Below are 57,671 nucleotides of genomic sequence, written 5' to 3' on the forward strand. Positions count from 1 at the left end.
TCGAATCGTCAAGGCTTATTTCCTCCAATGGATTATGGCTTTCTTATGAATGATTATAGCAAATAACATTTAATGAAAGTGTAAAAAAACTGATTTTTACGCAATTGATCTAAGACGTAAAAACCAGCTTCTAAATTATTTAGTCATTCTTTGAGCAGTGTTTCAATATCTTCTGTCATTTTCAGTGGGCTTGTTTGAGGTGCGTAGCGAGTAGCAGGCTCACCATTTTTATCAATCAGGAATTTCGTAAAGTTCCATTTGATCGAGCTGCCAAGAGTTCCGCGTGTTTCATCTTTTAAATACTTGAACAACGGTAATGTATCTGAGCCATTGACCTGACAAAGCTGATGCATAGGAAAAGAGACGCCATAGGTCAAACGACAAGACTCAGCGGCTTCTTCACTGCTTCCAACCTCTTGTTTGAATTGGTTGGAAGGAAAGCCCAAAATGACTAAGCCTTGATCTTTATACTTCTCATACAATTCTTCCAACTCTTTAAATTGTGGAGCCAGCCCACACTTTGTTGCTGTATTGACAATGATCATTACGTGCCCTTTGTATTTATCTAAAGAATAAGTTTCACCATTTTCTAGTGTTGCTTCAAAATCATAGACAGACATGTTGTTCACTCCATTCGTTTTTGTCCTTGCTATAAGTATAGTACGAACTGACCAACAATGCATGTCTACTTGCTCAACTACCGATTATTTTCTATGCTTGAGGATATTTTTTGAAAAAATCAAAGATGTAGAAAGGAATAGACTGTTTTTTCATAATAAGGTGATTCTTTTGTCAAAGCGACCAAAGGTAGATTGTTGGCCGGATATTGTGTTTCAAATGTAATACCTGCGTATTTGGGTGCAGGAGCGAACAATGGCTGTTCCTGATTGAAAGTAAAAATGACAACAGCTGGTAATGTGGTTGTGATGTGGATGGCTCGACCGTTATCCGGTTGCCAAAGTAATCCCTCTTTTTTGTCATTAAACTGGAAGGTAGTATCTAAGCCCCCGAATTCTGACAACTCATTCAGCAGTTTTCCATTTGAAAGGGAAAAATCCAATGTGCTGTTGGGAGCAATCTCAACAGGGGAGACGATCAGCTTCTCACTATTTTCTACATAATAGGTGTCAGAAGCAAGGTATAGCTTATGATTTTCTATTGTTTTCTGCCTATCTCCATTCAAATTGAAATAAAGGTGGTTGGTTGGGTTGAAGAAGATTTCTTGTTCGGTCTGAGCACTGATTTCCATAGATAACTGCTTCTGCTCATTTACGAGATAGCGAACGTGTATATGGGTTTTTGTCTGTTCATCGTAAAGTGAAAAGCAAATTTGTGCTTCTTTCTCAGCTATCGTCAGCTTGTAGGTCCAAATCCGTTTATCATAACCGTCTGTTCCACCGTGAAAATGAAGCGGTGGACGATTTTGTTCCAATAGCGTGTCGTGAACAGCATACCTACCAGCAAGAGGTGCCACGATTGCACCAGAATATGTTCGGTTTTCCAGCCATTTCATCATAGAATCAGGGGTCAATGTCACATTTTCAAGAAAATTGTATCTATCTGAAAATTTTATTCGGAATATTGAGGCGCCAATAGTACTGAAAGTGATTTCTAATTCAGATTCTATTGTGAAATGGATGAAATTCACGTCATTTGACACGTTTTCTTCAAGAATGTTAATCATAGGTTCATTCTCCTTTTTTATTTAGTATAACATGTTTTGGAATATTTTTTTCAAAGATGTTGACATTTTTGAAAATATTGTATGATGTTTGTAAGCGCTAACCCAAAGGAGGAATTTTAAGTGATCCATGTAAATGAGATGGAAAAATCGTATGATGTGATCGTTGCAGGTGGAGGTATGTCTGGTGCTTTTGCAGCGATTGCAGCTGCAAAAAATGGAGCAAAGGTATTGATTATTGACCAGAATGGCTATTTTGGTGGGACCTTGACTGCGAATGGTGTGGGGCCAATGATGACCTTTTTTGCCGGAGAAAAACAAGTGATCCGAGGCTTGGGTGAAGAAATGGTCAAACGACTAGTGGAACGAGGATATTCACCAGGGCATGTATTGGACTCCACAAATTATATTTCATATGTCACCCCATTTTCTGCAGAAGGCTTGAAAATCATTTTGGATGAGATGGTTACCGAGGCTGGTTGTGATGTGCTGTTCCATACGTATTTGATTGATGTAGAAATGGAAAACAATAGGCTTTCAAGTATTGTTGTCTCAAATAAGGATGGTGTTTCAAGGATAAAAGGGAAGGTATTTATCGATGCCTCAGGTGATGGTGATCTCGCTGTACAGGCAGGTGTTCCCTTTCAATTGGGACGTGAATCTGATAATGCAATGCAACCGATGACGATGAATATGAAGGTTTATGGTGTTGATACCGATGCTTTACGTCAATTTGTTTTGAATGACCCTAAGAAATTTCCGCGTCTGAATAGAGATCTTGATGTTATGAAGAATACGGAAATTCTTTCATTTGTTGGCTTTGATGAAGAATTTAAGGAGGCGAAGAAAAAGGGAGAAATCTCAATACCACGAGAGGATATTCTATTTTTTGAAACATCTGTTGCAGGTGAATTTATTATGAATACTTCTCGAATTATCAATGAGAGTGGTGTTTCGGCCCAAGGGTTGACTCGAGCAGAAATGATAGGAAGAGAACAGTGCGAGGAGCTGTATCGCTTTTTGGTTAAACATATTCCGGGATTTGAGAACGCACAAGTAGCATACACGGGTCCAAGCGTTGGGGTACGTGGAACAAGACAAATCAAAGGTGTTTATACGCTGACAAATGAAGATGTGTTAGAAAACAAAGCTTTTCAGACAGTTGTTGCTCATTCTGGCTATCCTATCGACATTCATAATCCTAAAGGGGAAGGGACCGTGTCTGTTCACAGCAACCAAAAAGAAGAAATCCAACACGCTGGTTTTGATCGAAGTGCCTTCGACAGCTATTATAAAATACCTTATGAAATCATGATCACGAATGAAATCAGCAATTTGATCGTTACCGGTAGATGCGTCTCCGCTTCATTTGAAGCACAAGCAGCTATTCGAACCACGCCGACAATGACAGCACTAGGTCAAGCAGCAGGAACTGCGGCAGCAATCGCTGCTACAGCTGGTCAATCAGTTCAGAAAATCGACATTTCACTATTGCAAGACAAGTTGATGCAGCAAGGAAGTTATATTGAAAGATAGAAAATTTTATAGAAATAGCACTCTCGAAGATTATTATCATTACAGCAAGCTAACTAATTAGTTTCCACAAGAGAAAGAGGGAGAACCTCTACTCTGGTGTAGGAACATCTAGTGGAGTAGGTGTCTCTACGGTTCTCAAACAGTTCAATTATACTGTGATCCTCGAGACAAAGCATTAAGCCTAGACCGCTTGGCTATCGGACAAAAAATGAAGAAATTGGGCAATTATTTGTACAGTTTCCTCAACAGAAAGAGGGAGAACCATTATTCTTGTGTAGGAGCATCTAGTGGAGTAGGTGTCTCTACGGTTCTCGAACAGTTCAATTATACTGCGATCCTCGAGACAAAGCATTAAGCCTAGACCGCTTGGCTATCGGACAAAAAAATGAAGAAATTGGGCAATTATTTGTACAGTTTCCTCAACAGAAAGAGGGAGAACAATGGCAACAGTTCAGTTAATTGGTATTTTAGTTGTATTTTTAGGAATGGTTGGTTTGATGATGACAAGGAAGGTACCGACGATTTTGGCACTTCCGATCATGGCAATCGCCATTTCACTTATTGCGGGAATTCCGTTCATGTCTAATGACCCTGAACAATTCACTTTAGTGAAGGATGTTTTAGAGGCTGGCTCAATGAGGATGTCGACGGCGATATCCGGATTGATTTTCGGATCGCTTTTTGGGCAGGTGCTCAGCAAGGTCGGCATTACTGAAACAATTATAAAAAAAGCGGCGGAGATGGCAGGAGATAAAGCACTTCCTATCTCATTATCATTTTTGGCAGTCTGTTCTGTGATTTTTGCTGCGAGCAATGGATTAGGTATGGTTATTTTAGTTGGAACGATCATTATTCCGATTATGATTTCTGCCGGTTTATCTCCAATGATCAGCGGGATTATTCTTTTGTTGGCAAACGGGATCGGCGTGACATTTTCAGTCTCTACATTGGCTGTATATATTGATGTGTTAGGGTTACCACTTGAAACAGTGACTTCGTATTCATGGTTGGTAGGAATTCCATTGATTATTATCTCGATAATTATGGTGCTGTACTATGTGAAATTTCAAGGGAAGCGCCGAAAAGCTTGGGCGATGCCATCGAATAAAAGAGGTAATGGTCAAGTTAGAAGTATCGCGTTAATTTCTCCGATTATTCCAGTTGTGTTGGTTTTTGCGTTCAAGGTACCATTGGTCGCGGCAATTATTATCGGAATCATCACAGTTCTGATTTTAAGTACACCAAAAAATCCAATTCATGTTGTCAGCAGTTCGTTTGTTGAAGGAATTCAAGATGTAGCTGGAGCTGCCGGGTTGATGATTGGTATTGGTATGCTTTTAAATGCAGTGATGTCTGCACAGGTTTCTGAAATTCTACAGCCGGCAATCTCGATGATGATTCCAAAAAATCAATTGATGTTTGTCTTAGTCTTTGGGCTGTTATCGCCATTGGCTATCTACCGTGGTCCACTAAATGTATGGGGACTGGGCAGTGGGATTATTTCATTGTTGGTCGCGGGAGGAATGAACCCAATTGCTGCGATGGTTGCGCTTCGTTTGGATAGTAACGTTCAAGCGGTTTGTGATCCAACCAACTCTCACAATGTTTGGGTCTCTGATTTTACTAAAACTGATGTAAACGAAGTGTTGAAGAAAACGATTGTCTGGATTACTGTATCAACGATTATTGGATTGATCGTATCGTCATTCTTCTTATATTAATAGATGTCTGGAAGGGATTCGTATGAGTAAAAAAGTAAGAATAGGTATTGATGTAGGCGGCACGTTCACTGACGCTGTAGCTATAGATAATGAAACATATGATGTGATTGCGAAATTAAAGATTCCTACCACTCATGAAGAAGGTGTGGCACAAGGAATTGTCAAAATTATTGAAAAACTGTTGCTGGAAAACAGCATTGCACCTGAAGATGTAATGTTTATTGCCCACGGAACGACACAAGCAACAAATGCTTTGTTGGAAGGGGATGTAGCCAAGGTCGGAATCATTGGGATGGGTACAGGAATGGACGCTCGGACAGCGAAAAAAGAAACAGCTATCGAGCATATTGAACTGGCACCAAGTAAGTATCTAACATCTGAACATACCTTCATGGATTCAGCGAAAATTACAAATGAAGCAATCGAACAGGCAATCCGCGAATTAGTCAGTGAAGACTGTCAGGTGATCGTAGCCAGCGAAGCTTATTCGGTGGATGATCCGGAAAATGAATTATCGGTCATCAATAAGGCTCAGGAGATGGAACTGTATGCTACTGGTGGTCATGAAATTTCACAGCTTTATGGCTTAAAAATGCGGACACGGACAGCAGTAGTCAATGCATCTTTGATTCCCAAAATGATGCAAACCGCTAACATGACAGAGGATGCTGTGTTGAATACTAACATCCAGTCTGGTTTGATGATCATGCGCTGTGATGGTGGTGTTATGAGTATCAATGAAGTACGTCAACGGCCTATTTTGACGATGCTTTCCGGTCTGGCGGCTGGTGTTGCCGGTGCATTGATGTATGAAAAAGTCAGTGATGGAATCTTTTTCGAAGTCGGAGGAACCAGTGTTGATATTTCTGTCATTAAAAATGGAAAAGTAATGATCAAGTATGCGCAGGTTGGTGGCCATAAAACCTATTTACGTTCTTTGGATGTTCGCACCTTGGCAGTAGCCGGCGGCAGTATGATTCGGGCGAAGGATGGAAAAATTACAGATGTAGGTCCTCGAAGCGCGCATATTGCCGGATTGGAATATGAATGTTTTACAGAAATTGAAAACCTATCTGCACCTCAGATTGATTTTGTTTCACCAAGAGAAGGCGATCCAAATGAATATGCTGTCATTAAGGGTAGCACAGGGACAGCTTACTCTTATACTTTAGCTGGGGCAGCTAATTTATTAGGCTATGTACCAGCTGATGATTATGCTCAAGGAAATGGAGAAGCGAATCAGCTTGCATGGAACACTTTGGGTGCGTATCTGGGTATCTCTGCAGAAGAAGCAGCAACAGAGGTTGTTAGATTGGCTGTTGAAAAGCTCGTTCCTGTGATTGACGAGCTAATTGATGAATACGAAATGGATCGCAATTTTATTACACTCGTTGGCGGTGGTGGTAGTGGTGCAATCGTAGTCCCGGCATTGGCTAAGCATTTTGATTACAAATGGAAGTTGGCGAAAAACGCGCCTTATATCTCAACAATCGGTGTTGCTTTAGCAATGGTACGAGAGCAGATTGAACGTTCCATCAATAATCCGACGGAACAAGATATCAAGAAAATTCGTGCAGATGTTATTGAAAAAATTATCCAATCCGGTGCCAATGAGGAAACGGTAGAAGTAAATATCGAAATCGATTCTCAACGCAATATCGTTCGAGCCGTAGCAACAGGAGCGACGGAGCTGAGACAAAAGAATCTGGGGGCAGAGGATGTAAATGAAGCAGACTTGAAAAAAATCACCTCTGAAGCACTTGGAATTGAAGAAAGTAGTGTAACGCATATCGCAAAGGTTGGACGTTGGCACTTGATGGATGGTTTAGTCATTAAGAAGAAATTTTTGTTCAAGAGTAAGCAGAATAATGTTTGTGTGATAGATCGAGAAGGTGTGGTTCGGTTTAAGAGAAGCAATGCATACTATCTGACTTTCAAAAAATCACAGACTGCATCGGACTTTCTTTCATTTGTGGACGATTATACGATATACTCTGATGCGAATGCGACGATTCCGAAGGTATTCCTGTTCTATAAAGAGAAAATGCTTGATTTAACTGGAATGCAGACAATCGAACAATTGACGTCTATAATGGATGTAGAAACAGAAAACCTTGAATCAAATGAGGAAATCATTGCGGTTGCCTACAAATAAGAGGTGAAAATAAGTGCATTTTTCAGATGAGTTTTTGGGTTATTTAGAATTAAAGCAGGACTTGCTGTTTCATAAGATTCCCGAGGAAAAAATTCCTTATTATGTCAATGAAGCGTTGGTGATAGGGCGAACTGCTGCGCAACCATTTAAAGGACGAACTGCGACGGAGCTTCTTGCTGAACAAAATATTTCGATCGAGGCAGTGGAGGGCGACGGAACTTTTTTTAAGGTGAAATTTCGAGCTCAATTTGAAGCAGATTCAAAGGGAAAGAATCAGATACTCCTTTATAAGCAATCTCTTGAAGAGTTGGCTGAGGCGAATCAGCTTACAAATGAAGCGGTAGAAGAAATTGTTTTGATTCATGAATTCTTCCACTTTCTTGAAGAACGGCAGGCACTTGCAGTTCCAGAACAACTAGATACGATTGAGTCGTTTCATTTCCTAGGTCTAGCAAGGAAAGCGCACATACAACGGACAAGCGAGATTGCGGCGAATTGTTTTGCGAAAGAGGTTTTAGGGTTGGAGTATCTGCCTAGTTACTACGACTACATTTTTCTGATGAAAACAGGAGAGTTAGATCAGATAGCCCTTGAAGAGGAAAAGAGCATATTTGAACGTATCTTTAGTAGAGAAACATCCTGTTAGAGAGGCTTCGAACCTTCACGCTTCCAGGCTCAGGTTAAAAGCAAAAGAACGTTTTTCCTAGAGTGAATTTTAAGCAAGATTCTATAGCTAAAAAAAATGAAAAAAAAGAGGACAATAACAGCTTTTTAAATTAGAATAGAAGACAGATCGTGTATATCGTTAAAACGACTTTATGCACGTATTTGTCTTTAAAAAAAAGAGCGGAGGACGGCAAAATGAGTAAGTTACTTGGCAGTATTGAAGCGGGTGGAACAAAGTTTGTCTGTGCGGTCGGTACTACAGATTTTATTGTACAGGATACAGCAGTATTTCCAACAAAAAATCCTGAGGAAACAATGGCTAAGGTGATTGAATTCTTCTCACAACATGAAATAGCAGCGATCGGTATAGGGTCTTTTGGACCTGTGGATGTAAATCCGAACTCAAAAACATACGGGCAGATTTTAGCTACACCAAAATTAGAATGGCGCGGCTTCAATATTTTAACTGCGTTGAAGCAGCATTTTGATCTCCCTATATTTTTAACAACGGATGTGAATTCAAGCGCTTTCGGTGAATATACCAAAGGGGCTGCAATCGAAGATAATTCCTGTGTTTATTATACAGTAGGGACAGGCATCGGTGGTGGAGCAATTCAAAATGGCGAATTTATTGGTGGGTATACGCATACTGAAATGGGGCATTCTTATGTGAAACGTCATCCGCTAGATCAAGATTTTGCAGGCGTCTGTCCATCACATGGCGCGGATTGCTTAGAGGGACTTGCATCAGGACCGAGTCTCCAAGCGAGAACAGGGCTTCGTGGCGAAGAGGTCAAGGAAGACCACGAGATTTGGGAAATTGAAGCTTATTACATTGCTCAGCTAGCTTACAATACACGAGTGAATTTTGCACCGGAAAGAATCATTTTTGGTGGCGGTGTGATGCAGCAAGAGCATTTGATGAACAGAGTACGTACAATTTTTAAAGAATTGAACAATGGCTATGTAGATGTTCCAGATTTGGAAGCATACATCGTAAATCCGGCTATTCCAGGAAACGGTAGTGCAACTGTTGGTAACTTTGCTTTGGCATTGAGGGAATTGAAAAAGTGACGATCTGATTGAAACTAGTGAAAGAAGAGCACAGGAGCTGTTTATAGGCTCGTGCTCTTCTTTAGGTTCAATGATTGGTAAAAGTTTCCAATCTGTTAGGCTTTCCTTATCACCATTCATATTTTGATGAATCAGCGGATTGAAAGGAGTTAATGATGGTATCACTGCTAAGCTTGCGTTGGCGTAAGCCACGGTTATCTCGCAGGATGGTTGCATAAATGATATCAAAAATCAGGGAAATCATTGGTGAATTGGTCAACACCAAGGGATTATTTGCCATTACATGATCTGGTGTAATGATTTTGATATCGATTAGATCGTTTATCTTAGGATTGTCATTTCCTGACAAGAGCATTGTCTTCACATTTTTCTTTTTGATATTAGACAGAAAAGGAATAACATCTTTACTTATAATGGATGGAACAACTGCAATTAGTAAAGAATCACTATTCATGTTTTCAATAGAAAGCTGTGCTTCTAACGATTCCTTCAAGGACATGACGTCTAAACCAATTTGTCTTAGCTTAAAGGCAAATTCATCACTGATAAAGGAAGTATTATAAATGGACAAGATGAATATTTTTCTAGAAAGAGTGATAGCTGACGCTGCATCCTCAATCGTTTTCTCGTCTAGTAACGCACAAGTGTTCAATAACATTTTTTGATAGTCATGTGTCACATATTCCAACAAATTCGAGTCATCAATGGACTCGTCGCTGATTTTATCAAATTGAGTATTGCTTTGAGCTAAAGCAATCTTGAATTTATTGAATCCTTTATAACCAATTTTTTTACAGAATCGGTTGATGCTGGCTTCAGAAGTGTTGATTTTTCTTGCAAGAGTAGTAATCGTATTCGTGATCACAAAATCAGGATTATCGATCACAAACTGACTTATTTCATACTCACTTGTCGTAAAAGTCGACTCAAGAGAAATAATTTTTAAAATTACCGCAGACTGCATAATGACACCTCTTCTAAAAGTTCTTATCCCTCATTATATCAGATAATCAGAAGGTGTGCGGCGATAAAAAGCTTGAAAAGAGCAAATACATAGAGAATCATCTAAATGATGGTAAAATATCAAAAATAATGAAAGTTATTGAACATAAAAAGGAAGCCAGTGGATGTGCTGTTCTGTTTGTTGTATGATTAAACATGATAGAATGGAAAGGAATTATTTGGCTATATAAATAGGCACTCAAAATAATACAGTTAAGGAGAATGACGTGTTTGAAAAGTGGTTTGCGAAAAAAGAAACGCAAGAAAACTTAAGCGAAAAGGCATCTTTCGAAGTGGTACTCGATAGAGAAAGTGTTTGTATGGGTGATGATGTGATGAGTCATAAGGAGACTAGATCTTTTTTGGAGAATATCAAGATTTCCGAGTTTATTAAGGTGTTAGTTGACTATGTTCCAAAGATGGCAAACTCGGTTTGGCTGATTTGGGGAGAACAGGAAATTATTGGTTACATTGATTTTGATGCATCAGGAAATGCAAAGATAGAGGTTGAAGGAGAAGATGCCTTTTTAGCGAAACGATTTTCGACTGCCGAAATGCCCTCAATTACATGTATTTATTACTACAGTGGTAAGTTCTCATGGGTGGATAAGATGGTAGGCGATACCTTGCTGGAAAAGGTCAAAGCGGCTCGAAGAGAGCCGGTGAATGCGAGAACCTTGTGAGAATTTTGTGTTCTCTTTGCATATTCTCTAGCGTATCAGTCTGTAATTTGCTACAATGAGTGGAGATTATTTTTTTAGAAAAGAGGAATTTAGACAATGATTGCAATCAGTGATCTTAAATCAGGTATGACCTTCGAGCAAGACGGAAAGTTAATTAAAGTATTGGAAGCAAGCCATCACAAACCTGGTAAAGGAAATACAGTAATGCGCATGAAGCTGAAGGATGTACGTTCCGGTTCAACAACTGAAACAACAATGCGTCCGGATGACAAAGTGAAAAAAGCACATATTGATACAAAGCCGGCACAATATTTGTATAGCCAAGACGATGTAGCGATTTTCATGGACATGGAAACATATGAGCAATACGAGATTCCAACAGAAACGATCGAAGAAGAGTTAAAATATCTTCTGGAAAACATGGAGATCAAAATTCAGTTCTACGGTTCTGAAGTGATTGGTATTACGTTGCCAACAACAGTTATCCTGACAGTTGCAGAAACACAGCCTTCTATCAAAGGTGCGACAGTAACTGGTTCCGGTAAACCTGCAACAATGGAAACAGGACTAGTTGTGAACGTTCCTGATTTCATTGAAAGCGGCGAAAAATTGGAAATCAACACACAAGAAGGTACGTACTTAAAACGTGCGAAATAAGAGAAAACATGGCTTTCAATGAAGCTTTGGGAGCTATAGAAAATCACCTGCGAAGTGACTGTTTTCAGTTTCTTCACAGGTGATTTTGATTTTATAGTTTTTTCGGGCATAGCAGCTTAAGAAACAAAGCTTATTTCATATCATCCTCAATGATCGCAATTCGTTCTTCAAAGCTCAGATTTTCATAAATCTGATGAAGCATCCATAGATTTTCACTCCTATAAATAGTTATTTTTCGAAATAAGTTTAAAGAATAAAGAATCAAGATATCCTTTGGATGGAAAAGTACAGATGGAATGATCAGGAAAGCTTGTGTATACTTTTCTGTGTTCTCTTTTTTTGATATGATAGGTAAAAAGATTGGACTAGTTCCATTTTCAGAAAAGAGGCCTATTTGAATATGGCAGTTACGATGAAAGATGTGGCAGAGCATGCAGGAGTATCTAAGAGCACTGTTTCTCAATATTTGAATAAACGCTATAACTATATGAGTGAAGAAACGAAAAGAAAAATTGAAGCAACGATCAAAGAATTGAACTATACACCAAATCAAATTGCGCGGAGCCTGAAGCAAAAGCGAACCAATGTGATTGCGATTGTAGCGGCTACGCTATCTTCGCGATTTACAACTGAGCTAGTGTCTACTATTGAAAAATTTTTTGCCGAAAAAGGTATAGATGTCATTGTTGCCAGTACAGATGATAAGCATGAAAAGGAATATAAATATGTAGAATCACTGATTTCCCGACAGGTAGATGGGGTAATTGTCTTTCCAACAGTTGAAAATCGCGGGTATTATCAAGGGTTGAAAGAAAAGAAATTTCCTTTAGTTTTTGTAGATAGAGAATTAGCTGGCAGCTTAGTAGATACAATTTTATTGGATAATCGAGCGGCTGGAAAAATGGCTACAGAATACTTGATTGAAAGAAATCATAAAAAAATAGGTATTTTGACTTTTCCATTAGGGAAAAACGATAGTATTACCACTAGAAGAGAACGGCTGAATGGCTATCTGGAAGCCTTAACGGAGTATAATATTTCCGTAGATAAAAAGATGATCATCCAAACAACCAGAGAACAAGTATTTGATCAGCTAGATCAATTATTTGCACAGAAGAACCATCCGACTGCATTGATTTTGACAAATGATATGCTATTGGAAGAAGCTCTTTTGTGGGCTAAAAACAGGAATGTAAGCTTACCGGAGGATGTATCGCTTATCAGTATTGATGATGTGTCCTTTGCTCACTTCTTTACGCCAACGATTACAACTATTTCTCAACCAGTTAGAGAAATGGGCGAGCAGGCGGCCACTCTTTTATTTCAGCAAATTCAAGGGGAGAATAGCAAGGATAGTCAAACCATACTATTTTTACCGGAATTGAAAAGTCGAGAATCTGTAAAAAAATTGTGAAAAGGGTTGCAATCAATAAGAAAAAGGATTATTATACAACTAAGCTTTAGATAAATCGGTTTAGTAAAGACCGATTTATCTTTTGAGCAAAAACTAAACCGGTTTAGTAAATATAAAAAGATAGGAGAAAGAAGATGGAAGGAAGTCAAAAAAGAAGGTTAGGAGATCGTTTTGCTGAATTTGCTGTTCGTATTGGTGGGGAGGTCCATTTGCAGGCTCTTCGTGATACATTTGCCATTTTAATGCCATTTTTCGTATTAGCAGGATTGGGAACATTGATTAACAGCGTGATTTTTCCATATATATTTACAGGTGATACTCTGAACAACCTAAAGGTTTGGGGAGCTTTGATCAATAATGCAACGCTGAATATTTGTGGACTACTTGTTGCCCCAATCTGTGCGTATACATTGGCACGCCATAAGAAGTTTACTAATGCAATTGGTGCAGCCGCAGTAGCTATTGCTGCTTTAATCACATTCATGCCGATTTCCAACACAATTATTCCGGTCGAAATGGAAGATGCTGTGGTAATTGAAGGGGTCGTATTATTCAAAAATCTTGGAACACAAAGTATGTTTGCAGGAGTGATTGTGGGACTGCTTGTAACAGAACTATTCATGAAACTGGCAAATAATAAAAAAATTCAAATCCCTATGGGAGAAAATGTTCCCCCTCAGGTTGGGAAATCTTTTGAAGCGATGATACCAACGATTTTGACGATTGCAGGCTGTGCTCTGATCTCTGCATGTTTGATTGTATTGGTCAAGATGGATCTGATTACATTGATTGCGACTATGATTCAAGAACCGCTAAGAAAAATCAATACCAGTTTACCTGGATTCTTATTGATATTCACCTTAGGAAATTTACTGTTCACTTTTGGGATCCATCAGGCAGTCATTTTTGGTACCGTTTTAGAGCCATTACTGATTGCCAATATCAATGATAATGCCTTAGCGTTTTCAAATGGAGAAACGCCACCTCATATTTTGACTAAGCCCTTTGTAACGGTATTTACACAAATGGGAGGAACTGGCTGTACGATTTCTTTGTTATTTGCCATTTTGATATTTTCGAAGTATCAGGCAAGCCGCAGAGTAGGACAGTTAGCTTTAGGACCGGGAATCTTCAATATCAATGAACCACTGATTTATGGATTCCCTATCGTCTTTAATCTCCCAATGATGATTCCTTTTGTAGGGATTCCTTTTCTATTTTCCATTATCGGTTATGTACTGACCTCAATTGGGTTTGTTGCGAAAACGGTCGTTTTTATCCCGTGGATGACTCCACCGTTGGTCAGTGGTTATTTGGCAACTGGTGGTGATTGGCGTGCAGTCATCATTCAAGTACTATTAATTGTGTTAGCAACTATTATTTACTTGCCGTTTTTACGAATCAGCGAGACAATTTCAAAGAAACAAGCAGTGGAAGGCTAACGCTTCTAAGAAAAGAGGAAAAGGCATGCGTATAGATTTTAGAAAAAATGTTCAAACAAAAGCAGAAAATTTTGACTTACTGATACAAGAACTGGGTGGCTTTATGGATGATTGGCAGGATGACCCCAAATGGTTATCAGGATGGCGACATAACTATTTTTGTGATCAAGATGGGACCTTCCTGAACTATGAACCAAGTCAGCCGAAAGAACATCGATGTACGACCTGTGGAAAAATCTATACAGATCAGAAAAAGAATAACGCATGGGTAACGATCACACGGAATAAAACTATTTCAGCAATGCGCTATGCAACGGTATTGTATTTAAAAACAGATCAGCAAAGGTATCTTGATTTTGTGAAAAAAACCTTGTTGTTCTATGCTCAAAATTATAATGAATTTCCTGTTCACATAAAAAATACTATCTTAACAGATATGGGTGAGTATGAACGAGTTCAGGGAGATATAGAAAAGGGGTTGGTTTATTTTGATCCTCGCACAACAGATTGGTTATTCGCCGATTATGAGATTCAGTTTCAAGGACCCGGTAAAATCATGGCTCAAGGACTATCGGAAGCGATAGCATTGATTCGAATGCTATTTTGTTATACGGTTCTTCAAGAAGAATTTGAGGAGGAAGAGAAGGAGCAGCTCGTCGAGCAATTGATTCGACCTGCCAGAATTTTTCTAAAACAGCAGCAGTTTATTGCACATAATATTACGCTTTGGCGAGAAACAGCGATTCAAATCATGGATTTGATTACAGGGGAATTTTCAGAGGAACAATTGCAACGACCTTATGGGATTTATGAGCATTTAAAAACAGGGCTGACAAAAGACGGTTTTTGGTACGAAGGTTCTGTTCACTATCATCATTATGTTTTAGAAGCATTAAGCTATTTAGCGTATTTCATGATGCTCTATGAAAAAAAAGATCAGTATTTAGAAGAGAGTATTACTGAAATGGCGATGTTCAGTTATCACTTGGCCTTTGAAACAGGGATTTTTCCTAATCCAAACGATGGTTGGCCAAACGTTAATTTGAAAACCTATTTGAATGTTTTTGAATTAGCTGCTGCCGCTTATGAAGAAAACCATACACTTCAAGATATTTACCAAGCAGTTAAACAACTAGCTATTCCAAGACAACCTTTGCCAATAGAAGATGAGCTTTATTTGGAAAATAGCTCAACAACAGGAGTACTGATCAATTGCTCTAAAAGATATACGAAACAAATAGAAAAAGGTACGAAGCATTTTACAAATTCCAAACTATCTGTCTTACGTAATAGGACATTCAACATCTTTATGAAATATGGCGTTCTTTCTCTCTCTCACGCTCACTTTGACCCATATTCTATAGAATTTACAGTGAAGGATGAACTGTTTTCTAAAGATTTATCAAATGTAGGGTATGGCAGTGAATTGGTTCATCGTTGGTATAATACGCCGTTGGGGCATAATTCGATCATAATTGATGAACAGTTTAATAATATTTTATACCATAGTGCATTAGAAGAAGCATCTGATACGAGCTTGACTGTTCGTAGTAATGACATTTATGAAGATACGCAAGTCTCTCGTAGCATTGATTTAAAAGAGCGTCGATTTACTGTATGCTCAAAGGTGAAAACGAAGAGAGAAAGCACCATTGATATTGTTCAGCATTTTGATAAAGAGTCATTGGTGATCATTAACGGAGAAAATTTGAGCGAAGCAAGGGAAATTCCACTTTATAAAGAACACTTAAATGAAGAAATCGTTCATTCAAGCAATAAAATGATAGATCAAAACACATTGGATTTACGAGATAATGAGACTAGAACAACTATTCATTTTAACTCAGAACGACCATTTACAGTGTATATTATGAAAACTGTTGGAAATCCAAGTAATGAAGAACGCCTTACTTTGATTTTTCGTTTTGAAAATCAAAAGCAGGCAGCATTAAATATGATTGTAGAAACTTTGAAGGAGAACGGCAATGATCAACTTTGATAAAGAACTTGTATTTCAATCTGTAGATGAAAATACAGAGCGGAGTATAGTCACCTATAGTGAATCAGTGATGGCAGTGAGGGTGAGATTTAAACAGACGACAGATTCAGTTACCCTTCATCATCATCCGGAAGAACAAATAACTCACATAGTAAGGGGAAGATTCCAATTTTTTGAAGGTGAGCATTCTTTTCTCGTACAAGCCGGTGATACTTTGAGGTTTGAAAAGAACCAACCACATGGCTGTATTGTTTTAGAACCAAATTCGGAAGTGCTGGATATTTTTACACCTGCAAGAAAAGATTTTCTATAATAAAAAGTATCTGCATGAATTTTAAAATTCATGCAGATACTTTTTATGCTTTAATAGTCACAAATTTCACTGTAATATACTCTTCTACGCCATAAGCGCCATTCTCTCTGCCGAACCCAGAGTGCTTCACACCGCCAAAAGGAGTTGCCGAGTGAGAAATTGCAACATCATTGACACCGACCATACCATAAGCCAGTTTTTTACTGACATTGTTGATCGTATGGATGTTATCAGAGAAGAAATACGAAGCTAAACCAAAAGGTGTGTCATTGGCAGCCTTGATCACTTCCTCTTCATCTGTAAAAGAAATCAGCGGGATAACAGGCCCAAAGGTTTCTTCATAGTAAATATCCATGTCGGTAGTGATGCCATCAATGACGGTTGGTTCAAAGAAGAATCCATCAGCGTAATCACCTTCAGTTAGCTGTTTGCCGCCGAAAAGGATTTTAGCTCCTTTGTCGGTTGCATCTTGGATTTGCTCAGCTACTTTTTCAAGACCGGATTTATTGATCAATGGACCAGTTGTTGGATCATCCAAGCCGTTACCAACAGTCACTTCTTTGATTTGTTCCACGATCATATTACTGACTTTTTCTTTGACCTCTTCGTGGATGAAAATTCGATTGGGAGAAGTACAAACCTGTCCGTTGTTTCTGAATTTTGCGGCAATGAGACTTTCGACAGCTTGTTCCAGATCAGCATCAGGGAAAATGATAAAAGGTGCGTGTCCGCCCAACTCCATAGAAACTTTTTTTAGGGTTGTTGCGGCTTGCTCATTCAGCAGTTTGCCTACTTCTGTTGAGCCGGTAAAGGTCAGTTTTTGAACATCATCTGAGGTAGAGAGTACTTCGCCGATCGGTTTTGATTTACCTAATACGACATTCACTACACCTGCAGGGAAACCTGCTTTATCAAATAGTTCCATTAGAGCCAGTGCAGAAAGCGGTGTTTCTGAAGAAGGCTTTAAAATAACCGTACAGCCAGCTGCAATAGCCGGTGCTATTTTTCTAACAATCATATTCGACGGGAAATTCCAAGGTGTGATGGCACCAACGACTCCGATTGCCTGCTTTTCTGCCAACCATTGATAGCCTGGTGGAGCAGGAATGATGTCTCCATAAATACGCTGTCCTTCGGCAGCGTTCCAACGAAGATTTTCCACATTCGTCTGAATCTCAGCCAAAGCCTGCTTTAACGGTTTTCCTTGTTCCATCGTCATGATTGTTGCCAAACGATCTTTTTCTTCATCGATCAAATCAGCAACCTTATTCATGAGCGCTGCACGTTTATCAGGTGGTGTCGCTGTCCATTTAGGAAAGGCAGCATTGGCTGCTTCGACTGCTTTCAGAGCTTCTGCTTTTCCTCCCTGTTGTATCTTAGCTAGGGTTTTACCAGTAGCAGGATCGATCACCGCCTTAGTTCCTTCACTGCCATCCAGCCATTGTCCATTGATATAGAGACGAGTTTCAACATTTGGTAAGTCTGTTCTTGCCATTGTGATTCCTCCTTATCTTCTTATAAAAACCGTAACACAGATAAATTTTGGAAACAAAATATACGCATAGAAGAAGAGGATAGAATGTCAATGTTATTGTTCAAGTAAAGCAATTCGGTCGTCTTTTTTTATAGGGTTGTGCTATATTGAGTGTGTACAGAAGGAGGTTGTTAAAATGGTCAAAATACATCAGATAGAAGAAGTGGTACCATTTATCCAGGCACATAAATTTGCTTTTTTGTATGTGTCCCAACCAGACTGCTCTGTTTGTCATTCCGTATTGCCTAAACTAAAAGAGCTGTTGAAAAACTATCCGACTATCGAATTGGGGGAAATAGACGGCGCAGAGGTTCCGCAGATAACAGCGATGTACCAAGTGTTTTCAGCACCAACCTTATTGCTGTTTATTGATGGGAAAGAATACCTGCGTGAAGGTCGTTTTGTTCAATTTCAAAAGCTGGCATTTGATTTGGAACGTCTCTATACATATGAACAAGGAGTAGCAGAAGGATAAACAAACAGGGAGTGGAATTTCTGAAATTCCACTCCCTGTTTATTGCTCTCAATGCTTATTTTTACCTAGATAGACTAGAAGCTTGGCTACTTGATCGAGTAAGGTAGTCCAAACCGCTTTATCCGACGGTTGCTTGCCATAAACGATTTCTTCATAAAGAGAAGTTAAAGAAATGAAGCTTCCCTCAAATAACGGATACTCATGTTCAAATCGCTGTGCATAGCGGTCCAAAGGTTCACTGTCAGCTCTAAGGGACCGATGCTCTGCTTGTTTTAGAAGCAGTAAGTAAGCTTTAGCAAAGTCATTTGGCTTGAGTCGTCGATAGAGCTGGTAACGAATCAACAGATGATAATTTTTCAAAAAGAAGCCTAACAGAATTGCAGCAAATAGGCTGCTACCAACAAGTAGCCATCTTAAGATAGAGCCCCATTGAGCTGTAGAAGTATCCTGCTGTTCAGCTTTATTCTCTGAAGACGCAGTTGTCGATGGTGTACTATTCTGCGCTTCGCTACTAGAAGCAGAAGTACTTGATTCTTGCGTTTCAGACGAATCAGAACTTTCTAAAGCAGGCTCATCAGGTGTATCTGGGTTATCAAAGCTTGGTGTTGGTTCAAAAGGAACCCAACCATACCCCTCGAAATAAACCTCTGGCCAAGAATGTGCATGACTGTTTCTGATCGTGTATTCTTGAAGGTCGTCTTGCTGACCAGTTGCCTCTCCGGGAGCAAAGCCTTTAGCCCAGCGACTAGGGATACCTTGTGTTCGAAGCAGAACGATCATAGCTGTCGAAAAGTTATCACAATAGCCGACCCTTGACTCGAATAGAAAATGATCGACATAATCCTGGTCATTTTCCGGGTAAGTCGTGTCTGTTTTGGAATAGCGGAAAGCTTCATCTGTTTTTAAATAGTGCTCCACAGCCTTTACTTTTCCGTATAAACTGGTCTCACTCTGTGTCAGTTCGGCGGCTAATGCAATGGTACGCTCAGTAACCGTGCGCGGAAGAATGAGCTGTTGAGCCATAGTTCCTTGCTCTACCAGTGTTTGCCAATCGGTCGATTTATTAAAGGAAACCTGTTGTAAATCGTTTTCGTCATACTCTGGCTCCTGCCAAGTCAGTTGGAGGTCTTTGGGTGCCTCCTTCAAATTGATTCGATTTTTCTCAGTGATCTCTTCAGCACCGCCGATTCGATCAAGTGGCAGCTGCATCCTTCCATAGGCTTGCGGCAAGTAGCTGACAGCATCAGTAAAGCGCAATTGAATAGTAGTTTCCGGACCGAGTGCGCCAAGATACTCGGGATCTTCAAGAATCAAAGATTCCTGGTTGCCGATAAAATGGAGTGAAGGTGAAAAGGACTCCCAGCCTTTTCCAGTGTAAGTGTCTTTCGTTTCAACACGCCAGTAATGCGCATCCTGCTGTAGGGCAGTAAAGACCACTGAAGCATCGTCAAGCAATGCCCCGCCTAATTGCTGGTCATTCTCGCTAAAGCCACTTTTTGAAAGCCCCGATTGTCCATATTGAGCAATGTGCTGATATAAGCCAAGCCTATTAACAGATTCTCGGATAGCACCGGTCTGCATAAATAGAAAACTTCTTGTTTGAGGTACCAGAAGTTGAAAAGAATAAGTAGCACCTACAAATAGAGCAAAAACAATCAAACTCAGGAAAAATACTTTGCTTTTTAGGAAGAAGCTCAAATCATTTGGATAACGCTTCAGTTGATGGAAAAGTAGTGATAGGACAGTAATCAAAAGTAATGTATTACCCAATTGTAATTGATTAAAAGCGACAAGCAGCAAATGATACCCAACGATCAACAAGTAACTTAACCACAGACGCTCATAATGAATCATCAAGACAGCTAAAGCAATCAGGAAAAACAGAATAATCACCAGTGCAATTGTTTGAGGCATATAGCTTAATTCACCCGATACGATTTGATTGTAAGCCAGCATGACTTCATCGAAGAAAGCCGTGATCCATTGGAGACTGAATACCTGGTCTAAAGGGAAATAGCTGTACAGTAAAACCAAATAACTGATCAGATAGAACGGAAAGGTGATCAGAAAATTCTTGAATAGTAGTGTGACTAGGCAAATAACAGCCAACACAGCAAGGAATAGAGGACTATTTTCCAACTGGTAAACCTCAAGAAATGGTGGACTGGCAACAATCAGAATCAAATAAGTCAATAGAGCGAAGAACCAGTTTTGCTGTATACGTTCCTTCATTCTGTCACCTCCATTGGGGTGATATAGAAGACTTGTTCCTTCCATTGGAGACAAAGCTGGTCTGCATCAAAGGTGATGAGAAACACTTCATTGGTTCGACCGAGCGCTTTTAAGTGATTTTGCAGCCGTTCCGTTGGCTCAGGTGCAAAGATAAGCAGCTTCTTATTCGAATATGTAGGCATGTAAGGCTCTTCGGAAAAAGGCTGTAACACAGCGAATAGATTCTCGTTCAATGTTTCTACAGGGTAGTCAGCAAGGAGCTTTGTAGTATAGCTGATTTTTCCATCTAATAGGTGCATCATAGAATAATAAACAGAAAGCAGTTCTTCAAATCGTGCATGTTTCTGTCCATAAAAAATCAAGCAGGCCTCTTGCTCCTGTTCCTGTTCGTATTCTTTTACAATCAGCTCGTTTCTTTTACTGGATTGTTTCCAATCGATCAACCGCAACGGATCGCCTGTTTGATGACTGCGGAAGTCGCGTATCGTGAATGTGCGATTGCCAAAAGAGGCATAAAAATTGGGTTGAACAGTCACAATCTTTTGGATTACTGCATTGGCTCGCTCTTTTTCCAACTTTGGTAATACGGAAAAAGGACCTGCCAGTGCTTGAATTGATCCTTTGGACAACAGCTGTAAAAAGTCGGTACTGTGAAAGAATACCGGCAGCTCTGAAAAAAGACCTCTTGTTTCAGGCGTCCAGTGAAAAGATAAAATTTTTCGATTTCCTGTATAAGCCCAAAAGAAGGCCGGATTTGTTTTTGAAGTCGAGTGAAGTCTAAGCGTTAGAGCAAATAAAGGTAACAGTAGCGGACGATAGGTAAACATCTCTACGGTTAGTTGACTGGGATGTCCAGCTTGATAGGTACTACTTTCGAGCAGCACCAATTGAATTTTTTTATGGGACGGCAGCAAGCTGATCAGATTTCCAACCAACAAAAAGGTAAGGAAGAAAAAAAGTGTCCAGCCGCTAGCATTGTTAAAAATGACAGTGTAGAGAAAGAGTACTAAATAGAAGAACAAAACGAAAAGCATTCGTAAGCTGTTTTTCAGTAACTGTCTATTCATGCTCATCTCCTGACTGGAACTGGCACTCGCTTGATAATCTGTTCCAAGATTTCTTGTATCCGTTCAGTGGAAGAGTTTCTATTTTTCAGCAGCAGTCGGTGACCAAACACAGCGGGTAAAAGTTGCTGTAGGTCGTCAGGGGTGACAAAGGTTCTGCCGTTAGTAAACGCATAGGCCTTTGCAGCTTGCACGAAAGAGACTGTGCCCCTAGGACTAACCCCCAAAGCAATGCCATCGTGATTTCGTGTCGCATGTACCAATTGCAAGGCATAGCGCGCGATTTGAGGATCCACATAGACCTCAGCTGCTAGCTGTTTCATTTCTGTGAGCTCTTTTGAGGTAATGACTTGGCGAACCTGTGCCAGTTTATTTTGTTGATTATTCAACAATAAGTCCAATTCATCTGAAAACTCCGGATAGCCAATGTGCAGTCGGAAAAGAAAACGGTCCAACTGTGCTTCCGGTAACGGATAGGTTCCTTCATATTCTATAGGGTTTTGCGTTGCCAAAACAAAAAAATGTTCATCTAACGGATGTGTATGATTGTCGATCGTCACATGATTTTCTGACATAGCTTCCAACAAGGCCGCCTGTGTTCGAGGGGTTGTTCGATTGATTTCATCAGCCAGTAAAACAGTGGTAAAGATTGGTCCTGGATGAAAATCAAAGGTTTGTGCCTGTGTATTATAAACGGAGACACCAAGAATATCGCTTGGTAGTAAATCCGGCGTAAACTGGATTCGACTGAAGCTTCCATGAACAGCCTTTGCCAGTGTTTTGATCATCATTGTTTTTCCAACTCCGGGAATATCTTCAAAGAGAACATGCCCGCCTGCCAAAAAGGCAGTAACAGTCAGTTGAAGAACATCACGTTTTCCTAAAATAACCTTTTCCATTTCATCGAGTAGCTGCGTTAGCTTTTCGTGTGCTGATGGTAGCATCGTATTCCCTCCTTTAGTCGTGTTCCTTCTATTTTATAGATATCAAAGAGTGACTTCAAGCATTTTCATGGCTATTACGTATAAAACCATTTATTATTAGTTATTTCAATAAGAACGATAGGCGATTCTTATTGCTGTTGTGATAAAATATACAAATTTTTATTGTATTTTATTTTTAAATCATTTATTTTTAATAAGTTGAGAATTATTGATTCATTGTAGTTGAACAAGTAGGAGGACTGAAATGAAAGTATACATATGTGAGGATAGCCATTTAGAAAGGACTAGGATCGAGGAAGCCGTCCGTAGAGTTGCTATTAGGATGGAGAAGAGCTACATTGGTGAAATTCGTGTGTTTAGTAATCCAATGGAGCTATTAGAGCAAGTCGAAGGCGAGTTCAATATTTATTTATTAGATATTGACTATGGGTTAGATACAAATGGTATTGATCTTGGGAAACAAATTCGTAGAATTGACCGAAATGCAAAAATCATCTTTCTGACAAGCCATCAGGAACTGGCGGTAGAAACCTTGAACGCGAACATCGAACCGTTCTCTTTTATTTACAAAGGAGATATCGTAGATCCAGAAAAACTGGAGCAGGAGATAGCAGCAATGTTTCTCAAAATCATAGATAGCTATGAGCAGTGGGAGGCGGAGCAGTCAGAGGAAGCAGTTATTCGTATCAGCGATCAGAAGCAAGTACGGGTAATCCCAAATAGTAAATTTTTATACCTTGAAAATTATTCAAGAGAAAGAAAAGTTAAGGTTCAGTTAAAGGATGAAGCATTTTTCGTGAACGACTATTTGGGAAATTTGAAAAAGCAGTTTGATTTTCCTTCATTTTATACAGAAGCGCAATCATTGATACTAAATATGGCCAATGTGGAAGAGCTGAATCCACAGGAGCTATATATCCGGTTCACATCGGGGCACCTGATCTTTGTGACGAAAAGCTTCATGAAGCGCCTGAAGAAAAAAATGGCGGACTTTTCAGGAGGAAGGTAAGCAGTGTTTTTGTTAATTATTTTTCAATCTCTACTAGTAGGCTACTAATTGAAATTCTATTTGGAAGATACTTAAGTAAAGAAGCTTCTATTTATAGAATGGGTTGCTGGTAATAGTGTTTGTCTCAAGTGTTATTGTGGAATTTAGAGTGTTTGAATGAAGGCTTTGGGCTTTACCATGAGTGCAATGCTTCTATTAAATACAATGATTTCAAAACGGCTTCTCTCTTTTTCGTGGCGCTAATCCTTTGCATTAGCGAGCTTGTCAACGGCTTTGTATCGAGTGGTCTACAGTGTCGTCGGTAATGGATTTGTTTCCTTGTTTTCAGATCAATTTAATTGGGAGAAATTCTATATAAACCCAAAGGAATATATGCTAAGATTTGTTTTTGTTACTTTAGCTATCTATAGCTGTGTTGTATTTCTGGCTGGTGCTATTCAGAAAAAAGCAGAACTGAATGACACGATAACTACGTATCAGATATCAGTGACGGAGCTCTTTTTAAGCCTAGGCATGCTATTTTTTTCGTAATAATCGGACGCTAGTTTCCTTTTGATGTCATGATTATCTATGGCTCAGCAGCAACCATTTATGAAGTAAAACATTGCTTAAGATTATGAAAAAAATAAAACGATTGTTTACATAGTAAAGTATTGACTAGATATGCATGAAGTAGGTTTACAAAACAAATTACAAGAAGTCTATTTCATATCTAAGCAAATCAATTTTAACAAATCAGTATCTAGCCATCTTATTTATATGTTTGGAAATACGGGATATAAATTTCTTTGACTAGAAGATTCAGAATGAGTTAGTACAAATGACTTTCGATTGACCACCTGAGCGTGTTAGAAAATGAAAAAAAGAACTGCAATTGTTTAAGTAACAAACATTTGCAGTTCCTTTTATGTTGATAGTCAATATTGCAAAAAAAAAGAAACATATTGCAATGGTCTCACATTTCATAAGTCAGATGAAATATAATGAAAATATGAAAAAGAGATACATTCACATTTGTTTTTGAAAATATCGATTTCGCAAAAGTACTAGTTTTGAGAAATTATTTCTTTTGTGTCTTTAATTTTAATTAAATATTAAACTCATTTAAAATTCTAACTGAAAAAACAGGAATAGTCTATAGAGAATTCAGTGTTTTTTTATCACTTTTTTCTCTTATTGATCGAAAAAATGAGAAAAAAACGGGGGAAGCGGATAAAAAAAGACTAAAAATCATTTTTTTCTAACATTTGTTTACTACATCAAATCAGCCGTCGGGATAGCCGTCAAATATTTACGTTAGGAAGTGGTCAACTTGGCAAAAAAAGGTGAAAACATTTACAAGAGAAAAGATGGACGTTATGAAGGACGTTACATCAAAAATCGCTCAGAGAATGGGAAAATTATTTTTGGTTATGTTTATGACAGAAAATACAGTGTAGTAAAGAAAAAGCTCAACTTATTAAAATCACAGCACAACCATTTGGATCGAATACACCGAACATTTCAAGGCAACCTTGCCGATTGGCTACATTATTGGCTCGAATATACGGTAAAGAGAAGTGTCAAGCCCTCGACTCATACGGTTTATCTAGGACGAGTGAAAAAACATATTATCCCCTTTCTGGGCAATAAGAAAATGACGAAGCTTGATACTAGAGACATTAATGAATTTGTTCAACATCTACAGTTTCAACGCTTAGCAGCTACAACGATTCGAGGGATCATCACGGTTTTGAAATATGCGTTGAGTCAAGCGTGTAAAGAGAACTATTTGATGATCAATCCTTGCGAGAATGTTACGCTGCCCAAAGCAACAACAACAAGCATTGATGCGTTATCTATTGAACAGCAAAAGATATTGGAAGAATACGCGTTACAAGATACAGAATGCTCACCGGTTATTCTTTCCTTATACACTGGGATGCGGATTGGTGAAATAAGCGGTCTGAAATGGTCTGATATCGATTTTGAAAACAACGTGATCCATGTCCGACGAACACTACTTCGAATCAGTTGTGAAGGAGAAAAAGCCCGAACAACATTGATTCTCGGTTCACCTAAAACAGATAGCTCTAAGCGAAGTATTCCTCTAGCTGAGAATTTGAAGGACTATCTATTAGAAAATAAGAAGAATGCGACATCTACTTTTGTTATTTCCTGCAAAAACAGTTTTGCGGAGCCGCGTGTCATTAACTACCGCTTCAAGAAAATTACTGAAAAGTCTGGTTTATCCATCCATTTCCACGCATTGAGACATACCTTTGCGACTCGCTGTGTAGAGAAGGGGGTCGATATTGCTTCATTAAGTAAGCTCTTAGGACATGCGTCTATCAAGATGACGTTAGATACGTATACCGACTCTTTATGGGAAAATCGACAAACAGCCATTTCTGTTATTGATGCTGATCTGAATATCGGGAGTTTATAAGAAAAGTTTCGTGATTTATTCACGGAACTTTTTTTATTGAAAACTACCGAAAGTTTATCTGCTAATCAATACCAAACAGCCGTCAGTCCAACCGTCAACCTATTTTTCCATCTGTTATTTATCCCACTTTCTGAAGCCATTTCTCAAAACTAGTACTTTTGCGAAAAAAACTGATAGAAAACAATGTATGAGCGTGATTATGACAGAGAAAGTGTAAGTCTCGATAATAATTATAGCAGATGTTCTCAAAATTTAGTTTTAAAAGGCATTCGAAATTGAGGGAATATTTGAAAAAATGAATGTAATTTTACATAAGGAGGAGAATGAGATGTATAACCTTGGTTTTGTATCGAATGGAGAACATTCCAATTATGAATACATAGAGGTACTGAAAAGAAAGCCGATTTTCAACATAAAGGATATTTCTTCAGAACAAGCAATTGAAAGCAGTGAGAGTTTAGATGCTTTGCTGATTCAAAGTGGCTCTGCAGCAGATGTAGGGAATATTTGCGAACTTTTAATTGAAATAAGGAAACGGACAAATGCGTTGATTTGGATACTTTCGGAGGAACTTCCAAACACAACGAGAATCATTTTTCTTCAATTAGGAGCAGATGGTATTGTGACTAATCAAATTGAACCGGATGAGTATTTATTGATTTTAAGGAATGGATTGAAGCGGTATGGACTTTCAGAAGAAGTGGAGGAAAGAATGACCGATTTCAAATTAGTTCCGAATAATCTAAGTGTTGTAATTGAAGGGAATCAGGAGATTAGTTTGACGAGGCTAGAGTTTAAAACAATCGAATTACTCTATGAAAAAAAATCAGAAGCCATTCCGTACCAAGCAATTTATCAACAAGTGTGGGATAACGATGGGGATGATGTGAAGAACTCCAATTACCGTGTAGCAAATCTAATTTTCCATTTGCGAAAAAAATTGGAAAAAAATCCACTTGAGCCAAAGTATATCAAGACGGTACGTTCAAAAGGTTACCTATTAAGTGTTTAGTCTCTATTGCATAGAGAAAAGAGTCATGGCGACTTCTATTATAAAGAAGTGACAGTGACGATTAAACTGTATTTCATTTTCCTGCAAAAGATATATCTTAGTATGACCAAACACAATATGGAAGTCTGAGTTTATCCGTTTGTAGAATTTGAGATAAATCGTCTGACAAACAGTCGGACATCATTTTGGAGGAAAGGAGGAGAAAAATGAAAATTAGAAATAAGGTCTCTATTTTTTTTGCAGTTGCCCTTTCATTAGCACTTGTGTTTTTCTTCAACTCTGGAAGTAGTATTAGGGCAAATGAAGATGTGGGTGAATCTAGTACGAACGAAAGCAGCGTAGTAGAAAACGTTCAAAGTTTTGATCCTTCATCAGCATTGACTAAGTTACCACAGACAGAAGAAAGTTTACGTAGCCAAGAAGAAATAACTAATGATGAGTTAGATGGTCTTATGTCTGGAACTGCTTATCAATCCAGCACACCTCGTGCTACCGGAGAAATTTCCGGAAGTATGACACTTGCTCAGCATAAAGCCGAATATGAAGCGAGTTATCGAGCAGCGAGTGATGCTTATCATGCGGCTCATGGTTTTGATCCTGAAAGCGGTAAGGTGGTAACAGTAGATACTTATACTTCTACTACCTCTTCAGCTAATAGTTGGGGATATGGTTTTGTTCAAGCCTATTCAGATGAAACTGTGACTAAAATCATCATGTTAAATGATATCAGTTCACCTACTAGTGGTACTGGTGTGTTTCATAGACGAGCGACATCAATAGAAATTGATGGTGGCGGGTACAAATTGCTTCTCTATAGAAAAAGCTTGGGGATAGCAACGCCGGCAGCAGGAACTTATCCAGTCTTTCATTTACACGATATGGTTGCTGCAACAGAAACAAATTACAATTCAACAGAAGGCGCAGGTTATTGGTCGTTTATTAATGGAGACACATCTACAACGACGGACTTAAGGTCTGATAACTGGTACTTCCGATTTGGTAATGTTTCTACTGACTTTGACCAATCTAAATATAACGGGCTAAATACAAGATATACCAATGTAGGTGGTCGATTTGCTAGAGCAAATTCGGCTGAGGTAACGATGTATGGTTACAATGTATTGGTAACAGGTAGTGAAAACTTCTATCTAGGAAGCATGATCGTTGAAGACAACACAGTTTGGAAAGGCACGAATGATCGTACCAACTATTCAGTTTGTTGGCATGTAGAAAGACAAAGTGATGGTTCAACAGGAATAAATGGTGAATTTACAATTGGTAAAAATGCTTTCGTCTATTTGAGAAATACAACGACTTATACTTCCTATCCAGCCGTCTATGCCCATTATTCTACTATAACTGTAGGAGAGGGTTCGTATTACAATGCAAGTATGCAAGGAAGAGCACTTTCTAATTATGCAGCGTTGAATGGAACGAATAGATACGCACAAAAGAAGTTTGTTGCGAAAGAAGGTTCCCACATTAATTTGTTGTCCAGAGGATCTGGTCCTGTTGTTAGATTGACTGAAACGACCAATGGAACAACAGCAAATATGGAATTTTTATCAGAACAAAATTCTGAGGTCTTTATCTATGGTAACACTTCAGATGGAGTCATCCAAATGAATGGTAGTGGAGCCAAATTTGAAATAGTCAGTCCAAAGCAATTTGAGATTCGAAATAGTTTAGCTTCGACAAGCGGAACTTCTGCTCGATTTTTGACTATCACAGCTGGAAATACCTTTGGAATTTATAATAGTGATATAAATTTGTGGAGAAATGCAACGGCTGTTTCAGCAACCTCTGATTATACTTATGAGAAGGTTAGTTATCTTACAGGAACTGGAACAACATTTATGTCTTCAAATAATGACCTTCAAAGTATTTTTGTGCATAATGGCTTCCGAAGAATCAACGGCTTGAATGTGGCACCAGAAGTTGTATGGGATCCTGTAACGGATGCGCAAAAGACCTATCAAGCTAGGGTAAGAATTGGTAATTTACCGACTGGAGTGTTTGATAATGATGGTGTACCAATTATGGAAGAAGTGTTTGCGCAAACTGGACAGGCTTTGATTACATTTACAGATACACGAGGCAATGTTCGAGCAAATATTCCAATAGATGGAAATAAGTATGCAAAATACACCGATACAGAGTTTCAAATTGCACCTTTAGAGATGAAAGCAACTGCAACAAGAGGAGAAACGTGGGTCAGTGAGGAAACCCCAGAAACTGTTATTGATGTCACGCCTCCGGAACCAGCAACACTTATGGATGAGAAAATTACAAATGCGACGAAACAGCTTTCAGCTGAAAATCTTGAAGTAGGAGCTAATGTTCTCATTTCGATAAATGGTGGAAGTTTGATAGGGGTTGGAACGGTTGGTAGTGATGGTAAATGGCTTTATAATTTGCCAGGCTACCTGAATGCTGGTGATACTGTGACTATCTATTTAGAAGATAATGCGGGAGATAATCCAACGACTATCACTCCACCTAGCACAAACAGTGCGGTGGGAAGTAATACCATCGGGAATATAAATCCATATCCTAGTGCGGTGTCTTATATTGATGCAACATTCCAACCAGCAAAAATGTATACGGTCGTTGACGTTATCCCAGATAATCCAAAGTTAACAAAATCAGTTATATCTAGTGCTGGTAGCACAACTTCGGTTGGAGATGTCCTGACATATACTTTAATTGGTAAAAATGATAAGGCAGGTTCAGAAGATTGGGCAGATGTTGTCTTAGAAGATACTTTACCAGTCGGGATGGATTTCAACCCTGCTAATCACGGTATCACAATTAAGACAACGGATGCTTCTGGAAATGAAACAGACATTGCTTTGACAGATGATTTGTTTGATTACAATGAAGCAACACGTATATTGACAGTTAAGATTGGTAATGTACCAGCGTTGAACGGATTTGTCGTAACTTTCAAAACAACAGTGAATAAAGATAAAATTGGTCAAGATTTACTGAATACAGCAGAAGCGAAAGGTTATTCACCGCAAGAGGATGCTGATCCATTTATACCAGGACCAATTAATCCCGATGGACCGTTCAAATCGATTAATGTAATCATTGATAGTCCGGTTGGCGTGCCCGGCGGAGAAATACATGGTGTTCTAGAGCTGATTTCAGCACCAAGTGTTATTGACTTCAAGAAGCACACGGTCGCAACGAATGATACACGGGTGGAAGAGCCGGAGTTAGATATGCCTCTGACCGTTTCTGACAATCGGGGCAATCTGACGAGTTGGACATTGACAGCGACCCTCACGAAGGAAATGGCCAATACGGGTGATACGACGAAAATCCTACGTGAAGCAATCAAATTCAATGATGGTACATCAGAAGAAGCGTTGGATGGTGAGGCAACGCTCATCAAGACCCACACGCATTCGGATGTCGGAGAATATGTCGTCAGTAATGAGTGGCGTTCCGGAGGAACGGGACTTAAGCTGGAAGTACCAGCTGGGTCTGTAAAAAAACTTGGACAATATCAGGCAGAAATCACTTGGCATTTAGGTGATACGCCTTAAACCTGGGGAGGAGAAACATGAAAAATAACATCGTTCATCTGATTCGACTCTCCATGCTCCTGTTGCTGACTGTCGCAGGAACAGCTGGTGTTCCAACTAGCTTTGCGGCAGAGAACGGTGGAGCAGTCCAAACCAATGGAGTCATTCAGTTTTATGAAGAAACAAGTAGTAGTTCGACGACACCGAGCAGTTCAACAAGCAGCTCTACGGTGGCGAGTACCTCTTCGTCAACACCCATTACGGTACCTTCCTCTTCCGAAGCACCCGTCACAAAGCCTACCGGGAAATATCCCTCTACAGGGGAATTGGTGAAGACAAGCTTGGCAGTGAGTGGTTCTGCACTGGTTGTCCTAGTGGTTCTGTTCTTCTTCTGGAAGCGTAAGAAGGATGCGAAGGAGGAGGGGAACGGATGAAATTGAGCATATTTTCAGTGAGTCTGCTTGCTCTCCTGTCTTTCGGAGTGATTCATTCCGGAACGACCGCTTATGCAGACCCTAATGTGACAAACAATGGTGTCGTAGAATTTGAAGGTGGCTACGGCAAGGATGTACAGGACCCGGAAAAACCGGGAAATGTCGTTGATCCTGGCCCAAGTCCCAGTACCGATGGTCCGTTGCGGATTGAATTTGTTCCTCAACTAGGCTTTGGTCAAAACAAGATCACGAAGGGCGACCGACTCTATGAAGCGAATGCTCAACTGTTCTTTGGCGATACAGGTCCTAGAGGAAACTTTATTCAGGTTTCCGATTATCGGGGAACCCGCGGTGGTTGGACCCTTCAGGTCCGTCAAACGGCACAGTTTGAAAACCCGAACACATTGAACAACCAGTTAAAGGGTGCAGTGATTTCCTTTGATAAATCCTGGGTCAATTCGACATGGGATCTATCAAAAGCCCCAAGTGTGTCTAAGGATATTATTCAACTCGATAATATCGGAGACACCTATACCTTGGCAGAAGCGGCCCAAGGTAAGGGAGAAGGAACGTGGTTGATCGAGTTTGGTGCCTCAGAAGAGAACACCAACGGTCAAGCCAATACCTTAAGTCCAAGTCTGACACCTAGCGGTGAACAGATTGTCGACCCGGCATTTGAAAATAAGCCTGTTTACAAGAACAGCGCTGTTACGTTGTCTATACCGGAGGCAACAAAAATCGACCCGGTACCTTACACCACGGTGTTAACTTGGATTCTATCCGAGTTGCCATAAATGCAACAAACAAACTACACACACATATCTTAGGAGGAAAACACACATGAAAAACACACACAAATTATGCGGCGCTGCCCTATTAGCAGTAATTGGATTCGCAGTAGCAGCACCAAGCGCAACACAAGCAGATACTTCAGTAAAAGGTGACGGTATCGTGGAATTCGAGAAAGGTACAACAAAACCAGTTACACCACCGGATACTGATGGACCAGTATTGCCTTACCCACCGGCAAACCCAGATCCATCGGATCTGAAAATCGTTGCAGTAACACCTTTGGACTTCGAAAAACATGCGATTCTAGCGGACGGAAGCAGCCAGGATTACGATGTTAAGGCATTCAATGATGCAAACTTTGGCGACATGGAAAACTTTGTAGAATTCATTGATAACCGTGTTGACGGCACAGACAACACATACAAAATCGAAGCCGAAATGACACAACAGTTCACACAAGGAAGCAGCGTATTAACTGGTTCTACACTCACGTATAAAAACGTTCGTGTAGCAACAAATGGTACGGATGGTGAGAATGCATTGGCTCCATTAGGTGTAGAAGCTACTCCAGACGCTCTTGAGCTTAACCAAAAAGTGCTATTCCTGAACCATACAGATGCAACTTCAGGCAGAGGATTCGGACAATACAAACTAGCTTTTGGTAAACGTGATATTGCTGCAGATGCAGAAGGTTCAGCACAAAAATCAGTTACTTTAACTGTACCAGGAACTGTAGCTAAAAAAGTAGGCGTATACAAAGCTGAAATCACTTGGTCAATCACTGCTGCGCCATAGATCGCAGAGTAAACAGAAATGATAGTAAAGTAATGAGTTCCCCCCGATTTTATCGGGGGCTCATTTCTGATTGAAGGAAGGGAAATTATTTTGAACAAAAAATGGTCAGTTTTTATTTGTTTTTTATACATATTTTCAGTACTAGGCATTACAATGACCGCTCATGGAGAAGAGAAATCAGAAGTTCTTAGCGGTGGTGGCTTCAGCTTTGAAGTGGTTCAGCCAGAGAATCAACGAGATAAAAATAAGGGCTACTTTGATTTACGGATGACTCCAGGGCAACAACAAACTGTCCAAATCAAATTGGTCAATCCGACAAACATAGAAACAACAGTGAGTGTCAAATTGAATGGGGCGAAAACCAACAAAAATGGGGTGATCGAATATGGACCAAGTACCATTGAAAATGATGCTTCGTTGATCTCCCCATTTGAAAATTTGGTCAAGGGACCGGATGAGGTCAAGATTCCGGCCAATAGCGAGACAACTCTGGATTTGGAAATCACTATGCCGACAGAAGCGTATGATGGGGTGATCACTGGTGGGATCGAGCTGCAGAACTTAAGTTCTGATGCGGAAGAAAATCAAACTGGAGCAGTTATCAATAAATATGCCTATTTGATTGGTATGGTTTTATCAGAAACCGATACAGAAGTGAAACCGGATATGGCATTAAACAAGGTCTATCCAGAGCTAAGCAATTACCGCAACTCGATTTTTGTCAACTTTTCCAATACACAGGCGGCCATTGTTGATGATATGACAATTGATGCGCAGATCAGTAAAAAGGGCTCAGATGAAGTTCTTTATGACACAAAGTCTGCTTCGATGCGTATGGCACCTAACTCAATGATTGATTTTCCAATTTCGATGCAAGGTGAGCGTATGATTGCCGGTGATTATACAGCCAAAATCGTGGTAACGACTGAAGCGGATCGATGGGAATGGACTGAGGAGTTTAAAATCACCGACGAGGATGCCGATAAGTTCAATGGAGAAGACCTAAATCTGCTGCAAGAACAAGGGGTTGATTGGAAGCTGATCGCTATGATCGTGGGCGGAGTCTTTCTTTTAGTCGTTATCGTATTTGTGCTGATTCGTCGATTTAGCAGTAACGGTAAGAAAAAGAAAAAGGGGAACAAAAAACAGTCAAAGAAGAAATCAGGGAAAAATTGAGAGATGAATGTGGAGGATAGATAGATGAGTGTATTGGATTGGCTATTTATAGGGTTACTGTCAAGTGCTATCCTCTTTCTGTTGTTTATGGTATTAACTGTGATAGGTACGTTTTTGACTGGGCGCAGTCTAAAGCAGTTGAAGAAAAAGAGAGTCAGGAATAAAAAAAAGCGGAAGAAGTTGAAACGTACGATCCGACAGTTGCAGGATAAACGAAAACGGCAATGGGGTAACGTCTTTCTCTTACTGATTCTTACACTCGGTCTTGGCGGTGGGGCATTTTATGCCCGCTACTATCAGGGTACGACGTTAAATGAGAGAGATTCCGATGGCATCGTTCAAGGGTACTATTTAGTAGAGGAAATCTCTGGTCAGCTGGAGAGTATTGACAGTGCAGAAAGCGCAACGAAGGTCATCAGTAACATCAAGGAACTGTCTGGTCGTTTGGCCAGTTATGGGTCGCGAAGAGCCAGTGCCCGATTGACGCTGGAGAACCAGCGCTTGTTAAACAAGCAATACACCTATATGAAAGAGTTGGGCATCAATATCAATGGCCAAGCAGAGTCCTTTTTAGACGATGAAGAGAAGCTGACAAGTTTCAAAGAGGATTTGAAACGAACGCAAGACCATCAACAGAAGGTCCTAAAGCAGTTTAAGATTGATGAAAATTCATTGAAGAAAAATGGATAGAAACTAGGGATCACCTATGGGCGAAAAGAAGAAACAGACACGGAAAAAATCAGAAACTTTAGAAGCGATAGGGCATCCAAATGTCGCATCAAAAAAGGCAATACGAAAAAGGCAAAAGAAGCGAACGGTTCATCGAAAAACAAATACGAAGCGAAAAACTATAGCCAAAAATAATGTGAATCAGCTAACGAAAGCTGTAAAACAGAAACGAAAACGACGACCTAAGCAAAAAAAGCAGGTCAAAAAATTCTGTTTCAATTAGGAATCAGTTTACTTCTGACCGCTGGTCTGGTGTATCTGATTTCCCTATTTACTTTTACTATCCAGCAAATGGAAGGGTACATGATGGCGCCAACAGTCGCTGATGGAGAGATCCTATTTGTCAATAAGCGCCGAGCAATTCGTCGCTTTGATCTGGTGCTTATCAAGGATGAAGGAGACAGCTCTCTTTCGGTGCGACGTGTGATTGGCTTACCTACAGAGCGGCTTTTCTACAAAAATGACGAGCTATTTGTCAATGATATCTATCAGGTGGAGCGCTTCTTAGAGAAGAAACTATATGAGAGCCATCAAATGGGGATGATCCTTACACCAGATTTCACCTTGTCTCAAGTGATCGGAGAAACGGTGATTCCGAAGGAAGAATACTTTGTGATGGGGGATAATAGGACGTATGCACAGGACAGTCGGGACTATGGGACGGTGAAGAAAACACAAATCATTGGTGTGATTAAAATGAGGCTGTTTCCTTTTCATAAACTGAGCGGACTTTAGGTTCTTACTTATAAGGAGTAACGGAATGGAACAAAAAAATAATAGAAGAAAACGAAAAAAGGGTGCTGGAAACAGACCCTACAGAAAAAAGAGAAGCACGCAGAAACAGGCATCCAAAGAACCGCAGTCATGGCTGATCAATGGTCTACTGGTGATGTTTCTTGCTGGGATTCTCTTTTTTTTATTTGCGTTTCAAAAGCATACAGTTGATGGTGTTTCGATGGCCCCGACTTTGAAAGATGGAGATCGGATCATCATTCAGAGGACACAAGAGCTGCAACGCTATAATCTGATTACCTTTGAACCGAAGGATCAACCAGGAAAATCGTTTGTCAAGCGAGTCATCGGGTTGCCTGGAGATGCCATACGAGTAGGGGAGAACACGCTCTATCTGAACGGAGATCAGTCCTTCTCCCCAGATACGGATGATTTACCGGATGGAACGCTCAAAGTATCTATTGCTTACGAGGTTCAGTATGCATTGACTGGATTGACAGAAATTCCGGAAGATCACTATTTTGTCTTAGGAGATAATCGGATTCAATCAAATGACAGTCGGAGTTTTGGGCTGATTTCGAAGAAGCAAATCGAAGGAATCGTTGTTTTTCGTTACTTTCCGTTTGCTTCGATTGGATTGCTTCGTTAAATGAATACCCAATTACTTGTGAAGAGACATTGAAAGGGAAAGGAAGACATATGGATAAAAAAGGAAACACATTTATAAATGAAAAGGGACGATGGCTGTTTTTGGGGTTTGCCTTGCCAGTTGTCATTTTGATTCTTGCCTATGGTCTGATTGGGATTTATCCAGGCAGTGAAAAAAGCATCATGGCTAGTGATTCCTTCAGTCAGCTGAGCAATTTCTTTGCCAGCTATAATACCATGTTAAAGGGAGAGGAGAGTATCTTCTATACCTGGTATGCTTCATTTGGCTTGAACTACTGGTCATTTATTTCCTATTATTTAGGGGGGATTTTTACACCACTGGTGTATTTCTTTGATAACCAGCAGATGCCGGAATTTCTCTATTTCTTAACCTTGCTTAAATTCGGGTGTTCCGGTTTGGCGTTTTGTTATTACAGCTTGGAGACCTTCAAGCTGCCGAAATGGGGGCCTGTTGGGCTGAGTATTTCCTATAGTTTGATGGGGTTTACCTTGGCCTTTTCAGAGATGGTGATGTGGTTAGATACCTTCATTTATTTGCCATTGATCATTCTGGGGATTCATCGGGTACTGGAGAAACGAAAACCAGCACTGTTGTTTGTTAGTTATGTCTTGTTATTTATTTCCAATTTTTATCTGGCGTTCATGGCCGGGTTCTTTACGTTCCTTTATTTCTGTGCACGCGCACTATTGTTGCAAAAAGGGCAACGAAAACAGCCGATCGTTATGTATCTGACGACCTCCTTATTAGCAGGTGGGGCATCCATGGCGATGGTGTTGCCCGCCATTTTGGATTTGAAAAACAATGGGGAAGCGATGTCGAAGGTCCAAACGATCCTGACCGATGGCACCGGTCCATTGGACTTGATTGCCAAGAATTTCGTAGGGGTCTATGATACAACGATGTTTGGGGCAGTCCCTTTTGTATTTGTTGGGTTACTGTCTTTGATCCTCTGTCTGTATTTCTTTGTCAGTAGACAGACCACGAAACGAGAGAAGTTGGTTTATGGCGGTTTATTCGCTGTTCTGATTCTCAGCTTCTACTGGGAGCCGTTGAATCTGTTCTGGCATGGTCTGCACACGCCGAACATGTTTCCGTTTCGTTATAGCTTCGGCTTTTCTTTTCTAGTGATTGCTTTAGCAGGTTATGGCTGGGAGCGACTGGACAAACAGGGAATCGATCGGCTGTTGAATAATGTATTCATACTGGTCTTGTTGTTTACGGGTGTCAAATTAGTCGGTTCGTACAGTGGGTCCTACACTTATGTGACTATATTGTCCTTTGGGGTGACAGTGATCCTCTGCTTTGGCTATTTGGGTCTCTTGTTTTTACAGAAAAAGCGCTACACAAAATGGCTAGGCGTATTGTTTGTTCTTGTTATTAGTGTAGAGAGCGGGATCAATACGTACGGTATTTTTTCCGGCATTGAAGGCGAGTGGTCTTATCCGACAGTTGCGCTATATAACAGCTCTCATAAGGAGATCAAGAACTTGGTGGCGCAGACAAAGGCAGAAAATGAGTCCTTCTATCGTATGGAAACCTTAGATCCAGTGACAAAAAATGATAGCTTGGCTTATGGTTATAGTGGCGTGTCCATGTTTTCATCTATCCGAAATCGGCATTCATTGTCCTACTTACATGATTTAGGGTATCGTTCTTGGGACACAAATCTACAAATCAGTTATCTGAACAATACATTGTTAATGGATGTTATTTCAGGGATCAAATACAACCTGACCAAAGAAGACATGCATAAGTTTGGTTTTACTAAGAAAGCAGAAAGTGGCGAGTATGCGCTCTATGAAAATACGTATGCGATGCCCTTAGGTGTACTGACAGATGAGCAGGTCTATGAGGAAGGGAAAGTACAAAGCCAGACCTCTTTATTCAATCAACTGGCAAAGAAAGACTTTGACTACTACACTTTTATTGAGCCGGAGATGGTGGAACTGGACAATGTCGAGTTGGAAGAATCTGAAGGATTGGAGACCTATCGGGCGGAGGATGAAGAGAAACATTCAAAGAAAATCGTCACTTGGGAAGCTGTGATTCCGGCAGGAAAACAGGCCTATCTCAGCCTTTATCCCTATAACTACGAGGATCTGGAGACAGCGAATATTGAGCTGAAGGTTAATGGGACCAGTCAAAAGACTCGAATCAACATGACGGGTCAATACTACGATTTGGGAATGTACGAAGAAGAAACAACCATAGAATTTTCAGCGACTTTCACAGGTGGTACCGTATTCAGTTTTTTGACACCGGATATCGCTTTACTGGATATTGACTTGTTTGAAGAAGCGGCTACCACGATTCAAGAAAAGGGGGTTGCTTTCACTGTTTCTGGACGTACGGCAAAGGCTGAGGTGGTAACCGACGAAGAGCAAGTATTGTTTACTACAATCCCCTATGATCAAGGCTGGACAGTCTCCGTAGATGGAAAGCAAGTTGAGATACCTCGTTTTAAGGATGCCTTTTTGACTGTGACTATTCCTACAGGAACCCATACAGTTGCGTTTATCTATCTGCCACTTGGGTTAAAAACCGGTATACTACTAACGGTTAGTAGCCTTCTTCTTTTCAGCGGCTATCTGTTTGTCTTGAAGCGAAGAAGAAACGATCCATTTTATCAAGCATCGGTTGTTAGTGTAGGTGGCAATGGTCCGAAGCCAGCAAAAGAGGCTGAAAAAACTGATCCATCTGAATTTTCTAAATTGAAAGAAGCAAGCATTGAAGGCGAGAAGCCAGCGAAGGAACAATTTAGCAATTTTTCCGCTGAGTCGAACTCTAATAAATTTGTTCAAGAGAAAGACCCTTTTGATAATGATTCGTTGATGACTAGCTTTACTTTTAGTGATAGAGAGAATGAGTTTGGTTTTCAAATGGAAACGAAAACGGAAATAAAAGAAGAGTTACTGCTAGATGATCATGTAAATGAAGAACGGGATGAAGTCTCAGAATAACCGATTGGCTGAGCGAAAGCTTTTTTCGTTTATAAATAAATAGTTTTACAGTGCCGAGTATCGTTTGTTTAGACGATATTCGGTTTTACCATGGAGGCAGACAAAAAAGTTGGTTCTAGTCATGAGGTGAAACATTGAGATTGACGAATGGCTGATTGTTCGTTATCATTTTAGAAAATACTGTTTGGAGTTATGGATATTTCCTGCTATGAACCAGATTGTAGTTGAAAAGAGGTGAGGATAATGTCGAAGAAGGAAAGAAGATTAGCTGATTGGTTGGCGTTATCTCAGCTACTAGCTAGTGTTGATAGCTGTTTGGAAGAACAATTGAAAAGCGAGGCAGGGCTAGCGCTAAATGAGTTTTACGTACTATACTTTCTATCTGTTGAGGGTGCCAAAAAAATGCGTTTGCAACAGCTTCAGGAGAAAATGCCTTTAAGTCAAAGTGCGTTATCACGATTGATTGGTCGCATGGAAGACAAGCGCTGTGGTGTGATCAAGCGTCACATTTGTACAGATGACAAAAGAGGGATCTATATCAGTGTGACAGATAAAGGACTGGAAAAGGTTGCAGCAGCAGAACAAGTAGTAGATAAAGTGTTAAGAGAAGTGTTTGAGCAACAGCCAATACTGGCCGGCTTTTATAAATCGAAGGGATGAAAGTCAATTGATTTGTAAAAGTCATTTTCTTAGTATATTATATGTATGTGCATACATATTTAGAAAGAAAGGAGAAATAGGAGATGAAGATATTTGTTGCAGGAGCGACTGGCAGAGTTGGTCAAAAGTTAGTAGCTATTTTACAAGAACAAGGTCATTTTGTTTATGCAGGAGCTAGAAAAACGGATCAGATTGTGGAGTCAGAAAATAGTAAGGCAGTTTTTACTGATCTTCACACTTCGGTGGATGCGTTAACTGAAGTTTTGGGAGACTCAGAAGTTGTGATATTTGCTGCTGGTTCCAGAGGGAAAGATTTGTTACAAACGGATTTACATGGTGCCGTGAAGTTAATGCAAGCGGCAGAAAAGAAGGGAATCAAGCGTTACATTCAGTTGAGTTCTGTTTTTTCTTTGGAGCCTGAACGTTGGCAGGAAGGATCTTTTGCAAGTATTCTCGACTATATGATTGCCAAGCATTATGCTGATTCTTGGTTGATCGATCATACGGATTTGGATTATACAATTTTACAGCCGGGGACATTAAAAGAAACGACAGGTACAGGAAAAATAGCAATCGATTCACATGAAGCGGGTGAGAACTCTATCGCTAATGTAGCGGAAGCACTGGCACAACTGGTGGTAGAACCAAGCACAATAAAAAAAGTAATTGCTATGCATGATGGAGAGACGCCAATCAAGGAAGTATTCAAAATAAATGACTGACATAGGAGGAGAAACTGTATGAATAAATTAAACGAACCATTAGTGTTCAAAAGAGGCTTAAAGTTAAAGAATCGTGTAGTTATGGCACCAATGACAACGAAAATGAGTTTTTATGATGGGGTCGTTACTCAAGATGAGCTGAATTATTATCGCTTGAGATCTGGGGAAGTTGGTGCAGTTATTACTGCAGCTGCAAATGTTCAGGAGATAGGAAAAGGCTGGGAAGGCGAGCTGAGCGTAGCTTCTGATGAGATGATCCCAAGCTTAAGTCGGTTGGCTTCTACAATCAAACAGAACGGGACCAAAGCAATTTTACAGATTTTTCATGGTGGTAGAATGACGAATTCTAAAATCCTTCGTGGGGAGCAGCCCGTAGCTCCCAGTGCTGTAGCTGCTGAACGAGAAGGAGCAGAAACGCCTAGAGAATTGATGGAGGCGGAAATTCCATTACTGATTGAAGATTATCGCAAAGCAACGATTCGTGCTATCAAGGCTGGGTTTGATGGCGTGGAGCTCCACGGAGCCAACACATACCTGATTCAGCAGTTTTTCTCTCCACATTCTAATAGACGCTCTGACCAATGGGGCGGTTCCGTTGAAAAACGCGCTCATTTTATCGATTTGCTTGTAGATAGTGTGACTGCAGCTGTGGATGAATATGCTGAAAAAGAGTTCATTGTAGGCTATCGTTTTTCTCCGGAAGAATATGAAGAACCGGGGATTAAACTGTCAGACACTATGTATCTAGTTGAACTATTAGCCAACAAACCGCTGGATTATCTACATATTTCTTTGAATGATTATCAAAGAGTTTCTGTTTCTGATGAATTTCAAGAGAAATCAATGCTGGAGTATGTTCACGAGAAAATAGCTGGACGTATGCCGTTGATTGGTGTGGGAGATGTTCGAACTGGAAAACAGGCGCAGGAAGTACTTGACCATGCGGAAGTGGTGGCTGTCGGACGCGCATTGCTGATTGATCCTCACTGGACGAAGAAAGTCCTAGAAGGAAAAGAGGAGGCAATTCGAACAACACTTCCCTTTGAAGATCGTGATGAATTGGTCATTCAAAATGGTGTTTGGGAATTTTTACAAGGTATGATGCCGGAACGATTGGTGTAAAGTAAGGTTGTGACAGAAGTGGTCAGCTTCAAGCACCAAAAGTAGGTACTTTTCATCATCTGTTCTGCTCAAAAGAGCACTCACAGTGATTCTAAGCAATAAGGCGGAAATTCCGAAAATGACAAGAAACACGGAATGTACCATTCCGATGTTGATTGATTCCTACTTGGTATCACATAAATTTTTGCGAATTTTCGACTTATTGTCGAAAAGCCTTGAAACACAGTGGTTTACCACTGATGTTGAGCGGACATTGATGCAGCTCACTGCTAGTAGCTGCTTCTGGAACACCGTTTATCTGGTTTTAAAGGGCTGAGGCATACTAATGTCACAGCCCCAATTTTTTACTCTTCCAACCCAAGTTCAGAGGTAAATGGAATTTCTTCTTCAACTTTTTCTATCGGCAATGTAGATCCATCTGCCTGCAATCGATTCAAGAAGCCTTTGGTTTCTCGGAAAACGACGGGACTTAGTGCAATGAGTGCAATCAGATTGGGAAAAGCCATTAATCCGTTAAAGATATCTGCAAGTGTCCAAACAGCTGTGATCGTCATATAAGGGCCGATAAAAATAGCAAAAATATGAACGATTCTGAAAATTTTGGCTCCTGTAAGACTGCCGTTTGTTAGATAACTCAAACAACGTTCAGAGTAATAATTCCACCCGATGATCGTTGTGAACGCAAAGAATGATAGACACATCATCAGTAGGAAAGAACATATCGCATTTGAAAAAGGCAAAGCTTCTGAAAAAGCATAAATAGTTACTGCAGCGCCATCCAACCCTGTTTCCCAAGCTCCAGTCAAAATAATCGCAAGTCCAGTCATTGTACAAACAACAATCGTGTCAATAAATGTCCCTGTCATAGAGACCAACCCTTGACGAACAGGCTCGTTTGTTTTTGCTGCGGCTGCAGCAATTGGTGCACTCCCTAAACCAGATTCATTAGAGAAGATTCCGCGTGCCACACCCTTTTGCAGTGCCAAGATCATTGCTCCCAAAGCACCGCCGCTTACAGCACGTAGCCCGAATGCTCCTTCAATAATTTGAGCGAAAGCATTTGGCAGCTCTGAAAAGTTCAAGACAACCATCAATAGGCATAAGGACACGTAAACCACGATCATAGCGGGAACAATGATCTCAGCTACCTGAGCAATTCGTTTTACCCCGCCAATCAAAACAATCGCAGTTGCCAAAGTAACCACTGCACCAGTTATGATTACTGACCATGAGTATTCCTGCCCAAATAAAGCAACAGTATTTGAATTGGTTGGATCAAAAAAGGACTGTGCAGCACTAGTGATACCATTGATTTGAGTGAATGTTCCGATTCCAAGTAGTCCGGCAAGAAGACCAAATAAGGCAAACATCTTACCCAACCAGCGCCATTTCACGCCCATACCATTTTCTATGTAATAAAAAGGGCCACCTAAAGCACTCCCGTTTTTATCAAATGTACGAAACTTTAATGCTAGCAAACCCTCCGCAAATTTGGTTGCCATCCCTAGAAGTGCCGCGACCTCCATCCAGAAGAGAGCACCTGGTCCTCCTGCGACGATCGCTGTTGCCACACCAACGATATTCCCGGTACCGATTGTGGCAGATAGGGCTGTACATAACGCAGCAAAGCTGGAGATATCTCCTTCACCACCTTCTTCATTTTTCACCATATACTTTAAAGCTAAAGGTAGCTTTCTAAGCTGTATTCCTCGTAAGCCGATAGTCAGAAAAATCCCAACACCCATAATCAATACGATCATCGGAATTCCCCAGATAAAATCGTTGATCTGACTTAATAAATCACCTAAATCCATAACAACACCCCATTCATTTCATTTTTTATTGTTAAGTGTATCACAAGTTTTTATATGGAATCAATACGAAATATGAGGAAATGATGAAAATGTTCATCTAATTATCATTAAATGCCGATATGGGACAAAGAATGTTCGGGTTTTTGATAATACAAGAAAAAACTTGACCGAAAGAGTGCAGATAGGCAGTTTCAGTCAAGTATTGATTATTCTTCTATCACCTGATAGAAGCGTTGAAGAAGCTGTTCAAGTGCTTCGCATAATTCATTTTTATGTTCTTCTTGTGTTAAGCGCAGTGTTGGTGAGACAGCCAGATCCAACAGCTTTATAGGAATGAGTTCATTTTTCGTTGCATCAATCGTGATTTGAGGATGAATAGTTGTATCGCCACAAGGACCAGCTTCTAAAAAAGCTAATTCGTAGTGAGAATTTCCGAGGTCTCTTAATCGATAGTAGCCATCCTTGATAAATTTTTTGTCCTCATTAAAATACTTTTTTAATTGTTTCAGATCTTGTTTGTCCAAAGAGTATCACTCCTAAATGTTCAATTTTTCTTAGTATAGCATACACGATAAAAGGCTGTTAGGTTTAATAAGTTACTAAAAAAATCCAAAATTGAAGAAAGTTACTGGCATTTGCTATACTGATAGGTGAACAGAATGGAGAGAACGGACATTCATGTGGTATAAAATTTCATGAAAGAGAGGAGACGGATAGGATTGATACCTGTAGTAGAAGTTTATAAGCAGCTGAAAAAGCATATGCCGGGACGAATCTGGTGGCCGGCAGAATCAAAGTGGGAAATTATTATTGGTTCGATTCTAGTTCAAAATACAAATTGGAAAAATGTTGAATATTCATTGCATAATTTAAGGGAAGAAACACAATTTCAGCCCGAACGGGTGGCGGCGCTTTCTCTGGAAGAATTACAAGAGATGATTCGGCCAAGTGGCTTCTTTGTAAATAAAAGCCGAGCGATTCAGGAGATATTTTCATGGCTCAGTATTTTTGATTTTGACTTATTAGCTATTGAAAGACAACATGGAGATGCCTTGCGAAAGCAATTGCTTTCGCTACGTGGTATTGGTGAAGAAACAGCAGATGTATTGATCGTCTACGTTTTTGATGGGGTAGAATTTATTGCGGATCGCTATGCACAGAGATTGTTTACTCGATTGGGCATAGAGGATATCGAGAGCTATAAAACATTGAAAAAACGTGTGTATCTTCCAGATAATTTTAGTACAACTGAGGCAAAGGAGTTTCATGGATTAATTGTGGATTTTGGGAAAGACTATCTAAAAAATGATGCCACATGGATGACTAGCTTTTTATCAGATTTTAAGTTCAAATAAAAAAGCCGAGACTGCAGAAAATCCTGCTGTCTCGACTTTTTTAGTATCTATTATTTGTTCAACGCTTTTGAAATCACTTTTCTCAGTATATCGATTGGAATGGCTGCAATAGACAAACCAAGAACGATAGCCCACTCAGTGACATTTAGAGGTGTTGTACGCAAAATTGCGCCGCCGACAAAGGTCATCAGAATTTGAACAACGATGATTAGACCCATGATACGGATAAACATTTTATTTCTACTTAAATTATCAAAAATATTCAATTTCTCTGTTCTTACGTTAAATCCATTGAATACTGCATACAGGATAAAGAATGAGAAGAACCCTGTGTAAAGAGCGATATCACCAGAACCACTTGTAAAGTATTGAGAAAGGAACGTGCCTTTCAGCATCCATAGCCCAATCGCAGTAATAACAATTCCTTCGAAGACGAAAGCGGAAAACATTGGGCGTGTCACGATACTTTCATCACGACGTTTTGGTTTTTCTTTCATGTAACGTTTCAAGGTTGGTTCAGCACCGAATGCCAAGGCAGCCAGTGTATCCATTACCAAGTTTACCCAAAGCATTTGAGTGATTGTCAATGGGTGATCGATACCAACAAATGGTGCGATAAAGCTGATCAGCAAAGCACCAACGTTCAATGTTAATTGGAAGACGATGAACTTTTGAATAGAACGGTAAATTGTACGACCAAATAGAATAGATTGAGCAATCGATTTGAAGTTGTCGTCAAGAATAACGATATCACCAGCTTCTTTTGCTACTTCTGTTCCGCTACCCATCGCAAAACCGACATCGGCACGCTTCAAGGCAGGACTATCATTTACGCCATCACCCGTCATACCGACAACCAAGCCGATTTCCTGTGACAAACGAACCAGACGAGACTTGTCAGTAGGTAAAGCACGAGCGATAACACGAATATTTGGAAGAATCGATTTCACTTCTTCATCCGGCAGTTCGTTGAGCTCCTGAGAAGTTAGAACTACATCGTCTGGAGCAGTCAGGATCTTCGCATCTTTCGCAATAGCAACCGCTGTTTCTTTACGGTCACCAGTGATCATAACAACTTGTACGCCCGCTTGATGCACTTCTTCAATGGCTTCGATAGCCTCTGGACGAACATCATCACGAATAGCTAAAATACCAACCAATGTATAATCTGATGGTAATGTTTCTTCCGTTACTGTTTGTTCTGTTGTTGCAAGAATCAAGACCCGAATCAATCGTGTTGCTAGGTCATTGATTTCAGTTTCCAATTCAGCCAGCTTTGTGAAAGGCTGTTTATTACCTTCTGTATCATAATAGGTTGAACAGTTCGGTAAAATCATTTCCGGAGCCCCTTTGATAAGGGTTGTGTTCCAATCCCCAGCCACTTGTGTTGCTGAAAACTTTCTAGCAGAGGAGAAAGGTATTACAGAAACATGCTCTAATGTTCCATGCAAGTTTTCATTTTTCTCTGCAAAAGCAAGGACTGCTTTTTCTGTTGGGTTCCCCCCGATGATCAGAACGTTGCCATTACTGTCTTCAGAAATTACAGCGTTGGTATTATTTACAATGGATGTACCAATGATTTTTTGAAGTTTCTCAGGGACATCGCCAAGAGTGTCGAAGCTTTCGTTCGCACCATTGATATAAGAAACAACATCTAGTTTTCCTTTAGTGATCGTTCCTGTTTTATCAGAGAACAACATGTTCAAGCTTCCGCTTGTTTCGATCCCTTCAAGTTTTCGAACGAGAATATTGCTACGCAGCATTTTCTTCATGTTCTGAGAAAGAACCATGGCAATCATCATTGGCAGGCCTTCTGGAACGGCAACAACGATGATAATAACAGCTAGAATAAAGGCTTCTACAACATCATTTCCGACAACTCCCAGGTTTGTGAAGTACTCAGAAATCAAGGCGCCATCGAAGTTGTTCTGTACTAAAATCCGGTTGATCATAAATGCAACAAAAATCAGTACCCCACCAGTGTAACCAGCTTTAGAAATCATGTCTGCCAATCCGGCAAGCTTCAGTTTCAATGGAGATTCGCGATCTTCGATAGAAAGCTCAGAAGCCATTTGTCCGAAGAAAGAAGCGTCTCCGACTTTGGTTACTTTCATGACTGCTTCTCCGGAAGTAATAACTGCCCCTCTGAACAAAGCATGTTGATCAAAGGTATCGCCATCTTCGTACGTACCACCTTTAGGTAAAGGTGTTTTTGTTGCTTCATCAGATTCTCCATTTAGAGAAGCCTGATCGACTTTTAAAGTACCTTCCAATAAGATACCATCTGCAGGGATTTTATCCCCGGTTTGCAGGATGATTTCATCCCCTTGAACGATATCGTCGATTTTGATTTCAACGACGTGTCCGTCACGATAGACCTTAACAACGATTTTTGATGCATCTTCCTGTAATTTCTGGAAGGCATTTTCATTGGAGTATTCACTCCATGTTCCGATCAATGTCGCCAACAATACGGCAATCGCGATTCCCATCGCTTCATACCATTCAGCGTAGCCAAGAAAAGCAAAAATTAAATTAAGAACGAGTGCAACGATCAATATTTTGATGATTGGGTCATCAAAGTTTCCTTTTAGTTTGTCAAAAAATGACTCCGATTGTTTTTCAGTCAGGGCATTTGTCCCATGTTCACGTTTGGACTGCTCGACCTGTTCGGCTGTTAAGCCGGCAAATGTCTTATTCACTTATTAATAATCTCCTTCATGTTATAGAGAGAGCTAACTATTTTTTGTTAGTTCCCCTTATTAAATCAGACAGCCAATTCTCTATAAGAAAATTGGATATTACCTTTGTCTTTTTCGGTATTTTAGAGTAACCAAATGGCTGGGATGACTAGATCCCAGCCATAAGTCTTCCTCGGTTATTACTGTACGTCTAAACCATATGCTTGAACGAGTGCAGCGAGGCCGCCTTGGTAGCCGCTGCCGATTGCGTTGAATTTCCATTCGCCATTGTGACGATAAAGCTCGCAGAATACTACCGCTGTTTCAACAGAGAAGTCTTCTCCTAAATCGAAGTTTAAGATTTCTTCGCCAGTTTCTTCATTTAAGATATGAACAAACGCGTTCGATACTTGACCGAAGTTTTGGTTTCTTGCTACGGCATCATCGATTGTTACAGTGATTGCGATTCGTTCGATTGCTTGAGGAACAGCAGATAAATCGATTTTAATTTGTTCGTCATCGCCGTCTCCTTCACCGGTACGATTATCTCCTGTATGGATAATGGAGCCGTCTTCAGATTGAAGATTATTATAGAAGATAAAGCTTTTTTCATTTAGACATTTGCCACTTGCATCTAGTAGAAATGCAGAGGCATCTAAGTCAAAAGCTGCACCACTGTCGAATTGGTTTGTGTCCCAACCTAGACCAACAATTGTTTTTGTCAGTCCCGGATTTGTTTTTGTTAGGTCGACTTTTTGACCTTTGGATAGATTAATTGCCATATGTGTTATACTCCTTTATCCTTATTTGAAAATCCCATGTAACTGTTGATTTCCCACTATAATTGAAGTGATTATCCGATGTTTACACCGAAGTCTCTACCAAGTGCGGCTAATCCGCCTTGATAGCCACTACCAATTGCAGTGAATTTCCATTCGCCATTGTGACGATACAATTCGCCGACAACGATGGCAGTTTCGATTGAGAAATCTTCACCTAAGTCATAACGAATCAATTCTTCTTCTGAGTCTGCATTGATGATTCGGATGAACGCATTTGAAACCTGACCAAAGTTTTGGTTTCGTTCTTCTGCACTATCAATCGTTACAGTAAAGCGGATTTTCTCAATAGAAGGGTTTACGCTGCCAAGTACGATTTCGATTGACTCGTCATCGCCTTCGCCTTCACCAGTGCGGTTATCACCCATATGTGTTACTGCGCCATCCTGACTAGTTGGCTGATTGTAAAAAATGAAGTCAGCATCACTTGTTACTTTTTCATTTCCGCCAAGTAAGAATACTTCTGCATCTAAGTCAAAGTCACTTTGACCGTCGTACTTGTTTGTGTCCCAACCCAAACCGACGCGAACTTTTGTCAATCCGGGATTTGTTTTTGTTAAGTCAACTTTTTGACCTTTTGCCAATGAAACTGCCATAAGAAAAAAACCTCCAGAATTTTATAGTTTTATTTATATCGTTGAAGCATTTCTGATAAATTAGCAACGTCCATTCCACTACCGACAGCAGCGAATTTCCACTCGTTGTCATGGCGATATAGTTCACCTGCAACCAAACCAGTCATTCCTTGATAATTGTCTGTCAGATTGTAGCGAGCGATTTCCATGCCGGAATCATCCATGATACGAATGAACGCGTTGCGGATCATACCAAAATCCTGATTACGTTTATGCGCTTGATAAATATTAACAACAAAGACCATCTTATTATATTTCGGGTTCACACTATTCAATTGTACTTTGATCACTTCGTCGTCACCATCACCGGCACCTGTCAGGTTGTCTCCTTGGTGAACGATTGCGCCATCTGTACTTTTCAGTTGACCGAAGTAAACGACATCTTTTTTGTCGACAAAACGATCGTTTTGAAGCAAAATCACCGAAGCATCACAATCGATTGCTGCTGGTTTTGCACTAAATAAACCACCTAAAAAACCGCCTCCAGATTGAGACGCTTCATCCCATCCTAGCCCCACGGTGATATTATTCAATGTCGGATTAGACTTGGTCAAATCAATTTTTTGACCTTTTGATAAGTTAATTGCCATTGGTTTGTATCTCCTTTTTCATTAGAATATATATGATTTCCTGTCAAATAAATCCTATCTCAAAATAACAATGAATAGTTGAGAGAAAAATGATTTAACAGTATTCACATAGTAGAAAACAACCCATTGCTCAATCTAAATCGCCTCATTTTATGGTGATAATTTGTGTTGATTAGTTGGTATGGATTGGATATACTTTGATTATATCACAGAAGACTTTCAGCGTGACTGGTAGAAGAAAAAATATCAAAAAATCATGCTTAAGTTGTAGTGTTTCCTAAAGAAACAAAGTATAAAATGTATAAGTAGAAATGGAGTGAATGGTGTGTTGGAATTACATCCGATTCCGCAGGATCTGAACAAGATTGATTGGCAAGCAGAATTTATCACGCCTATATCACTGAGAACAGGGTTTCAAAAAACAGAAGAAACATTGACGTATCCTCAAATTTCCGGCGTTGTTTTAGGTGTTCCGTTGGATGAATTCAGTTATGGCGAGTGGCTATATGAAGTTGTTTATAACGAGAGCAACAACATTCATTTACTGGCTGGGAATTTGGAAAAACAGATCGATAATCAGATATTTCAGGGAATCCAGAAATTGTTCAATACACACAACGAGCAAAAAGGTCTTTCTCCGAATCGTTTTGTTGCGTTTATGCAGGGAAATAATTTACTGCCGTTGCGTGAGCATCCGGAGTATTATCGCTATCTGACGTTAAAATTTATTGATTTGATCAATATTTTTGCAGAAAATCATGGAGATTTGCTTCATAAGGACTTCCGCAGAGTGATCGTAGACTGTATCAAATGGGGCTTCAATTACATTGATCAGTGGCTCAAGGAGACTGATTTGGAAAGTGATGTACCGAGAGTCATTTGGTATGGAAGCATGACGAAAAGTGAGCAGTATTTTCTGATTTTATTATATCTTCTTGGGTTTGATGTACTGGTGTTCAATAGTGAGAAGGTCAACGAATTTAAGGACGTGAAGGGTATCAGCCTTTCCGTTTATGAGTACCCAAATGAAATGGATATGGCACCTTTCCCGACGGAAAAACCGATGCGAAAATCGACAACAGCTAGAAAAGCAGCGATGGAACTCAGTAATATCATGAATGCTGACGGTACATTATTATTAAAGCCTTTTCAGCTGAGAGAATATCTTCCTGAGAGTTTGACCTTGCAGACGACCTATGATGAAATTCGAATTATTGGTAAGGAAAAAGCGTTTGTTCGACCAAATTTTCAAGTGGAAAAAGGAGTCGTGAAGATTCCGGTAATTTTTGCTAAGGTGCTGGGAATATCAGAAGATCGTAAGAAGTATTGGGACGATTTTTATGAAGTAAGAAAGAGTACAGACTTGGTAGAGGTTATTCGAGAATTTCCGATCAAACAGGAGATTAAAGGGAATCAGCAGTTTCACTATCAATTTGCTTTGAAGAAGGATGGGACGCTTTCACCAGAGAAGCTAATGGAGTCCAATTGGTGGCAGCATCGAGCGGTCTCTAACGGAATGCAGTTGGCGTTGGCCAGTGCAATCAGCAGATATGTAAGAAAGGCCCATTTTCTTTCCCATGGGAGTGAATCCAAAGAAGATGTTCAGTTATATCTGTTCTCTCAAGCAATGAATATTCCTCCGTTCATCACCAAAATGCTTCAGCAATACGATTATGCTCAAGATGTTCCCAAAATTATGATTTACAATAATGGTATGACTGGAACGTTGACAAGAACCGATGCAGCATTATTGCTATTGTTAAATGAATTGGGATTTGACGTTGTCCTCTATAATCCAACGGGGCAGAATGATTTAGAGCTGTATATCGATAGTAGCCGATTTGACAGTCATTGGTTAGAAGAAGTCAATTTTGAAGAGACTTTCCAGACAAGCGGAATGGCGGCGAAAGGAAATAGTACCATCAAATCGATTTTTAACCGATTTAAAAAATAAGAAGGTGCAGGCAGAGAGGAAGCAAGTGGAACCTTATCTGTCACTAAAGAAAGGGAGTTTAAAAATATGGACAATCAAATGGAAACAGGACTCGAGGAGTTACAGGTAGTAAATGTAGAAAAGCGGTTATCACAAGCTGAATTACAGAAGGAACAACTAAAATCAGAACCAGAAGTGCTCAATATTAGTAAAAATGTTGATTTAAGAGATCAGCTTTCTATTTTGGAATTCGGTAAAGAGCCGGCAGAACAAATCTCTCAATTCTCTTCTCGTATTTTAAATAACATGACAGTGGCTGAAACACAAAAATCAACAGTGATGTTGGATAAGCTGGGTAAAATCATGGATAAGTTCGAACCGGAGGATTTTGCGGAAGAGAAAAAAGGCTTATTCAATAAGATTTTCGGTAAAGGTAAGGATATCGTAAGTCAAATCATGGCGAAGTATCAGACAATGGGCGGCGAAATCGAAGTTGTGTATACTGAAATCAAGAAGTATGAAGTGAAAATGAAGCAAAATGTAGCGATGCTGAATCAGTTGGCAGATGAAAATATTCGTTACTATCTTGAACTAGAGAAATATATCGCAGCTGGTGAAGTGATTGCTGATGATTTAAGAAACAATAAAATCACTGCGTTACAGGAACGGGTGAATAACGGGGATCAAATGGCCGGAATCGAGCTGAGCAAAATGACAGCTGCTTTGGAAATGGTGGAACAGCGTGTGTATGATTTGGAAATGGCGAAACAGGTCTCTCTTCAAACCGGGCCACAGATCGATATGCTGCAAAAAGGAAATGTCCGTTTGATCGGTAAAATCAACTCAGCCTTTGTCATCACGATTCCGGTGTTCAAGAGTGCCTTGATTCAAGCAGTTGCCGCGAAACAACAGAAGATGACGGCAGAAGCAATGAGCGAGTTGGATAATAGAACTAATGAAATGCTGATGAAAAACGCACAGAATATTTCTCAAAATAGTATAGAAATCGCAAAACTGTCCGGTTCTCCAAGTATCAAACTTGAAACGATGGAGCAAACATGGAGCACCATCATGCAAGGGATGGAAGAAACGAGACAAATTGAAGCAGAAAATATTGCTGAACGTGAAGCTGGAAAAAAACGTTTGTTGGAATTACAATCGGAGTATGAAGCAAAGAAGCATAATATGTAATTTTGGTATAGTTCCGGACGACTTTCTATTTTGATCGTCAGGCAAATCTGTAGAGAAAAGAGGTTGTGACAGAAGTGGTCAGCTTCAAGCAATAAGGCGGAAATTCCAAAAATTGTCCCATAAATTTTTGCGAATTTTCGACTTATTGTCGAAAAAGCTGCTTCTGGAACACCGTTTATCCGGTTTTAAAGGGCTGAGGCATACTAATGTCACAGCCCATTTCTATCAATTAAACATCGAATATAAGGTGTGTTCATCTGATTTTTATACATAAATATAGCCTGTTTTTGAGTAATGAAGGTTTCTGGCAAAAACAAACTATTTAATGGTTCCGTTGGTTTTATTTAAAAAAGGAAGAAATGAGGTTCGACATGAAACATTTCAATTTTTTATCACAAGAGGATGAGGCAGCAATTTTTTATCAGCTGCCGCAAACGATTCAAACAAGATATAGAGGACTGCATCGCTTTTCAACAGAAGAACGCTTACTTATAGGAAATTCATTGGGCGCAGCATTGTATATGCCGGGAACCAGAGAGAATATTGCCCAACTGGTTATTAAGGCTCGTTATTCTGCTACCGCCTATATTTTATGTTTGGAGGACAGTATTGGAGATGTCACTCTGGAGGTAGCCGAAGATAATTTAATCAGCCAGTTGAAAGAAATCGAACAGGCAGTCGAGAGGATGTCTGATTCTGAAAAAGAACGATTGCCAATGCTATTCATTCGTGTTCGAAATCCGGAGCATTTGGCTATGTTTGGAGAAAAACTGGGTGAGTTGGCCAAAGTCATTGATGGCTTTGCACTTCCTAAAGCCGACAGTCAAAACATGGTTGCTTATCTGACTCATGTAAGTGAACTATCTGAAGCAAACAATACGTGGCTATGGGCAATGCCGATTCTGGAATCCAGAGTGCTGATGAGCAAATGTACGAGGGAAGCGGAGCTGTTGAGAATTTATGAGATACTGACGCGACCGGAGTTTGAAGAACGAATTCTCAACATTCGTCTGGGCGCAACGGATATGTGTGGATTATTTGGACTAAGGAGAGCAATCGATTCTACCATTTATGATGTTTCTGTTATGCGGGATTTCATGACGGATGTACTGAATTACTTTTCTATCGACCGTCGTTTTGTTATCAGCGGTTGTGTGTGGGAGTTTTTTGGCAAGCGTCCGCGGATATTGAAACCATTACTAAGAGAAACACCGTTTAAAGCGAAACTGGGTGAGGATGGTCAACAGATCCGTAAAGAGCTGATTACAGAAGCAAATGATGGACTAATCAGAGAAGTTTTATTTGACAAAGTTAATGGAATCAATGGAAAGACCTGCATTCATCCGACCCATATCGTTCCAATCAATAGTCAGCTGGTTGTACCTAAAGAAGAATTTATGGACGCCCAACATATTTTAGATAGTACAGATGGCCAAGTAGGGGTCTTTAAAAGTGACAAAGGCAATAAAATGAATGAGGTCAAACCACATCTTTTGTGGGCGAGACAAATCATTCGACGGGCAGAAGTCTATGGTGTATTTAACGAGGATAAGGAATTTGTCGACTTGTTGATTGCAGAATATTTAAGCGAGGAGCAAAAATGACAGAAGTAAAAGAATACCCAGTTGCAGAAGGATTGAAGGTAAGAATTACAATAGAAGAGAACCCGTTTGGGCTTGTACCCGATAAGCTTTTTCAGATGGCCGCCCGCATCAATAAAAAGCGCAGCTTTTTGTTTGTTAGCCCAGTGCTTGGTAAACATCTGCCAGTCAACCCATCTGTTTCTTTGCTGATCGGTCGAGCATTAGCATTGGTGTACAGCGGTCAGATCAAGGGCTATCAAAAAGAAATACGTGCAATTTTGAATGAACCGGAGAGGCAAAAGAATTTCAACATAGAGCAGTTGGAGAGTGCTCGTGTTGCATTGGATCGACCGATAACAGTTATTGGCTTTTGTGAAACGGCCACTGCGTTGGGGCAGGCATTTTTTGAAAGCTTTACCTCGCCTGTGAAATATATCCACACAACGAGAGAAGAGCTAGCTGGTAGGCAGCCGCTCCTTTCTTTCGAGGAGGAACACAGCCATGCAACGGCACATCGTGTGTATGCAGAAGACCCTGACTTTTTCAGAGATGATAGCGAAGTGGTTTTGGTCGATGATGAAGTAACGACAGGAAAGACGAATCTAAATATTATCCGTGATATCATTCGACTATTTCCTTGGAAAAAGGCGTTTACGATTGTATCGATCCTTGACTGGCGCAGTGCAGAAAATCAACAAGCGTTTCGGGCATTGGAACAGGAGTTGGGGATTCAAATAAATGAGGTTTCGTTGTTGAAAGGTAATGTCGAGGAAATCGGTCAGGTCAAAGAGTTGAAAGAAGATTCACTGGTAACCGAGAGTGAGCCATCGGCATTACTGTTACAGAAATCTTTTAAAAAGAGGTTACCAAGGTTGTCTTGTTCTACAGAAACGATCGATGAGGGAGAAAAAGCTGAAATCCCGGCTTATTTAACGGCGACTGGTCGATTTGGTCTAACAGAAAGACAGTATGAAGAAGAACAGCTGAGGCAAATCGCTACTCGGCTGAAAGAATTACGTCAGGAGGGTTCTACGTTGGTTCTCGGAACAGGAGAGTTCATGTATCTACCGATGCGTATCGCGAGTTTGATGGGGGAAGAAGTTTATTTTCATACAACGACGAGAAGTCCCATTCTCAGTAGAAATCAGACGGACTACCCGATTTTCAACAAGCGGGAGTTTCCGAGTCCCGAACAATCAGGAGTAGCAAATTATGTCTATGGTATACCTAAGGAAAAGGGCTATCGTGATATTTTCGTCTTGTTTGAACGAATTGCAGACAGAGAGAGCTTGCTTGTGTTGAATCATACATTGAAAGCCGTTCAGGATGCAGAAATTTATTTTGTCGATCTTTCGGCTAGAGCAGCCTATCGATCTGTACTTGGGAGGAGCAGCTAATGAAACCATTTATCAAAGGGAGTTATTCAGAGGATGATGTAATCTTTTTACTGCAGGATATCAGTAGCTATGTGGATGAAATCGCCACGCCAGAAAGAGAAGTTTTGATTCAAAGCGGCGTGCACTATTCGGAAATGCTGCCGGTAGAATATCAGCCAACAGAAGAATATGTTGCTTTGTTCAAAGAAACCTTGAAGGATTCGGCAGAGCGCATCGCTTTATCAGTTGCGATCGTGGCGGAACAAATCGTTTTAGAGAAAAGAAAGAACCACGAAGATGATCTGGCAGAAACCTTGGAGGATCTGGTTCTGGTTAGCTTGGCCAGAGCAGGTACGCCAATTGGTGTGTTGATTAAAAGATATTTGAAGCTTGTCTATCAAGTGAATGTTCCCCATTACTCTATTTCGATCATTCGAGGACGAGGCATTGATGAGGTGGCATTGGACTATATTTATCAGCAATCCGCTTCAGCGGATATTCAGTTTATTGATGGCTGGACGGGAAAGGGGGCAATTACAAAGGAATTGACCGAAGCGTGCGAGCTTTACAATGAGAAAAGAAGCTGGAAATACGCATTGTCCCCTGTGTTAGCCGTACTAGCGGATACAGGCTATTGCACGACGCTTTATGGAACGAGAGAAGACTTTTTGATTCCGAGTGCGTGCCTGAATTCCACAGTTTCCGGCTTAGTCAGCCGAACGGTGCTTAATGAACGTTATATCAAGCCGGGAGAGGTTCATGGCGCAAAATACTACAAAGAGTTTGAGCCATTGGATTTATCCAATCTGTACATTGATACAATCATGAATGCATATGAAGAGAAGAAGGATCAAATTGCTGAAGATGTGCGTGAGGCACTTGAAAGCTGGAATCCGAATGAGATACCTAGCTGGGCTGGGATGGCAGCGATCGAAAGGATCAAAGAAGACTTTAATTATGACAGTATACATTTTATCAAGCCGGGAGTCGGAGAAACAACGAGAGTACTGTTGCGCCGTGTCCCTGAAAAACTATTGATCAATCCGGAGAAAACCAATGATTTACGACATATCCTATTATTGGCAAAAGAGCTCCATGTACCAATTGAAGAGTACACGAATATGCCTTATTCTTGTTGCGGGTTGATTCGTCAAAAAGTAGGGGAAAAAGAAATATGAGGACAGCTTTGTTTACCGACTTGGATGGAACGATTCTGTTTTCAAAAAGGACACTGCCAGAGCATTTAACTGAAAAAGACTGTGTCAAAGCCGAAACGTATAGTAACGGTGGGTATGGACTTATGGAAGAAAAACTAGTTGCTTTTCTTGAAGAATGGCAGCAGAAAAATCTTCTGATTCCGGTGACGACTCGTTCGACAGAACAGTTTGAGCGCTTGAGAACGGTATGGAAAAGAATACCTGTGCCATATGCATTAGCAAGTAATGGCGGTAACCTCTATCGTGATGGTGTGTTGGATGAAAACTGGAACAAGAAAGTTAGAGCAAATCTGGCGGTAGAATTATCATATAAGGAAGCTGTTTTATCGATCTTAAATGTGATTTTACCGCAGGAAAGTGTTCGGAAAATCAAGGATATTGACGGGCTCTATTACTGTATACTTGTTACGGAACGAAGTTGGGAACAAGCATTTATAAACGAAGTCAACGCAGCATTGGCTGTCTATGACTGGATTGGTTTCTTTCAACATAAAAAGCTGTACTTTTTACCGAAGGGATTAACGAAAGAGCGAGCGGTAAAAACATTGCTCACTGAACTTTCGGAAGAACTAGTTTGCGTAGGTCTAGGTGACACAGATATGGATCAGCAGATGTTGTTGGAGTGTGACCAGCATATGTACTTTGGTAAAAACCAAAGCTTTGATGAAGGCTTAGTTAGTGGAAGTTATTCGTTTGAAGTTGTGAAAAAGCTCCTGGAAAATCAAGACATAAAATAGAAAAACTCAGAAAATGCCACGGCATTTTCTGAGTTTTTTATACAGATTCCCGAACGATAATTTCTGTAGGCAATTCGATTGGTTGAGGGGGTTCTTTTCCTTCAATTTGAGTAATCAGCATTTTTGCTGTATACTCTCCCATTTCTTGAATTGGCTGCCGGATCGTTGTAATTTCAGGGTACGTCAGTGAAGCAATAGGTTGATCGTCAAATCCAAGGACGGCCAATTGATCAGGGATGATGATCCCAGCTCTTCGAGATTCGCTGATTATCCCTGCAGCTACCTCATCACCATTGGAGAAGATAGCTGTTGGCATAATAGTTGGGTGTTCAATCAATTGCTGTATCAATCTTC

The 57,671-nt window shown here is 40.1% G+C and carries 51 protein-coding genes (2 of these 51 cut by a window edge); 36 read left to right on the forward strand and 15 right to left on the reverse strand.

The features are described 5' to 3' along the window. From A5888_RS17370 to A5888_RS17380, 3 genes are all read right to left on the reverse strand, one after another. Positions 1–12, reverse strand: partial view of a GNAT family N-acetyltransferase gene (locus A5888_RS17370; RefSeq protein ID WP_086350759.1) — the beginning only. The gene continues 453 nt to the left of window position 1, outside the view; 12 of the gene's 465 nt are visible here — the first part of the coding sequence; its start codon is at positions 10–12; its stop codon lies off the left edge, out of view. 131 nt (positions 13–143) lie between these two features. Next, the gene (locus A5888_RS17375; RefSeq protein ID WP_086350760.1) at positions 144–620 is read right to left on the reverse strand and encodes a glutathione peroxidase; all 477 of its coding nucleotides are present in this window, start codon (positions 618–620) and stop codon (positions 144–146) included. A gap of 119 nt (positions 621–739) precedes the next feature. Continuing rightward, positions 740–1,684, reverse strand: coding sequence for a hypothetical protein (locus tag A5888_RS17380; protein WP_086350761.1), 945 nt, complete (start codon positions 1,682–1,684; stop codon positions 740–742). A gap of 120 nt (positions 1,685–1,804) precedes the next feature. On the opposite strand from A5888_RS17380, the gene A5888_RS17385 reads away from it, so the two are divergent. The 5 genes from A5888_RS17385 to scrK all read left to right on the forward strand — a co-directional run bounded on the left by A5888_RS17385 (position 1,805) and on the right by scrK (position 8,833). Further along, complete coding sequence (locus tag A5888_RS17385; protein ID WP_249274552.1) at positions 1,805–3,217, forward strand: FAD-dependent oxidoreductase; 1,413 nt, start codon at positions 1,805–1,807, stop codon at positions 3,215–3,217. Between the two features lie 440 nt (positions 3,218–3,657). Beyond that, a complete protein-coding gene (locus tag A5888_RS17390; RefSeq protein ID WP_086350762.1) occupies positions 3,658–4,938 on the forward strand; it encodes a citrate transporter in 1,281 nt (426 codons plus the stop codon). Positions 4,939–4,960: 22 nt separating this feature from the next. After that, entirely contained in the window at positions 4,961–7,093 is a 2,133-nt protein-coding gene (locus tag A5888_RS17395) for a hydantoinase/oxoprolinase family protein (protein WP_086350763.1), read from the forward strand. 13 nt (positions 7,094–7,106) lie between these two features. Further along, the gene (locus tag A5888_RS17400) at positions 7,107–7,739 is read left to right on the forward strand and encodes a hypothetical protein (protein ID WP_086350764.1); all 633 of its coding nucleotides are present in this window, start codon (positions 7,107–7,109) and stop codon (positions 7,737–7,739) included. A gap of 215 nt (positions 7,740–7,954) precedes the next feature. Beyond that, positions 7,955–8,833 carry a fructokinase ScrK gene (scrK, locus tag A5888_RS17405; RefSeq protein WP_086350765.1) on the forward strand — a complete coding sequence of 293 codons (879 nt, stop codon included), beginning with the start codon at positions 7,955–7,957 and terminating at the stop codon, positions 8,831–8,833. Between the two features lie 109 nt (positions 8,834–8,942). Here the strand turns inward: scrK and A5888_RS17410 are convergent, their stop codons facing one another. Continuing rightward, positions 8,943–9,797, reverse strand: coding sequence for a MurR/RpiR family transcriptional regulator (locus A5888_RS17410; RefSeq protein ID WP_086350766.1), 855 nt, complete (start codon positions 9,795–9,797; stop codon positions 8,943–8,945). A 265-nt stretch (positions 9,798–10,062) separates the two neighbouring features. Between A5888_RS17410 and A5888_RS17415 the strand changes: the two genes are divergently transcribed. The 6 genes from A5888_RS17415 (at position 10,063) to A5888_RS17440 (ending at position 16,343) form a co-directional block, all read left to right on the forward strand. Beyond that, the gene (locus A5888_RS17415) at positions 10,063–10,518 is read left to right on the forward strand and encodes a hypothetical protein (protein ID WP_086350767.1); all 456 of its coding nucleotides are present in this window, start codon (positions 10,063–10,065) and stop codon (positions 10,516–10,518) included. A gap of 96 nt (positions 10,519–10,614) precedes the next feature. After that, positions 10,615–11,175 carry an elongation factor P gene (gene efp / locus A5888_RS17420; RefSeq protein WP_086350768.1) on the forward strand — a complete coding sequence of 187 codons (561 nt, stop codon included), beginning with the start codon at positions 10,615–10,617 and terminating at the stop codon, positions 11,173–11,175. A 400-nt stretch (positions 11,176–11,575) separates the two neighbouring features. Then, a complete protein-coding gene (locus tag A5888_RS17425; protein ID WP_086350770.1) occupies positions 11,576–12,589 on the forward strand; it encodes a LacI family DNA-binding transcriptional regulator in 1,014 nt (337 codons plus the stop codon). A 134-nt stretch (positions 12,590–12,723) separates the two neighbouring features. Beyond that, complete coding sequence (locus A5888_RS17430) at positions 12,724–14,031, forward strand: PTS sugar transporter subunit IIC (protein ID WP_086350771.1); 1,308 nt, start codon at positions 12,724–12,726, stop codon at positions 14,029–14,031. 25 nt (positions 14,032–14,056) lie between these two features. Then, a complete protein-coding gene (locus tag A5888_RS17435) occupies positions 14,057–16,030 on the forward strand; it encodes a heparinase II/III domain-containing protein (RefSeq protein WP_086350772.1) in 1,974 nt (657 codons plus the stop codon). Then, positions 16,017–16,343 carry a cupin domain-containing protein gene (locus A5888_RS17440; protein WP_086350773.1) on the forward strand — a complete coding sequence of 109 codons (327 nt, stop codon included), beginning with the start codon at positions 16,017–16,019 and terminating at the stop codon, positions 16,341–16,343. The genes A5888_RS17435 and A5888_RS17440 overlap by 14 nt, the downstream gene beginning before the upstream one ends. A gap of 43 nt (positions 16,344–16,386) precedes the next feature. On the opposite strand, the gene A5888_RS17445 is transcribed toward A5888_RS17440, so the two are convergent. Then, entirely contained in the window at positions 16,387–17,838 is a 1,452-nt protein-coding gene (locus A5888_RS17445) for an NAD-dependent succinate-semialdehyde dehydrogenase (RefSeq protein WP_086350774.1), read from the reverse strand. A 175-nt stretch (positions 17,839–18,013) separates the two neighbouring features. Between A5888_RS17445 and A5888_RS17450 the strand changes: the two genes are divergently transcribed. Beyond that, positions 18,014–18,352, forward strand: coding sequence for a thioredoxin family protein (locus A5888_RS17450; protein WP_086350775.1), 339 nt, complete (start codon positions 18,014–18,016; stop codon positions 18,350–18,352). 48 nt (positions 18,353–18,400) lie between these two features. Here A5888_RS17450 and A5888_RS17455 read toward each other — a convergent pair whose 3' ends face one another. Genes A5888_RS17455 through A5888_RS17465 form a run of 3 tightly spaced genes read right to left on the reverse strand, consistent with a single transcriptional unit; the run spans position 18,401 to position 22,592 of the window. Next, positions 18,401–20,584 (reverse strand): DUF4129 domain-containing transglutaminase family protein, encoded by a 2,184-nt coding sequence (locus tag A5888_RS17455; protein WP_170924886.1) that lies wholly within the window; start codon positions 20,582–20,584, stop codon positions 18,401–18,403. Further along, positions 20,581–21,651 (reverse strand): DUF58 domain-containing protein, encoded by a 1,071-nt coding sequence (locus tag A5888_RS17460; RefSeq protein WP_170924887.1) that lies wholly within the window; start codon positions 21,649–21,651, stop codon positions 20,581–20,583. Before A5888_RS17460 ends, A5888_RS17455 begins: the two co-directional genes overlap by 4 nt. A 2-nt stretch (positions 21,652–21,653) precedes the next feature. Next, positions 21,654–22,592: an AAA family ATPase gene (locus tag A5888_RS17465; RefSeq protein ID WP_086350778.1), complete on the reverse strand. Its 939-nt coding sequence runs from the start codon at positions 22,590–22,592 to the stop codon at positions 21,654–21,656. Between the two features lie 244 nt (positions 22,593–22,836). On the opposite strand from A5888_RS17465, the gene A5888_RS17470 reads away from it, so the two are divergent. The 17 genes from A5888_RS17470 to A5888_RS17550 all read left to right on the forward strand — a co-directional run bounded on the left by A5888_RS17470 (position 22,837) and on the right by A5888_RS17550 (position 41,682). Beyond that, on the forward strand, positions 22,837–23,601 hold the full coding sequence (locus tag A5888_RS17470) for a LytR/AlgR family response regulator transcription factor (RefSeq protein WP_086350779.1): 765 nt from the start codon (positions 22,837–22,839) through the stop codon (positions 23,599–23,601). Positions 23,602–24,913: 1,312 nt separating this feature from the next. Next, positions 24,914–26,029 carry a site-specific integrase gene (locus A5888_RS17475; protein ID WP_339101753.1) on the forward strand — a complete coding sequence of 372 codons (1,116 nt, stop codon included), beginning with the start codon at positions 24,914–24,916 and terminating at the stop codon, positions 26,027–26,029. A 328-nt stretch (positions 26,030–26,357) separates the two neighbouring features. Beyond that, positions 26,358–27,041, forward strand: coding sequence for a DNA-binding response regulator (locus A5888_RS17480; protein WP_339101754.1), 684 nt, complete (start codon positions 26,358–26,360; stop codon positions 27,039–27,041). Positions 27,042–27,247: 206 nt separating this feature from the next. After that, on the forward strand, positions 27,248–30,595 hold the full coding sequence (locus A5888_RS17485; RefSeq protein ID WP_339101755.1) for a WxL domain-containing protein: 3,348 nt from the start codon (positions 27,248–27,250) through the stop codon (positions 30,593–30,595). Positions 30,596–30,612: 17 nt separating this feature from the next. Then, positions 30,613–31,008, forward strand: coding sequence for an LPXTG cell wall anchor domain-containing protein (locus A5888_RS17490; protein WP_086350803.1), 396 nt, complete (start codon positions 30,613–30,615; stop codon positions 31,006–31,008). Beyond that, the gene (locus A5888_RS17495) at positions 31,005–31,802 is read left to right on the forward strand and encodes a WxL domain-containing protein (RefSeq protein ID WP_086350802.1); all 798 of its coding nucleotides are present in this window, start codon (positions 31,005–31,007) and stop codon (positions 31,800–31,802) included. Before A5888_RS17490 ends, A5888_RS17495 begins: the two co-directional genes overlap by 4 nt. A 46-nt stretch (positions 31,803–31,848) precedes the next feature. Beyond that, positions 31,849–32,595, forward strand: coding sequence for a WxL domain-containing protein (locus A5888_RS17500; RefSeq protein ID WP_086350801.1), 747 nt, complete (start codon positions 31,849–31,851; stop codon positions 32,593–32,595). Positions 32,596–32,685: 90 nt separating this feature from the next. Next, positions 32,686–33,771 (forward strand): DUF916 and DUF3324 domain-containing protein, encoded by a 1,086-nt coding sequence (locus A5888_RS17505; RefSeq protein WP_086350800.1) that lies wholly within the window; start codon positions 32,686–32,688, stop codon positions 33,769–33,771. Positions 33,772–33,795: 24 nt separating this feature from the next. Then, a complete protein-coding gene (locus tag A5888_RS17510; protein ID WP_086350799.1) occupies positions 33,796–34,461 on the forward strand; it encodes a hypothetical protein in 666 nt (221 codons plus the stop codon). 16 nt (positions 34,462–34,477) lie between these two features. Further along, a complete protein-coding gene (locus A5888_RS17515) occupies positions 34,478–34,723 on the forward strand; it encodes a hypothetical protein (protein ID WP_339101756.1) in 246 nt (81 codons plus the stop codon). Positions 34,724–34,752: 29 nt separating this feature from the next. Continuing rightward, positions 34,753–35,235 (forward strand): signal peptidase I, encoded by a 483-nt coding sequence (lepB, locus tag A5888_RS17520; protein WP_422389726.1) that lies wholly within the window; start codon positions 34,753–34,755, stop codon positions 35,233–35,235. A gap of 25 nt (positions 35,236–35,260) precedes the next feature. After that, on the forward strand, positions 35,261–35,881 hold the full coding sequence (lepB, locus tag A5888_RS17525; RefSeq protein ID WP_086350797.1) for a signal peptidase I: 621 nt from the start codon (positions 35,261–35,263) through the stop codon (positions 35,879–35,881). Positions 35,882–35,931: 50 nt separating this feature from the next. Continuing rightward, a complete protein-coding gene (locus tag A5888_RS17530) occupies positions 35,932–38,862 on the forward strand; it encodes a YfhO family protein (protein WP_339101757.1) in 2,931 nt (976 codons plus the stop codon). 243 nt (positions 38,863–39,105) lie between these two features. Then, positions 39,106–39,522 (forward strand): MarR family winged helix-turn-helix transcriptional regulator, encoded by a 417-nt coding sequence (locus tag A5888_RS17535; RefSeq protein ID WP_086350925.1) that lies wholly within the window; start codon positions 39,106–39,108, stop codon positions 39,520–39,522. Positions 39,523–39,605: 83 nt separating this feature from the next. Further along, positions 39,606–40,244, forward strand: coding sequence for an SDR family oxidoreductase (locus A5888_RS17540; RefSeq protein ID WP_086350926.1), 639 nt, complete (start codon positions 39,606–39,608; stop codon positions 40,242–40,244). Positions 40,245–40,262: 18 nt separating this feature from the next. Beyond that, positions 40,263–41,366, forward strand: a complete 1,104-nt coding sequence (locus A5888_RS17545) for an NADH-dependent flavin oxidoreductase (protein ID WP_086350927.1) — start codon at positions 40,263–40,265, stop codon at positions 41,364–41,366. Between the two features lie 118 nt (positions 41,367–41,484). Then, the gene (locus tag A5888_RS17550; protein WP_139843920.1) at positions 41,485–41,682 is read left to right on the forward strand and encodes a hypothetical protein; all 198 of its coding nucleotides are present in this window, start codon (positions 41,485–41,487) and stop codon (positions 41,680–41,682) included. 28 nt (positions 41,683–41,710) lie between these two features. Here A5888_RS17550 and A5888_RS17555 read toward each other — a convergent pair whose 3' ends face one another. Continuing rightward, on the reverse strand, positions 41,711–43,180 hold the full coding sequence (locus A5888_RS17555; protein ID WP_086350929.1) for an alanine/glycine:cation symporter family protein: 1,470 nt from the start codon (positions 43,178–43,180) through the stop codon (positions 41,711–41,713). A 206-nt stretch (positions 43,181–43,386) separates the two neighbouring features. After that, the gene (locus A5888_RS17560) at positions 43,387–43,704 is read right to left on the reverse strand and encodes a hypothetical protein (protein ID WP_086350930.1); all 318 of its coding nucleotides are present in this window, start codon (positions 43,702–43,704) and stop codon (positions 43,387–43,389) included. A 195-nt stretch (positions 43,705–43,899) separates the two neighbouring features. Between A5888_RS17560 and A5888_RS17565 the strand changes: the two genes are divergently transcribed. After that, positions 43,900–44,535: an endonuclease III domain-containing protein gene (locus tag A5888_RS17565; RefSeq protein ID WP_339101758.1), complete on the forward strand. Its 636-nt coding sequence runs from the start codon at positions 43,900–43,902 to the stop codon at positions 44,533–44,535. A gap of 50 nt (positions 44,536–44,585) precedes the next feature. Here the strand turns inward: A5888_RS17565 and A5888_RS17570 are convergent, their stop codons facing one another. The 4 genes from A5888_RS17570 to A5888_RS17585 form a co-directional block, all read right to left on the reverse strand. Beyond that, entirely contained in the window at positions 44,586–47,237 is a 2,652-nt protein-coding gene (locus A5888_RS17570) for a calcium-translocating P-type ATPase, PMCA-type (protein ID WP_086350932.1), read from the reverse strand. A gap of 179 nt (positions 47,238–47,416) precedes the next feature. Further along, the gene (locus tag A5888_RS17575; RefSeq protein WP_086350933.1) at positions 47,417–47,998 is read right to left on the reverse strand and encodes a TerD family protein; all 582 of its coding nucleotides are present in this window, start codon (positions 47,996–47,998) and stop codon (positions 47,417–47,419) included. Positions 47,999–48,069: 71 nt separating this feature from the next. After that, a complete protein-coding gene (locus tag A5888_RS17580; protein WP_086350934.1) occupies positions 48,070–48,651 on the reverse strand; it encodes a TerD family protein in 582 nt (193 codons plus the stop codon). A 29-nt stretch (positions 48,652–48,680) separates the two neighbouring features. Then, complete coding sequence (locus A5888_RS17585) at positions 48,681–49,280, reverse strand: TerD family protein (protein ID WP_086350935.1); 600 nt, start codon at positions 49,278–49,280, stop codon at positions 48,681–48,683. A 325-nt stretch (positions 49,281–49,605) separates the two neighbouring features. Here A5888_RS17585 and A5888_RS17590 point away from each other — a divergent pair, with 325 nt between their 5' ends. The 6 genes from A5888_RS17590 (at position 49,606) to A5888_RS17615 (ending at position 57,317) form a co-directional block, all read left to right on the forward strand. Further along, a complete protein-coding gene (locus tag A5888_RS17590; protein ID WP_086350936.1) occupies positions 49,606–51,234 on the forward strand; it encodes a YceG family protein in 1,629 nt (542 codons plus the stop codon). Positions 51,235–51,300: 66 nt separating this feature from the next. After that, the gene (locus tag A5888_RS17595) at positions 51,301–52,404 is read left to right on the forward strand and encodes a toxic anion resistance protein (protein ID WP_086350937.1); all 1,104 of its coding nucleotides are present in this window, start codon (positions 51,301–51,303) and stop codon (positions 52,402–52,404) included. 371 nt (positions 52,405–52,775) lie between these two features. Then, complete coding sequence (locus tag A5888_RS17600; RefSeq protein WP_086350938.1) at positions 52,776–54,008, forward strand: HpcH/HpaI aldolase/citrate lyase family protein; 1,233 nt, start codon at positions 52,776–52,778, stop codon at positions 54,006–54,008. Further along, positions 54,005–55,384, forward strand: coding sequence for a phosphoribosyltransferase family protein (locus tag A5888_RS17605; RefSeq protein ID WP_086350939.1), 1,380 nt, complete (start codon positions 54,005–54,007; stop codon positions 55,382–55,384). Before A5888_RS17600 ends, A5888_RS17605 begins: the two co-directional genes overlap by 4 nt. Further along, positions 55,384–56,541, forward strand: a complete 1,158-nt coding sequence (locus A5888_RS17610) for a cysteine protease StiP family protein (protein WP_086350940.1) — start codon at positions 55,384–55,386, stop codon at positions 56,539–56,541. Before A5888_RS17605 ends, A5888_RS17610 begins: the two co-directional genes overlap by 1 nt. Continuing rightward, complete coding sequence (locus A5888_RS17615; protein WP_086350941.1) at positions 56,538–57,317, forward strand: hypothetical protein; 780 nt, start codon at positions 56,538–56,540, stop codon at positions 57,315–57,317. The genes A5888_RS17610 and A5888_RS17615 overlap by 4 nt, the downstream gene beginning before the upstream one ends. A 37-nt stretch (positions 57,318–57,354) precedes the next feature. On the opposite strand, the gene A5888_RS17620 is transcribed toward A5888_RS17615, so the two are convergent. Then, positions 57,355–57,671: the 3' portion of a LacI family DNA-binding transcriptional regulator gene (locus tag A5888_RS17620; protein WP_086350942.1), read on the reverse strand. The gene runs 667 nt beyond the window's last position; the window shows 317 of its 984 coding nt (coding positions 668–984); its start codon lies off the right edge, out of view; the stop codon is at positions 57,355–57,357.

The organism is Enterococcus sp. 9E7_DIV0242, assembly GCF_002140975.2.
Classification (GTDB): Bacteria; Bacillota; Bacilli; order Lactobacillales; family Enterococcaceae; genus Enterococcus_L; species Enterococcus_L clewellii.

Bases quoted from the DNA above. Each gene is read 5' to 3' on its own strand.
- A5888_RS17375 (WP_086350760.1), bottom strand. From the start codon at position 620: ATGTCTGTCTATGATTTTGAAGCAACACTAGAAAATGGTGAAACTTAT.
- A5888_RS17380 (WP_086350761.1), bottom strand. From the start codon at position 1,684: ATGATTAACATTCTTGAAGAAAACGTGTCAAATGACGTGAATTTCATC.
- A5888_RS17390 (WP_086350762.1), top strand. From the start codon at position 3,658: ATGGCAACAGTTCAGTTAATTGGTATTTTAGTTGTATTTTTAGGAATG.
- A5888_RS17395 (WP_086350763.1), top strand. From the start codon at position 4,961: ATGAGTAAAAAAGTAAGAATAGGTATTGATGTAGGCGGCACGTTCACT.
- scrK (WP_086350765.1), top strand. From the start codon at position 7,955: ATGAGTAAGTTACTTGGCAGTATTGAAGCGGGTGGAACAAAGTTTGTC.
- A5888_RS17410 (WP_086350766.1), bottom strand. From the start codon at position 9,797: ATGCAGTCTGCGGTAATTTTAAAAATTATTTCTCTTGAGTCGACTTTT.
- efp (WP_086350768.1), top strand. From the start codon at position 10,615: ATGATTGCAATCAGTGATCTTAAATCAGGTATGACCTTCGAGCAAGAC.
- A5888_RS17425 (WP_086350770.1), top strand. From the start codon at position 11,576: ATGGCAGTTACGATGAAAGATGTGGCAGAGCATGCAGGAGTATCTAAG.
- A5888_RS17430 (WP_086350771.1), top strand. From the start codon at position 12,724: ATGGAAGGAAGTCAAAAAAGAAGGTTAGGAGATCGTTTTGCTGAATTT.
- A5888_RS17435 (WP_086350772.1), top strand. From the start codon at position 14,057: ATGCGTATAGATTTTAGAAAAAATGTTCAAACAAAAGCAGAAAATTTT.
- A5888_RS17440 (WP_086350773.1), top strand. From the start codon at position 16,017: ATGATCAACTTTGATAAAGAACTTGTATTTCAATCTGTAGATGAAAAT.
- A5888_RS17445 (WP_086350774.1), bottom strand. From the start codon at position 17,838: ATGGCAAGAACAGACTTACCAAATGTTGAAACTCGTCTCTATATCAAT.
- A5888_RS17450 (WP_086350775.1), top strand. From the start codon at position 18,014: ATGGTCAAAATACATCAGATAGAAGAAGTGGTACCATTTATCCAGGCA.
- A5888_RS17455 (WP_170924886.1), bottom strand. From the start codon at position 20,584: ATGAAGGAACGTATACAGCAAAACTGGTTCTTCGCTCTATTGACTTAT.
- A5888_RS17460 (WP_170924887.1), bottom strand. From the start codon at position 21,651: ATGAATAGACAGTTACTGAAAAACAGCTTACGAATGCTTTTCGTTTTG.
- A5888_RS17465 (WP_086350778.1), bottom strand. From the start codon at position 22,592: ATGCTACCATCAGCACACGAAAAGCTAACGCAGCTACTCGATGAAATG.
- A5888_RS17470 (WP_086350779.1), top strand. From the start codon at position 22,837: ATGAAAGTATACATATGTGAGGATAGCCATTTAGAAAGGACTAGGATC.
- A5888_RS17480 (WP_339101754.1), top strand. From the start codon at position 26,358: ATGTATAACCTTGGTTTTGTATCGAATGGAGAACATTCCAATTATGAA.
- A5888_RS17485 (WP_339101755.1), top strand. From the start codon at position 27,248: ATGAAAATTAGAAATAAGGTCTCTATTTTTTTTGCAGTTGCCCTTTCA.
- A5888_RS17490 (WP_086350803.1), top strand. From the start codon at position 30,613: ATGAAAAATAACATCGTTCATCTGATTCGACTCTCCATGCTCCTGTTG.
- A5888_RS17495 (WP_086350802.1), top strand. From the start codon at position 31,005: ATGAAATTGAGCATATTTTCAGTGAGTCTGCTTGCTCTCCTGTCTTTC.
- A5888_RS17500 (WP_086350801.1), top strand. From the start codon at position 31,849: ATGAAAAACACACACAAATTATGCGGCGCTGCCCTATTAGCAGTAATT.
- A5888_RS17510 (WP_086350799.1), top strand. From the start codon at position 33,796: ATGAGTGTATTGGATTGGCTATTTATAGGGTTACTGTCAAGTGCTATC.
- A5888_RS17515 (WP_339101756.1), top strand. From the start codon at position 34,478: ATGGGCGAAAAGAAGAAACAGACACGGAAAAAATCAGAAACTTTAGAA.
- lepB (WP_086350797.1), top strand. From the start codon at position 35,261: ATGGAACAAAAAAATAATAGAAGAAAACGAAAAAAGGGTGCTGGAAAC.
- A5888_RS17530 (WP_339101757.1), top strand. From the start codon at position 35,932: ATGGATAAAAAAGGAAACACATTTATAAATGAAAAGGGACGATGGCTG.
- A5888_RS17535 (WP_086350925.1), top strand. From the start codon at position 39,106: ATGTCGAAGAAGGAAAGAAGATTAGCTGATTGGTTGGCGTTATCTCAG.
- A5888_RS17540 (WP_086350926.1), top strand. From the start codon at position 39,606: ATGAAGATATTTGTTGCAGGAGCGACTGGCAGAGTTGGTCAAAAGTTA.
- A5888_RS17545 (WP_086350927.1), top strand. From the start codon at position 40,263: ATGAATAAATTAAACGAACCATTAGTGTTCAAAAGAGGCTTAAAGTTA.
- A5888_RS17550 (WP_139843920.1), top strand. From the start codon at position 41,485: ATGACAAGAAACACGGAATGTACCATTCCGATGTTGATTGATTCCTAC.
- A5888_RS17555 (WP_086350929.1), bottom strand. From the start codon at position 43,180: ATGGATTTAGGTGATTTATTAAGTCAGATCAACGATTTTATCTGGGGA.
- A5888_RS17575 (WP_086350933.1), bottom strand. From the start codon at position 47,998: ATGGCAATTAATCTATCCAAAGGTCAAAAAGTCGACCTAACAAAAACA.
- A5888_RS17580 (WP_086350934.1), bottom strand. From the start codon at position 48,651: ATGGCAGTTTCATTGGCAAAAGGTCAAAAAGTTGACTTAACAAAAACA.
- A5888_RS17585 (WP_086350935.1), bottom strand. From the start codon at position 49,280: ATGGCAATTAACTTATCAAAAGGTCAAAAAATTGATTTGACCAAGTCT.
- A5888_RS17595 (WP_086350937.1), top strand. From the start codon at position 51,301: ATGGACAATCAAATGGAAACAGGACTCGAGGAGTTACAGGTAGTAAAT.
- A5888_RS17600 (WP_086350938.1), top strand. From the start codon at position 52,776: ATGAAACATTTCAATTTTTTATCACAAGAGGATGAGGCAGCAATTTTT.
- A5888_RS17605 (WP_086350939.1), top strand. From the start codon at position 54,005: ATGACAGAAGTAAAAGAATACCCAGTTGCAGAAGGATTGAAGGTAAGA.
- A5888_RS17610 (WP_086350940.1), top strand. From the start codon at position 55,384: ATGAAACCATTTATCAAAGGGAGTTATTCAGAGGATGATGTAATCTTT.
- A5888_RS17615 (WP_086350941.1), top strand. From the start codon at position 56,538: ATGAGGACAGCTTTGTTTACCGACTTGGATGGAACGATTCTGTTTTCA.